Genomic DNA, 55,096 nt, shown 5'->3' with positions numbered 1-55,096 from the left:
CGGATGCTGCCCGGCACCTTCCGGTTCTGCCGGTGGACGGCCTGGAACGCGGCCGCGCAGGCCAGGGCCACGTTCAGGGTGTCCCGCACGTTCTGCGAGGACTGCACCATCGTCGGCGTCGAGATCACGTACCGCGGGACGGTCGCGCCCGACGGGACGCAGACCGCGCTGCCCACCGGGAGGTTGCCGGCGAACCGGTCACGGATCGCCCGCTGGACGCGCAGCTGGATGCCCGCGCCGAGGTGCCGCTTGATCACGGCGTCGACGCCGCCGTCCATCCGGCCCCGGGAGTTGGTCGGGGTGACCCATGCGTCGACGTCCTCGTCGAGGATCGACCCCCGGCGGATCTCGATCCCGGGGGTGTCGGCGAACGCCGCCCGCCAGGCCGCCACCACGCTCTCGTTGACGTCGGTCAGCACCACTCTGAGCGCGTTCTCCGCACAGCCGTCGGTCATCGTTCACTCCTGTCGGGAAACGGCCCTTCCAACACCCCCGACGCTATCGGCCACCACTGACAACGCCGTCCGGACAGAGGCCCGATGACCTGCCGTCATGCGGGCGACGGGCCGCCCCGCGCCACGCGGTGCAACGGTGTGCCACCTAGACTCCGAGCCATGACCGACGCCCCCGCCCCCACCCGCGCCGTCGCCGCCGACCTGGCCCCGACCGGCACCCTGCGCGCCTCCATCAACCTCGGCAACCCGGTCCTCGCCCAGGGCACGCCGGCCGCCCCCGCGGGCATCACCGTGGACCTGGCCCGCGAGATCGGCGCCCGGCTCGGCGTACCGGTGGAGCTGCTCTGCTTCGACGCGGCCCGCAAGTCGTACGAGGCGATGGCGACCGGCCGCGCCGATCTCTGCTTCCTCGCCGTCGACCCGGCCCGGGAGGCGGAGGTGGCGTTCACGGAGCCGTACGTCGTCATCGAGGGCGTGTACGCCGTGCCGCGCGACTCGGCGCTCCGGAGCCCGCAGGACGTGGACGCGCCGGGCGTCCGCATCGGCGTGAAGGCAGGCTCCGCGTACGACCTCTTCCTCACCCGCACCCTGCACCACGCGACCGTCGTGCGGGGCGAGGAGGGCGTCGACACGTTCGCCGCGCAGGGCCTGGAGGCGGGCGCGGGCATCCGCCAGCCGATGACCGCGTACGCCGCCGCCCACCCGGAGGTCCGTCTCCTCCCCGAACGCTTCATGCAGATCCGCCAGGCCGTCGGCACCCCCGTGACCCGCTCCGCGCAGACGGCCGCCTTCCTGCGCGCGACGGTGGAGGACCTGAAGGCGAACGGTTTCGTCACCGCCGCCCTCCGCCGCGCCGGCCAGGACGAGACCCTCCTGGCGCCAGCCATGGGGTCAGGATCTGCTGCGGGTTGAGCGATGAGGAGTGGCGCGCATAAGTGAGTCTTCGGTTTTGGTGTGGGCGCACGCGTCAGGAGCGGGGATCGGGTTGTCAGTGGTGGCCGATACGTTCGGGGTGGTGACGATGGAGGGAGGCGAGCGGCGGTGGAGCGGAACACGAAGCGGGAACTGCGTGTAGTCGACGCGCCGTTCGTCGCCCTTGGTCCCTCCGGAGTGGCGATACGCGACCGGCTCAAGGGCCTCACCGCCAGGGACGAGATGGTTCTTCGCTGTGTGGGTGAACACCTCGGGCGCCTCGCGTCCCGTGATCTGGCAGAGCGCTGCCGCGACGGCAACGACCACTCCGCGGATAAGTGGGCTGCCCGCAAGCAGGGCCTGACGGCCTCCTCGTCGTCGCGCTGGGCCGGGTCGATCACGAAGGCGACCCACGATCAGTGGGCGCTGTCGCGTCGCTGCCAGTCGGCACACATCCAGGGCCTTGAGGCCGGTGTGCGGACGCTGAGGCATCGCCTGTCGTTGCCGCTCGGTGAGAAGGGCAGCAAGGGGGCTGCGGGCGGCTACCGGTCCAAGAGCGAGTGGTTCCACAAGACCCGTCGCCTGACGATCCTGGAGTACCGGCTCGATGTCGCTCGTGCGGATCGTGAGGCCGGTGTCGTGCATGTCGTGCGCGGTGGCCGGAAGTTCCTGAACAGCCGGCACAACCTCGAAGCCGCTCAACTCACCCAAGCCGAGTGGCGGGAGCGTTGGGAGGCCGAGCGCTGGTTCCTCGCCGCTGACGGCGAGTCCGGCAAGAGGTTCGGCAACGAGACGATCCGCGTCACGCCGGACGGCGAGGTCAGCATCAAGCTGCCCGCCCCGCTCGCGGACCTGGCGAACGCCAAGCACGGCCGGTACGTCCTCGCCGGGCAGCTCGCGTTCGCACACCGCGGCGCCGAGTGGCGCGACCGTATCGAGCAGAACCGCGCCGTCGCCTACCGCATCCACCTCGACGTGGAACGCGGTCGCTGGTACCTCACCGCCTCGTGGCAGCGTCCTGTCGTCCGGACGATGCCGCTGGAGACAGCACGTGCCAAGGGCGTGATCGGCGTCGATACGAACGCCGACCACTTCGCCGCCTACCGCCTCGACGTCCACGGCAACCCGGTTGGCGACCCCAAGCGGTTCCCCTACGACCTGTCCGGCACCACCGGCCATCGGGACGCGCAGATCCGGCACGCCATGACCCAGATCCTGCACTGGGCCAAGCGCGCCGGCGTCGCCGCCATCGCGATCGAGGACCTGGACTTCACCGCCGAGAAGACCCGCGAGAAGCACGGCCGCAAGAAGCGGTTCCGTCAGCTCATCTCCGGCATCCCCACCGGCAAAGTCAAAGCCAGGCTGATCTCCATGGCCGCCGAGCAGAACCTGGCGATCGTGGCCGTAGACCCGGCCTACACCTCGATGTGGGGCAACCAGCACTGGCGCAAGCCGCTGGTCACCCAACGACGCAAGATGTCCCGTCACGACGCCGCCGGCATCGCGATCGGGCGACGCGCCCTCGGACACCCGATCCGGCGACGGACGGCACCGCCCCACGACGACCAGAGTGATCGCCGTGGGCATCGGACCGTCCAGGCCGAACCGGTGGCTCGAGGGCGTGAGGAAACCCGCCCACCCGTCACAGAACGTGCACACGATGCACGTCGCCGAGCGGGGACACAACAGGGAACGCGGGGGACCAGCACATCCAGAACCGTTCGGGATGCGCGCAGTGCCGGGACGTGGGTCCAAGACTCACTCCTGCTCACTGACTAGGAACGGTAGTTGTACTGCTGCTGGTGTCGCTCGCGCACACGGTGGGGGGGCGGACGGGGGACCATGGGGGCGAACAGACGGACCAGGCCGCCGGGCGGCGAGGCGGATCAGGGGATGCAGCTCGCGGGCATCCTGACCGACGACGACATCGTCCGGTACGCGACCGAGCACGGCCTCATCGTGCCCTTCGACGCCGAGAACGCGAAGTAGGCCTCGTACGAGCTGCACGCCTCGTCCAACGCCCAAGCGCTGGTCTACCGCGGCGAGTTCACGGCGCACGCGCCGCTGCCGCCCGTCAACGGCGAGCTGATCCTCGAACCGGGCGACACGGCGCGGATCGACACCGAGGAGTCCATCCGGCTCCCGGACAACGTCATGGCCAACATCATCGGCCTGAGGCAGCTGTACGCCTGCGGAGTGACCGTCGCCAATACGTACGTCGACCCCGGTTCGCGTGGGCCGATCTATCAATGCGGATCTACGCCCTGGCCGGCGCGTGGATCGGCCTCCTCTGGGCCGTGGCTCCGGCGAGCGGGAACGCCATCCTGCGCGCCGTCAACGGGGACGGCATCCCGGACCTGGCGAAACTCGCCGTCGGACTGACGGTCCCCGCCCTGCTGACCCTGTGCTTCAGGGACGTACGGCGCTCGTGGTCTCAGGTGCTGAGCCGCCGGCGGGCGGTTCCGCCGCCCGCCGACGACACCCCGCGGCCCTCGATCGAACCGGTTCGACCGAGCCCGTGACCGTCACGCCCGGGGCGAGGCGTCCCGGGAACCGTGGACGAGGTCGACGTACTGCCGGGGCAGTTCGTCGAGCGACAGCTTCGTGATGCTCGCCGGGCCCGAACTGTACGCGTCCTCGCCCTGGATCAGGCCGTTCTCGTCGACCGGCCACAGCAGCAGCATCCGGTTCACGACGAGGTAGTCGGCCGACTCGTCGTCCACCGGCAGGCCGATCCGCGCCGCGAGGGAGCCCGGGTGGATCTGCTTCAGGTACCCCTCGGTGACCAGGCAGTGGTCGTCGAGCACGAGGCGCTCGATCTCGAACTCGAGGACGTTGCTCCGGGACGCGACGACTGGCCGGCTGGATCATGACCTCGCTCGACGGCGTCAGCGACCTGCAGGGATGGCAGTGGGTGTTCCTCGTCGAGGGCATCCCCTCAGTGATCGCCGGAGTGGTGACCTGGTTCTACCTGAGCGACCGGCCGGAGACCGCGAAGTGGCTGACCCCACGTCAGGTGGAGCTCGTGCTGCGGGACATCGCCCGCGAGGACGCCACGCTGGGAACCCGCGAGCACAGCATGCTCGCCACGCTCAAGCAGGGCCGGATCTGGCAGTTCATCGCGATCTTCTTCTGCATCATCATGGCGAACTCGGCACAGACCTTCTTCGGGCCGACCATCATCAAGGAGGTCGGCTTCGACAGTCCCGTCACCATCGGCTGGATCATGGCGTTCGCCTACCTTCTCGGCGGCATCGGGATGATCTACAACGGCATCCACTCGGACCGGCATCGCGAGTCCCGCTGGCACTGCGGGCTCGCCGCCGCACTCGGCGCGGTGTCGTTCACGACCATCGCCCTCACGATCGACTTCAGCCCGATCCTCACCCTGATCGCGCTGGTCCTGGCGATCATCGGCACCATGAGCGCGATCCCGGTCTTCTGGCAGATGCCCAACCAGTTCCTCGCCGGGACCGCCGCGGCCGGCGGCATCGCGCTGATCAACTCCATGGCCAACCTGGCCGGGTTCAGCGCTCCCTACATGCTCGGCTCGATCAAGACGTCCACCGGGTCCCTCTCCCCCGGTCTGGCCGTCGTCGCCGCCTTCGAGATCGCCGCGACCGTTCTCATCCTCGTGTTCATCCCCCGCATGAAGACGGCCGCCACCCCGGCATCGCCCAAGCAGGAAGTCGAGGCGCCCCAGGCATGAGCCCGTCCACATCCGCAACGAACGCGCCGAGCCTCGATGTCCAGGCCGTCAACGCGCTGGACCGGGAGGAGTTCGTCCGTCTGCTCGGCCCGGTGTTCGAGCACTCCTCGTGGGTCGCGGCCGGGGCCGTCACGGCCCGTCCGTTCGACAGCGTCCCTTCCCTGCACAGGGCGATGATCGACGTGGTCCGGAGACTGCCGCGGACCGAGCAGATCGATTTCCTGTGCGCCCACCCCGAGCTGGCCGGCAAGGAGGCGCAGTCCGGGATCATGACGTCGGACTCCACGACCGAACAGGCCAGCGCCGGTCTGGACGCGCTGGCTCCGGACGAGCTGGCCCTGATCACCCGGCTGAACGACGCGTACCGGGAACGCCACGGCTTCCCGTTCATCATCTGCGTTCCCCTCTACAGCAAGCAGGAGATCCTCGACGAGTTCCGGCGCCGGACCGCCCTCGACACCGAGGCGGAGCTGTCCGAGGCGATCGAACAGATCACCGCCATCACCGGACGACGCCTCCGGGCGCTCGTCCACGACGGGACCCGGGCATGACCCACGACGGCATGCCGACGCCTCACGACGACCGGCCGATACCGCACGAGGACCGGCCGACACCCCACGGCGATGCCCTCCGCCGTCGACGACTCCTGGGAGCGGGCCTGGTCCTCGGCCCCCTGGCCCTCGCGCCGATGGGCTGGGCCGCTCCGAGCAGCGCGGCGGAGCCCCCGATCGGCCCGAGCGGGGCGTCGACAAGTGCGTCGGCGGCCGGCAAACCGACGGCTCCGGCGGTCGAGCCGAGGCTGACCGTCCACGCGATCGACACCTACCGCGGCGCGACCGGGGCGGGGCTGCGATGCGACCTCTCGTACTTCGAGAACGGCGGCTACCGCCGGCTCGGCAGGTTCGAGACGCTCGCCGGCGGACGGACGAAGGACCCGCTCCTGACCGGCGACGCGCTGAAATCGGGTCGCTACGAGATCACGCTGCACCTGGCGGAGTACTTCGCGAGCCTCGGTGCCCGGATTCCGCAGCCTCCGTTCCTCGAAGAGGTTCCCATCCGGTTCACGGTGGCGGACGCCGACCAGCACTATCACGTGGCGATCCTGTTCAATCCCTGGAGCTATTCCTACTACCGAGGCAGCTGACCACACCCCCGGAGGTGAAGAAATGGCTGGAATATCGACGCACGTCCTGGACATCGCCAACGGGAAACCGGGCGCCGGAATGCGGATCGATTTCTCGATTCTCGACGACGGCGCGTACCGGCTCGTCAAGACGGTACGGACCAATGAGGAGGGACGGACCGACGAGCCGATCGTGAGGCCGGAGAACGCGACGGCCGGGCGGTACGAGCTGCTGTTCCATGTCGACGAGTACTACGCCGGGCTCCGGAGGAAGCTGCCGGACCCACCGTTCGTCGATCAAGTACCCGTACGTTTCACCGTGGTTGACGCGAAGCAGCACTTCCACGTGCCGCTGATCTGCACGCCGTGGAACTGCACGATGTACCGCGGCAGCTGAACGGTGTGCCGCTGACGCGGGGCGCGGAACCGGCCCGGGATGCACCGGATCGGTGCCGCGTCACGACGGCCCGTCGGTTCGTCCGGCGGGCCGTCACCCTTGAACGGCGGTGATCGGCGTGTTAAGAAATCCCCGTGACCAAGCGACGGACCTGCGACGCGACGACAGCACCCGGATCGGTGCTGGTACGTCTGTACGCGGTCCTGTGCCCGATCATCCCCGAGCCGCACTGGCAGACCGGGTTGTAGGTCTGCTCGTTTCCCGGTGAAACCTTCCCCGCAGGGCTGCCCCTTTCGCCCTGGGAAGCGTTTGCCGGGGAGCGAGTGTGCCCTCCCCTGTCGTGATCCCTCACAGTCTGGAGATCCCCGTGCGCTCCGTTTCTCCCTCTTCTGCCTCATCCCCCGCCCGCTCCTCCTACGACGTCGTGATCGTCGGCGCCGGCCACAACGGTCTGGTGGCCGCCGCGTACCTGGCGCGCGCGGGTCGCAGCGTCCTCGTCCTGGAACGCCAGGACCACGCCGGTGGCGCCGCCGTCTCGGCCCAGGCGTTCAGCGGTCTGGACGCCCGGCTGTCCCGCTACTCGTACCTGGTCAGCCTGCTGCCGAACAAGATCGTCGATGATCTCGGGCTGCGGTTCCGGACGCGGCAGCGCCGTATCTCCTCGTACACGCCCACCCTCGTGGACGGCCGGCCGACCGGGCTCCTGGTCGAGGACGACGAGCCGCGGACCCGCGAGTCCTTCCGCCGACTCACCGGCTCCGACAGCGACTTCGAGGCCTGGCGGCGGTTCTACGGGATGACCCGGCGCATGGCCCGACGGGTGTTCCCCACCCTCACCGGTCCGCTGCCCAGCCGCAGCGAGCTGCAGCGGCTGGTCGACGACAAGGAAGCCTGGGAGGCGCTGTTCGAGCGCCCGCTGGGCGAGACGATCGAAGCGAGGTTCTCGAACGACCTGGTGCGGGGTGTCGTCCTGACCGACGCGCTGATCGGCACTTTCACGCACGCGCATGACGAGTCGCTGCGGCAGAACCGCTGCTTCCTGTACCACGTGATCGGTAACGGCACCGGGGACTGGAACGTCCCGGTGGGCGGGATGGGCGCCCTCGCGGGCGCGCTCGCGGACGCGGCGCGTGCTGCAGGCGCCGAGATCGTCCTCGGCCACGACGTCGTGGGCATCGACACCGACGGCTCCCGCGCCGAGGTGCGGTACCGCTCGGAGGAGACCGAGGGCACGGCCGCCGCGGACACGGTCCTGGGCAACGTCGCCCCCTCCACGCTCGCCCGTCTGCTCGGCGAGGAGCCGGACCCGGCCGAACCGACCCCCGAGGGTGCGCAGTTGAAGGTGAACATGCTGCTGCGCAGGCTGCCGCGGCTGCGCGACCGGAACGTGGACCCCCGGGACGCCTTCGCCGGCACCTTCCACATCGCCGAATCGTACGGCCAGCTGGAAACCGCCTACCGCGAGGCCGCGGCGGGCCTGATCCCGAGCACGGCACCGTCCGAGATCTACTGCCACTCGCTCACCGACCCGTCGATCCTCGGACCGGAGCTGGTGGAACGCGGGTACCACACCCTCACGCTGTTCGGCCTGCACATGCCCGCCCGGCTCTTCGCGGGCGACGCCGACCGGGCGCGTGAGGAGGCGCTGCGCGCCACCGTGGCCGCGCTGGACGCCTGCCTGGACGAGCCGATCGCGGACGTCCTGGCGGTCGACGCCGACGGCCGCCCCTGCATCGAGGCCAAGACCCCGCAGGACCTCGAGGCCTCCCTGGGACTGCCGTCCGGCCACATCTTCCACCGCGACCTGTCGTTCCCCTACGCCGACGAGGAGAGCGGACGATGGGGCGTGGAGACCGCGCACCGGAACGTCCTGCTTTGCGGGGCGGGGGCGATGCGCGGCGGCGGGGTCAGCGGCATCCCCGGCCACAACGCCGCGATGGCGCTGCTCGAACGCTGAGCCGCGCGCCGTGGGGCACGGGTGTCACCGACCTCGCCCGTGCCCTCCGGCCTCGGAGCTCCGGCCGGACCGGGATGCCGCATGGTCGGCGGGTCACAGGATGCCGGCGTGGCGGGCGGCGGTGATCCAGGTGGGGAACTCCGACAGGAGCCGGTCGTAGAGGTCTTGGTCGGGGAGGGTGCTGATGTCGTCCACGGCGAAGAAACCGACGTTGTCGACACGGCGGCCCGGCAGGGTGTCGAAGCGCTCGAGGACTCCGTAGTTGGACCGTCCCAGTCCCACGAACTGCCAGAAGACCGGCTCCTCCACGGCCTCGCGCAGCTGCCGCTCGATCTCGTTGTTGCGGTACACGCCTCCGTCCGAGAAGAAGAGCACAAGCGTGGGGGCAGCCGCCGGGTTCTCCCGTACGTACGCCCTGACCTGGGCGATCGCCTTCTGCTCCTCGTTCTGGATGCCGACCGTGCGCATGTCGATCTGACTCGGTTCCAGTCCTCGCTTCCTGCTCCGCCGGAACAGGCCCACTTCACCGCCCCGGACATGCAGACGCAGCCATTGCGGGAGTTCCCCGATGCGCAGGTCCGGCAGTCGCACCGCCTGGGTGGCGAACGTCCAGGCCTGCATCTCGCCGTCGTCGTCGAGCTGGGCCGCGACGGCGGCCATGCGTTCCACCACGTCGGCCACCACGCCTCGCGAGTAGAGGGCGGCCATGGAGCCGGAGGCGTCGAGGACGAGGATCACGCGCGCGGTGACGCCGACCGCGCCGTGCTTCCTCAGGCTGACCGCCACCTGCTCCTTGCGCAGTGTCAGTCGCTTGCGCAGGTCCACGGGGAGTTGCTCCTCGCCCCGGTCCGGGAGCGGGGTCGGGACCGGGGCCGGTCCGGACGGCGGGACTGGCGCCACGTCGACGTGGTCCGGCGCGGGTGCGGGGGCGGGCCTGGTCGAGGCGGGTGCGGGGGCGGGCGTGGAGGCGGGTGCCTCGGGGGTGTCGTCGACCGTGATGCCGAAGTCGGTCGCGAGGCCGGCGAGTCCGGAGGCGTACCCCTGGCCGACCGCGCGGAACTTCCACCGCCCGCCGCGCAGGTACAGCTCACCGCCGATGAGTGCCGTCTCCGTCCCGCTCTCGATGTCGAAGCGGGCCAGCTCGGCCCGGGTCCCGGCGTCGAGCAGTCGCAGGACGAGGCCGGGCGCCTGCCCGAAGGTGCCGCCGTCGGCCGACGCGCACAGCGCCACCCGTTCGACGGCGTCGCCCAGCCGCCGCAGGTCGACCTCCAGCGAGTCCGTCGTGATGCCGGCGGCGCTCTGCTTCCCCGTGTGTGTCACGGCGTCGGAGGCGTGCCGCGGCTGGTTGTAGAAGACGAAGTCCCCGTCGTCACGGACCCGTCCGGCCGCGGTGAGCAGCAGTGCCGACGCGTCGATGTCGGGAACGCCGGGGCCTTGGCGCCAGCTCAGTTCGACGCGTACGGCCGGGGAGTCGACGGGAAGGTTGGCGCCCTTGCTCATGGAAGTCGCTGTCATGGGGCCAGTGTGCCCAGCGGGAGGGGACGAGGGGGGTGAACGGCCTCCCCCGCCGGGCCTTCGGTGTCCGGTTCAGAGGGTGGGGCGGCTGCCCCAGGGGCGGGTGGCCTCGATCGCCGCGGCGGCGCGGAAGACGGTGGTGTCGTCGTAGGTACGGCCGACGATCTGCACGCCGGTCGGTACGCCGGTCGACGCGAAGCCTGAGGGCACGCTCAGCACCGGGCAGCGGCTGGCGATGTTGAAGACCGTCGTCATCGCGGCCTCCAGGTACGAGTCCAGCTCGACGCCGTCGATCACGACCTTGGTCGAGAGGTAGTCGTCGTCCGCCTCGAACGCGGGGATGGCGGTGGTCGGGCACAGCAGGACGTCGTAGCGGTCCAGGAGTGTTCCGAGGGTGCTCTGCACCACCGCTTCGAGCTCGAGGCCGCGCATGAAGCTCCCGGGCTCACGAACGGCGTGGGCGGCCCGCTCGGCGAAATCGAGCGCGTACGCGTTGAGCAGGTCGCCGTGCTCGGCGGCGACGGAGTTGATGTACGGGCCGAAGATCGAGCCGAAGTGGATCATCGCGGCCCCCATCACGTCCGCCCTGGTGATCGGGACCTCCACCTCCTCGACGAGAGCTCCGGCCGCGCGCAGCGCCTCGGCCACGGCGCGGGTGTTGGCCTCGACCTCCGGGTCGACCGGCCAGTCCCCGAGGGTGACCGACAAGGCCACCTTCAGTCCCTCGACGCCTCCGAAACGTTCCGGGAGGAGGAACTTGGGGCGCAGGGAGACCGCGTCCAGCGGGTGCGGGCCCGCGATGACGTTCTGCAGCAGGGCGCAGTCGCCGACGGTGCGGGCCATCGGGCCGTCGTGGCAGTACGTGTCGAGGTTGAACGGCGCCATCGCCGGCACGCGCCCGTACGGCGGCTTGTAGCCGACGGTGCCGGTGAACGAGGCCGGTATGCGGATGGAGCCGCCGATGTCGGAGCCGGTCGCGAGGGTGGTCTCGCCCGCGGCGAGCGCGGCGCCGGCGCCGCCGGAGGAGCCGCCCGGGCTGTACTCCAGGTTCCACGGGTTGCGGGTCACGCCCCACAGTCGCGACTGCGTGTAGCCCGCGCAGCTGAACTCGGGGGTCGTGGTGCGGGCGTGCACGATGCCGCCGGCGGCGAGGACGCGTTCGACGACCGGGTGGGTCTCGTCGGCGATCTCGTCGCGGAAGGCCAGCGAGCCGTCCGTGCTGCGGCGGCCCGCGATGGGCTGCTCCTCCTTCGTCGCGACGAGCAGCCCCTCCAGCGCACGGGGCGCCTCGCCCTTGCCCGCGTAACGCGCTTCGGCCACGCGCGCGGCGGCGAGCGCCTCCTCGAAGGTCCGCTCGGCGAGGGCGTTGACCTTCGGCTCGACGGCTTCGGCGCGCGCGACGACCGCGGTGACCAGCTCGACCGGGGACAGTGAGCGGTCCCGGAACCGGCGCAGGGCCTCGGTGGCCGGGAGATACGCGAGGTCGGTGAGATCGGTCATGCGGTGGTCCTTCCCGAGAAGCTACGTCGCCGGTCCGGCCGCCTCGCCCGGGGCGTTGATCGGCGGGACCGGATGGTTGGTCATGAAACCGGTCGCTCTCCGAACAGGTCAACCATGTTGACGTAAGCCCACCGCACGGGAGGAGGTCACCGCGGCCGCGCTCGGCTACTCGTACCGGGTCGCGGCCTTGAGGGCGCGCGCGATGAAGGTCCAGTCGCCGTCGGCGGGAAGGTCCTTGCCGGCGTTCCAGTACCAGCCGTCCGAGCTCGCCATCCACGCGGCCAAGGCTTCGAGGAAGCGATCGAGGGTGTGGTTCTCCCAGTCGTGCCCTCGGCTGACGTAGTCCTCGTGCAGTTCCCGCACGAAGGCGACCAGCTCATCGCGCGTGCGTATCTCGTCCTCGGGGGTCAACGGCATGCGAGCAACCTAGCCGGTGGCCGGGGACCACCCGATTCCCGGCTTCGGCTGAGCGCCCGGCGGGCCCGTCAGGTGTCTCGTCTGCGTCGGCGGCGGGCCGCGACCGCTTCCGGGTCGACCTCCGAGTGGGTCCACTCCGCGGCCAACGCGACGCTCGTCCGGCGGCCCGCCGCGACGTGGTCGAGCGCCAGGGACGCGGCCCGCTCCCCGTCGCGGGCCGCGATCGCCTCGTACAACTGCTCGTGCTCGGCGCACTGCTGGGCGGGGTCGCGCTGTGCGGTGAGCCGGAACAGCCAGTGGGTGCGGGCCTCCAGCGGACGCATGGTGGAGGTGAGCAGCGGGTTGTCGGCGAGCTCGACGATGTCGCTGTGGAAGCCGGCGTTGGCGGCGGCGATGGCGTCCTGGTCTCCGTCGCGCGTCGCGGCCCGGGCGACGGCGAGGCGCCCGGCGAGGCGGGCCAGACCGGCCCGGTCCGTACGTTCGGCCGCCAGGCGGGCGGCGAGCGATTCGAGGGATTCGCGGACGTCGAACAGGTCGCGGACGTCCGCCGGGGTGAACGGGGCGACCAGGGCGCCGCGGTGCGGCACCAGGACGACCAGCCCGTCGGCCTCCAGGAGTCGCAGCGCCTCGCGCAGCGGGATACGCGACACCTCCAGCTGCGCGGCGAGGTCGCGTTCCACCAGCCGCTCCCCGGGAGCGAGTTCGGCCTCGACGATGCGCCGGCGCAGCGCGTCGTACGCACGCTGACGCAGGGAGCCGCGCGGTTCGGCTGACGGTCCGGCGCTGTTCACCACGGGATTCCTCCGGTTCTCGGGACTCCCACTCTAGGCCGCCCCGTCCCGGTCGCCGCGGCGGATCCCGGCCGGTCCCGTCCCGTCACCGCGACCTGTCGCCCCCGGTCGTCGCGACTCCTAACCGCGCGCTAACACCGCCGAAACACAGGGCTCCGACACTGTTGCCACTTAGCGGTATACCAGTAACCTGCTCGCGGGCCCTCGGCCGGCGGCTGTTCACCCGGAGGTACACGCATGGCGCAGTCCCGTCTTCGCACTCCGCACGTCCACCGCACTTCGCCCCTCCACGGCACCTCGCTCCTCCACCGCACCTCGCCCCTCCGCCGTGCCCTGGCGTGCGCGTCCGCCCTCGCCGGGCTGGTCGCGCTCACCGGCTGCGGCGGTACCTCGGCCGCGAACAGCTCCGGCGGCGCGCTCAAGGTGGGGGTGCTGTTCCCCGGCTCCCTCTCCGACGACGGCTTCATGGAGTCGGCGTACCGCGGCTATCAGCGGGCCGCGAAGAAGCACGCCGGCACGATCGCGTTCAGCAAGGTCGAGCAGGTCGCCCCCGCCGACTACGAGCAGGCGCTGGTCCGCTTCGCGACCGGCTCCGACCTGGTGATCTCGCTCGGCGGCCAGACCGACGCCGCCGTGCGCAAGGTCGCCGCCCGGTTCCCCGGCGTGCACTTCGCCGAGATCGGCGGCCCCGCCGACGCGAAGCCCACGGCGAACATCGCCCTGTACGATCCCCAGCAGGCCGAGGCCGCCTACCTCTCCGGAGCCGCCTCCGCCCTGCTGTCGAAGAAGGGCACGGTCGCCTTCGTCGGCGGCGCCGAACTGCCCGCGATCGTCAACGCCGCCCAGGAGTTCGCGAACGGCGCCAAGGCCGCCGCCCCCGGCGTGAAGGTCCTCGCTCCCCAGTACGTGGGCGATTTCAACGACGCGACCAAGGCCAAGCAGTCGGCGCTGGCCGACTACGGGGCCGGCGCCGACGTCCTCGGCCAGATCCTCAACCTCGGCCACAAGGGACTCGCGCAGGCGGCGACGCAGAGCGGCGGCGCCCTCCTCGGCGGTCCGATCGCGCACCCCTGCTCCGCCGACCCGGCGTACGCGGGCTACGTCGAGACGGACATCGGCGCGGAGATCGAGTACGCCGCGGATCACCTCGCCGCCGGCACCTGGAAGGCGGAGGCGGTCCACTTCGGGCTCACCTTCGAACAGCCGCACAACGACATCGTGCTGTGCGGCAACCCGCCCGCGGCGGTGGCGAAGAAGCTCGAAGAGCTGAAGGCGAAGATCAAGTCCGGAGACATCACGACCCGATGAGCACCCCAGACCGTCGGGGAGGTCACGACCCCGTGAGCACCCCACACGACCGCGCGACCGCGGTCCCCGCCCTCGAGATCCGCGGTCTCGCCAAGTCCTTCGGCGCCCTCCGGGCCCTGGACGACGTCAGTCTCTCCGTCGCGCCGGGCACCGTGCACTGCGTCCTCGGCGAGAACGGCGCCGGGAAATCGACCCTGTGCCATCTGATCGGCGGCTCGCTGCTGCCCGACACGGGCACGCTGGAACTGTACGGAGAGCCGTACGCGCCGCGACGGCCGGCCGACGCGCTGGGTGCCGGAATCGCCATGGTCCACCAGCACTTCAGCCTGGTCGGCACGCTCACCGTGGGCGAGAACCTGCGGCTGCTGAGGCTGCCCGGGCTCGCCCGGCGCGTCGAGCGGGTCGCGGACGAGTACGGACTCGCGCTCGACCTCGGCGCCCGTGTCGCCGACCTGCCCGTCGGGCTGCGCCAGCGGGTCGAGATCGTCAAGGCGCTGCTGCGCGAACCTCGGCTGCTGCTCCTCGACGAGCCGACCGGGGTGCTCGACCCGGCCGGGACCGAGGCCCTGCTCACCACCTGCCGACGGATCGCGGACCGGGGCGGCGCGGTGGTCCTCGTCACCCACAAGCTCGGCGAGGCGGCCCGGGCCGGGGACGCGGCGACGGTCCTGCGCGCCGGCAGGGTCGCCGGCGGCGGGACGCTGGCCGAACTGCCCGCCGAACGGCTCGTCCCGCTGATGATCGGGCGCGCCGCAGAGTCCCTGGACCCGGCTCTGTCCGGCACGATCGGGCTGGCGGAGTCCGGGGCCGTTTCGGTACCGGACCCGCGTGCCTCGCACCCGCACATGGCTGCGGGTGCAGGCGCGGATGCGGGTGCAGGAGGGGGTGCGGGTGCGACGGACCCTTCGGGGCCTCCCGCGCTGCGGGTGCGGGACGTCACCGTACGCAGGCCCGACGGCACCCACGCCCTCGACCGGGTCTCCCTGGACATCGGGCCCGGCGAGATCATGGGGATCGCCGGGGTCGAGGGGAACGGGCAGAGCGAGCTGATGGCCGTGCTCGGCGGCTCCCTCGTACCGGACGCGGGCGGCGCCGTGGCCGTGGGTACCACGGACATCACGCGGGTCTCGCCCCGCCGGCGCACCGACTTGGGCCTGGGCGTCGTCCCGGAGGACCGGCACCACGACGGCTGCGTCGGCGAACTGTCCGTCGCGGAGAACCTGTTCCTCGGACGGCTCGGGGACTTCCGCCGCGCGGGACTGTTCCTGGACCGGGCCGCGATGCGGAGCGCGGCCGACGCCGTGCTTTCCGCCCACGACATCCGCGCCGACGGCCCGGACGCGCCGATGTCGAGCCTGTCCGGGGGCAACCAGCAGAAGGTGGTGCTGGCCCGCGAACTCGCCCTGGAGCCACTGGTCTGCCTCGCCGCGGCCCAGCCCACGCGCGGCCTGGATGTCGGCGCCGTGGACGCGGTGCACAGCAGGGTGCGCGAGGCCGCGGCGCGGGGCGTCGGGGTCCTCGTGGTCTCGTCCGAGCTGGACGAGCTGCTCGCGCTGTGCGACCGCGTCGTCGTCGCCTACCGGGGACGGCTGTCCGCACCCGTCGGCGCCGCCGAGCCCGGGGCGCGGGACCGGATCGGGCGTCTGATGCTCGGTGCCGACGGCGAGGCGGCCCCGCCGGGCCCGGCACGGGGCTTCGAGACGCCGCCGCCGGACGAGGACGGGAGGCGGCCCGGCAGGGCCGGGGCGGCCTCGCCGCCGGCGCCGCCGTCTGCGCCGCCGTCTGCGGCGCCGTGACCGGCGACGGCCTGCGGCCGACCCCCGGATCCGCTCCCCTCTCCCCCGCCGCCTCCCCCTCCGCTTCCGCTTCCGCTTCCGCTTCCGCAAGGACCGTCATGACACTGTCCCTGGCGCCTCCCCGCCTCCTCGCCCGCCTGCGCCATCCGTTGTCCCTCGCCGCGGTCGCGGCGCTCCTCGCCACGGGCGTCGGCGCCGTGCTCGTCACCGCCGCCGGGTCCGATCCGGCCACCGCCTGGGCGGCCCTCGACGAGGGCATGTTCGGCTCCTCGTACGCCGTGGGCAGCTCGCTCAACTCTGCCGCCGTGCTGGCCCTCATCGCCGCCGGCTTCAGCGTCGCCCACCGGGCCGGACTGGTGAACGTGGGGGGCGAGGGACAACTGTGCGCGGGCGGCCTCGCCGCCGCCGCGACCGGACTGGCTCTGCCGGCGGACGTGCCCGCCGCGATCGGCGTGCCGACGGCCCTGATCGCCGGGTTCGTCGCGGGCGCCGCGTGGGCGCTCGTCGCCGCCGTGCTCAAGACGCGCCGCGGGACCAGCGAGGTCATCACGACCCTGCTGCTGAACTTCGTCGGCGCGGGCGCGGTGTCGGTGGCCGTGCACGAGGAGGGGCTGCTGCGGCAGCCGGTGACCTCGTCGGAGACCCTCCCTCAGTCCGAGGCGCTGCCGCCCGGCGTACGGCTTCCGCTGATCGCCGGGATCGAGTCGCCCGCGACGGCGATCGTGATCGTCGCGGTGGTCGCCGTGGTCGTCACGGGTGTGGTGCTGCGGTTCACCGGTGTCGGCCTGCGGCTCAAGTCGGTGGGGCACTCCCCCTCCGCCTCGGCGCGGCTCGGCCTGCCGGTGTCGCGTCTGCAGGAGTCCGGACTGGGCGTTGCGGGCGGTCTGGCGGGCCTGGCCGGTGCCTGCCTCGTCGCGACCGCCCCGTACGTGCTCGCGGAGCACTTCTCCTCCGGGTACGGGTTCACCGGGCTCGTGGTGGGTCTGCTCGCCCGCGGCTCGCTGGTCGCGGTGGCGGCCGTCTCGCTGCTGCTGGGCTTCCTGACCAGCGGCGGGATCAACCTCCAGCTCGCGGCCGGGGTTCCCGCGTCGTCGGTGCAGATCGTGCAGAGCGTCCTGGTGCTGCTGATCGCGGCGGCGATGCTGTGGAGCAACCGCGGTACGGGGAGCGGCTCATGAGCGCCGTACTCGACGAACTCGCCGCGGGCGGGGTCCGGCTCGCGGTCCCGCTGCTGCTGGCCTCCGCCGGGGAACTGCTCAGCGAGCGGGCGGGGGTACTCAACCTGTCGGTCGAAGGGATGATGCTCACCGGCGCGTTCGCGGGCGCGGCCGGCGCGCTGGCCTCGGGCAGTGCGGTCGTCGGTGTGTTCACCGCCCTCGCCGCCGGAGTCGTCCTCGCCGTGCTCCAGGCCGTTCTCAGTATCTCGCTGCGGGCCGACCAGATCGTCACCGGCATCACGCTCAACGCGCTGGCGCTCGGCGGTACGACGTACGCGGCCCGGCTGCTGTTCGGCGACGGCGCCGCGGACTCCGTGCCCGGATTCGACCCGCTGCCGGTGCCCGTCCTGCGTGACATCCCCGTTCTGGGGCCCGCGCTGTTCGAGCAGAGTGCCCTCGGCTACGTGGCGTTCGCCGTGACCGCAGTCCTCGGGGTCGGATGGGCGCGGCGCACCTCGTGGGGGCTGGCCGTCGACGCGGTCGGGGAGAACGCTACCGCCGCGGACCGCTGCGGGCTGTCCGTACGCGCGATCCGCCACGGCGTCGTCCTGCTCACGGGCGCTGCCGCCGCCCTGGCGGGCGCCCACCTCGCGCTGTCGGAGGTGCACGCGTTCAGCGACAACATCACCGCCGGGATCGGCTACCTCGCGGTCGTCGCGGTGATCGCGGGCCGGTGGCGGGCCGGGCCGACGGTGCTCGCCTGCCTGTTCTTCGGCATCATCCAGTCCCTGCAGTTCACCGCGCCCGCTCTCGGTCTGCACGTCTCCGCGCCCTTGCTGACCACGCTGCCCTACGTGTTCGCGCTGCTGGCGGTGAGCGGCCTGGTCGGGCGAAGCCGGGCGCCGTCCGCGCTCACCGTGCCGTTCGTACGGGGAAGTTGAGGAAGGCGAGGAAGTTGACGATGGACACCTTGTTCCGGGCCCGGGACGGCCCCGGCGCCCGGACCCCGCTCGAAGCAATCCCACCTCATGTACCGGAGACACCCCCGATGACGCTGATCCTGACCCGTTCCGAGATCCACCGGCTCCTCGACCCCGCCACCGCGGAGGTGGAGGCGGTGGTGGAACAGGCGCACCGCGACGTGGCTCGGGGGCGCGCCGTCCTGCCGGCGCCGCCTGCCATGGGAGTCCCCGGCTCGGACGGTGTGTTCCTGCCCATGGCGGCCGTGTCGGCGCCGACGGGCCTGGCGACGGTCAAGCTGCTGGCCGACCTGCCCGGCAACCGGGAGCGCGGGCTGCCCGCGCAGCGCTCGGCCGTCCTGGCCCTGTCGGCGGAGAACGGTGATGTGGCGGCCCTGCTCGACGGGGCGCTGATCACCCGCTACCGCACCGCCGCGGCGACGGCGGTCGCCACGCGGGCGCTCGCCGCCGAGGACGCCCGCGTCCTCGGGCTGATCGGTACGGGCCCGCTGGCGCTGGCCCATGTGCGGGCCCTGCTGACGGTCAGGAAGTGGGAATCGGTCGTGGTGTGGGGCCGTACCCCGGAGAACGGCGCCGCCCTCGTCGCCCAGGTGACGCGCGAGTTCGGGCTGCGGGCCGAACTCCTCTCCGGCCCCCGCCAGGTGACCGAGGCCGCGGACGTTCTCTGCACCCTCACCCCGTCCCGCGAGCCGGTCGTCGAGGGCGCCTGGCTCCGTCCGGGGCAACACGTCAACGCGGTGGGCGCACCGCCGCGCCCGGACCATCGCGAGATCGACACGGAAGGCGTCGTACGCTCCCGCCTCGTCGTCGACTCCGTCGCGACCGCCCGCCTCAAGTCGGGCGAGGTCCTGATCCCCCTCGCCGAAGGAGCCCTCACGGAGGCCGACTTCGACCGCGAGCTGGGGCACGTACTGGAGGGACTCGCACCGGGCCGTACGTCCCCCTCCGACATCACGATGTTCAACTCGGTCGGCGTCGGCCTCCAGGACCTGGCCCTCGCCCGCCTCCTCATCGACCTCGCCACCGAATCCGGCACGGGCACTCGGATCGACCTGGGCGCCTGAGCATCAGGCAGGAGACATCAGGAGCGGAGCGGGGGCAGTGTCAGGTTCGTCCGGTTTCCCCGGGTACTCCGCCGGTCGGCGGTTGCCGGGTGGGTGGCTTGGTGTCTGGTCGCCGCCAGGTCGCGGGCGGTGAGGACGAGGCGGGCCACGTCTCCCGGCATGCACAGGGCTGCCGGTCCGGCCATGGGTACGACCCAGTGGGCGGTGCAGCGGGGGTCGGGGGCGGTCAGGTCGGTGGCGGGGACTCCCAGGAAGGCGTCCTCGCCCAGGCATTCGGCTTCGGTGAGTCGCCACATCCGGGCGGTGCTGGCCGGGGTGAGCGCGTAGTACTGGCGGCCGCCGGCGTCGTGGAAGACGGCGCCGCCCGCGAGGGCGTCGGTGAGGAAGGTCGCCACGCCCTCACGGGTCTCGGTCCCGGCGGCCGCGTGGACGAGGCCGGCCGGGATCCGGACGGCGGAGAACAGGCCGCCGCAGCGGAGGAGGGCGAGGCCGTAGGCGTTCCACTCGTACCGTGCCGTCGTGCTGTCGGGGGCCGCGAGGAGCAGCCACGTCGCCGCGGCCAGCTCACGGTCTCTGCGCGTGTGGACCAGTACCCGCGGCCCCGGTGGCGCGTCCGGTGCGTCCGCGGTCTCTGCCTTGTCGCAGTCGTTCGTCACCGACATCGTGGTCGACGCCCTCCAAGCGGCAGTCCGGACAGTTCGCACCGGGAAACCCGTGCCCCCGGAGTGGCGAGGCTAGTGCCCTGGGCGGCGAAACGGTTCGCCTGACGATCCTTCCCCGCTCGGAAGGGTGACGAACAGTGGATTCGGTTGCGGGGACCACGGGGTTGTACCGCTAGGGCGTGTCCTCGGCGCCGGCGGCGGTCAGCAGGGCCGTGAGCGTCGCGGTGAGGTCGGCGCGGTACCTCGCCTCGTCCACCGCGGGCGTCCGTCCGGACCGGAGCTGCCGGGCGCGGTCCGCGAACCGGGCTGCGGCCCGACTCCCCGGCGTCCGCGGCTGCTCGGCGGGCCGCGACCTGCCGGGCAGTTTCGGCGGCACCCCGCCGGAGACCGTGGCGCGCTTCGAGGCCGACGTCATGGGGATGCCGGAGCACATCACGGCGATCCGCGCGTGGGCGCTGAGCCGTGTCACCACCGACGTGGGCCGGCCGGCGCCGGCGCGCTGGACGCACGTCTGGGAGCAGGAGTTCGCCGACGTCGACGGCCTGACGGGCGACTACCTGCTCCACCCCTACCACTGGACGTACGTCGACCGCTGGTTCGACCCCGAGCTCCCGACCTCGATTGTCTCCCCCGCCCTGGCGCACGTCTATCGATGGACGGACACCCCGGTCGTCCCCTGAACAGGGTCAGACGGGCTGGATCCGCTGGTGCAGCAGGCAGAATTCGTTGCCCTCCGGGTCGGCCAGGACGTGCCAGTTCTCGTCGCCGGTCTGACCGACATCGACGGGCTTGGCGCCGAGGGCGAGCAATCGCTCCAACTCGGCGCCCTGGTCGCGGTCGGTGGCGTTGACGTCGATGTGCAGCCGGAGCTTCCCGGTCCGCGGTTCGTCGCTGGGGCTGAGGACGAGAACGGGCTGCGCACCGCCGAAGCCGGCGTCGGCCGGACCGATCTCGATGCTTCCGTCGTCCTCCCGGTCGAGTTCGACGTAGCCGAGGACGTCGCTCCAGAACGCGGCGAGCCGCTCGGGGTCGGCGCAGTCGATGACCAGTTCACTGATGCGGCATGCCATGCCCGTCAGTGTAGGCAGGCGCCCGCCGCGAGCAACCGGTATTGCCTTCGCCTCTACTCATTGCAACGCATCATTGCATTCACTGGCAGCGTCATTGCATCAATTTGCAGTCACTGACCTGCCGTTATGCCCTTCAGTTGATTGACGACAATCTGAATGCAACGTAGCTTTCATGGAACGTCAAATGCGTGTTGCCGCGAGATGAGGAATGGTCATGGGTGAATCCGTCCACACCGTCACGACACTGCCTGCGGAGCGTCGGCCCGGCTGCCCGTTCGACCCGCCGGCCGAGCTGATCGAGGCCCGGCAGCACGGCGCCATCAGCCGCTACACCCACCCCGGCGGAAAGCCCGGCTGGATGATCACCGGATACGACCTCGTCAGGTCGGTCCTGGCCGACCCGCGGTTCAGCTCGCGCAAGGACCTGCTGAACGTGGTCGACTTCGAGATCCCGCCGGCGCCGCCCGGCGAGTTCCTCCTCATGGACGATCCGGACCACAGCCGCTACCGCAAGCCGCTGGTGGGCAAGTTCACCGTGCGCCGGATGCGGCTGCTCACGGAGCGCATCGAGCAGATCACCTCGGACTGCCTGGACGCGATGGAGAGTTCCGGGCCGACGGCCGACCTGGTGGCCGCGTTCGCCAAGCCCATCCCCACCATCATCATCTGCGAGCTGCTGGGAGTCCCGTACGAGGACCGCGACTCCTTCCAGGAGCAGATCGACAAGTTCATGAACGGGGAGACGAGCGACGAGGATCTGCTGGCCGCCTACACCGCGACCCAGGACTACCTCGAGAAGCTCGTGGCCGCCAAGCGCGCGAACCCCACGGACGACGTGCTCAGCGAACTCACCGACAGCGACCTGACCGACGAGGAGCTGAAGGGGATCAGCCTGATCCTGCTGGCGGCCGGATTCGACACCACCGCGAACATGCTGTCCCTCGGCACGTTCGCGCTGCTCCAGAACCCGGACCAGCTCGCCGCGCTGCGCGCCGATCCCACGCTCATCGACCAGGCGGTCGAGGAGCTGCTGCGATACCTCAGCGTCGCCAAGTCGTTCATGCGGACGGCGCTGGTGGACGTCGAGCTGGGCGGCCAGACCATCGAAGCGGGCACGACGGTCGTCCTGTCGTACAACACCGCCAACCGCGACCCCGAGCGCTACACCGACCCCCACACCCTCGACATCCACCGGAAGCAGGGCGGACACCTGGCCTTCGGCCACGGCGTCCACCTGTGCCTGGGCCAGCAGTTGGCCCGCGTCGAGATGCGGATCGCGCTCGCCGCACTGATCGAGCGCTTCCCCACGCTCCGCCTGGCCGTACCGGCCGAGGAGGTCGCCCTGCGCCCCGAGACCGCGGACATCTACGGGGTGAAGAGCCTCCCCGTCACCTGGGACGTTGACGGCGAAGACCTGCGACGGGGGAAGGCGTCCATGGCTAAGGGGCCCACGCGGCTTCCGAGTTGACCCCTCGCCGCTGTGTGGTGACCGACCGGAAATCAATACTGGACGCAGTTATTTATTCTGCGGTAGGTTCCGGGCCGCCACCATCCGGTTCCTCTCGGCCGCGGCCACCGGTGGCCGCGGCCGAGAGGAACCGGGATCAAAACCCCTACGGGACGAGGATCTTCTGCCCATGACATCGTCCGGCCCGATACCGTTCGACCGCTCCGGCATACCCGAGCCGGTCCTCGACTCGGCCCCCCACCTCATCGAGCTCTACTGGGCCGCTTGGGCGATGGCCTGGGACCACGTGGTCGAGCGCGAGGGCGTCGCGCAGTCGCCCTACATGGACGAGGGCTTCGACCCGCACACCATCTGGATCTGGGACACCTGCTTCATGGCGCACTTCTGCAAGTACGCACCCGGCAGGTTCCCCGGCATCGAAAGCCTGGAGAACTTCTACGGGGTGATGTACGACGGCGCCGCCTCCTCGGTGTCCGTCCAGCACCCCGACAATCCGCCGCTGTTCGCCTGGTCGGAGGAGGAGTACGTCCGCCACACGGGCGACCTCGCACGGGTGGCCCGCATCCTCGAACGGGGTTACCTGCAGCAGCATTTCACCTTCTTCGACACGGTCCGGCCGGGATCGCTCTTCCCGTACAGCGTCGTGCCCACCGCCGTCGAACGCACCGACCTGGGCTACCTCTGGAACGGTGTGTGCAGCGGCATGGACAACACGCCACGGGCCAGTGAGCAGGGGGACGGCGGCACGTACGGCGACATCCTCTGGTTCGACGCCGCGGCGCAGCAGGCCCTCTCGGCGCGGAGCATCGCCCGGCTCGCCGAGCTCGTGGGGGACCACGACCTCTCGGCCGAGTTCTCGGCCCGCCACGCCGAACTGGTCAAGCTGGTCGAGGACTTCTGGGACCCGGAGGCGGGGATGTACTTCGACCGTGCCTCCGACGCCCCGTTCGACTTCCACCGGGTGAAGACGCCGGCCGCGTACTGGCCGCTGCTCGCCGGCACGTCCGGCCCGGAGCAGGCGGCGAGGCTGGCCGCCGCACTGGAGGACGAGGCTGTGTTCGGCGGTGACGTGCCGTGGCCCTCGGTGGCACGCGAGGACACGACGTTCCGGGGCACGGGTCACTACTGGCGCGGTGGGGTGTGGATCCCGCTGGCCTACATGAGTGCGCGGGCGCTCGCGGACGCCGGACACGGCGCCGTGGCGGCCCGCGCCGCACGACGGCTCCTCGACCACATGGCACGGACCTACACCGAGTACAGCCCGTCGACGATCTGGGAGGTGTACGCGCCGGACTTCGCCGCACCGTCGACCGGCAAGGACGACCAGTACATCGTCCGCCCCGACTTCTGTGGCTGGTCCGCGCTCGCCCCAATCGCCATGCTCATCGAACACGTCCTCGGCTTCCGGGTCGACGCGCCCCGCAACGAGGTGACCTGGACTCGCCCCGGACCCGGTCATGCGGCCGGCATCCGGGGCCTGTGGTGCGGCGCGACGTCGCTGAGCGTGATCGACGACGGAGACGGCCTGTTGAGCGTGGAGGCGAGCGGACCGCTCGGGCTCACCGTCGACGGCGTCGCCTTCGACCTCGCCGAGGGTCGCCACACCCTGCGCGTTCCGCAGGCCTGACCAGGGCGCCCGGGCGGCGGTGGATCGGCCGGCATCGACCGATCAACGAGACACGCTCTCCTTCCTGACCGCCCTGAAGCCCTCACTCACCCCGGTTCGCGCCCACCGGGACCACGGGCGCGGCGGGCCGGCGGGTCGGGTGCGCGGTCAGGGTCAGTACGGTCGCGGCGGCGAAGACCGCCGCCGCGACCGCGCCCGTGACATGGAGGCTCGTGGTGAACGCCTCGCGCGCGGTGTGGAGGAGTTCCGCGTCCCCGCCAGGGGCGAGCGCGCCGGCCAGCGAGTCGGACGTGCCGGCCGTGCCGTTGCGGTAGACCACCGCGGCCACCGTGCCGAGCAGGGCGAAGCCGAGCGAGCCGCCGAGGTAGTTGCCGGTCTCCGACATCGCCGCCGCCGAGCCCGCGCGCTCCGGCGGCACGGAGCCGACGATCAGCCCGGTGCCGAGCGCGAAGAGGGGACCGGTGCCCAGCGCCAGTACGGCGATGCCGGTCATCACCAGCGGCAGGTCGTCCGGGCCGTCGACGGCGACCAGCAGGAGGCTGCCCAGCGCGGACGCCGTCAGGCCCCCGGCGATCGCCGTCGTCTGCCTCATCCGCCCAGCCAGCGCCGGCGCGGTCATCGTGCCGACCGCCACGCCCAGGCCCATCGGCGCGAACAGCACCGCCGAGGCGAACGGCGAGAAGCCCAGCACGCCCTGGAGGTACTGGGTCACCACCAGGCCCGTTCCGGCCATCGCCACGCCGGCGAGGACCAACCCGACGAGCACGGCGCTGAACGGGCGATTCCGCAGCAGACGCAGGTCGAGCAGCGGCGTCGCCAGCCGCAACTGCCGGCGGACGAACAGCCAGCCGGTGGCCGCACCGACGACGAGGGCCGCCGCGGGCACCAGTCGCTCGCCGTCGACGGTCAGTTGCTTGATGCCGTACACCGTCGACAGCATCGCGACGAGCGACAGTGCGACACTCGCCGGGTCCAGCCGCCCGGCCCGCTCGTCGCGGAACTCCGGCAGCAGGAACGGCCCGGCGAGCAGCAGCACGGCCATCGCCGGGACGGCGGCCAGGAACACCGATCCCCACCAGAAGTGCTGGAGCAGGAAGCCGGCGAGTACGGGTCCGAGCGCGCCGCCCGTGAACTGGCAGGTCGCCCAGACGGCGATGGCCTGCCCGCGCTGCCGTCCGTCCCGGAACATGTTCGTGATCAGGGCGAGCGTGGAAGGTGCCAGGGTCGCTCCGGCGACGCCCAGCAGCGCACGCACGACGATCAGCGTCAGCGGGTCGGTCGCGAAGGCGGCGACGACCGACAGAACCGCGAACGCCGCGGCACCGGTCATCAGCAGTCTGCGGCGGCCGATCCGGTCGCCGAGGGTGCCCATCGTGATGACCAGGCCGGCGACGAGGAACCCGTAGCTGTCGCTGATCCACAGCTGCTGCACGCCGGTGGCCCCCAGGTCGGCGCTCAGCCGTGGCAGCGCCAGCAGCAGCGCCGTCGTGTCCATGGCTACGATCAAGGTCGGCAGCGTGAGGACGGCCAGTCCCCTCCACGCCCGGTTGTCTCGCATGATCCGGAACATCCTGTTCTCTCGGTTCTGTCGACCCGCCGACGCATCGGCTCGTCGCGACGTTTCGCCGGTGGTCGGAGTGGCCGACGCGTTCTTTACATCGCGGGCCGGGAAAATCTCGCGGGGATGTAAAGACGCCGGCGGCGGCTCCGACAACCGGTCGAAGGGCCCCGCCGGGGCCCGCGCGGATACGAGGAGTACGACGTGAAGTTCCTGATCGGCCTGCACATCAACCCGGCCGTGCTCGACGCGTTGACCGACGACGAGAAGGCGGCGATCGGCGCCGGGCACGGTGCGTTCATCGAGGAGCTGAAGGAGTCCGGCGAGCTGATCACCACGCAGGCGCTCGTCGACCCGTCGCAGGCCGCCGTGGTGACCGTGCGCAACGGCCGGCCGGTCGTCACCGACGGCCCGTTCCTGGAGGCGAAGGAGTACCTGGGCGGCTTCTACCTGATCGACTGCGAGAACAGGGACCGGGCGCTCGAACTGGCCGCGCGGATCCCGGACGCCGCGATCGAGGGGCTGGGCGTGGAGGTGCGGCAGGTGATGTTCGCCGACGGACAATTGGAGGCATGACAGCACCTCCCCTCGGGGACCTGCTGCGGGAGCTCACGCCGCAGGTCCTCGGCACACTGGTCCGCCGGTACGGCAGGTTCGAAGGCTGCGAGGACGCCGTCCAGGAGGCCGTCCTCGCGGCGACCGTTCAGTGGCCGGTGGAGGGCCGGCCGGACAACCCGCGCGGCTGGCTGGTGACGGTCGCGGCCCGGCGGCTCATCGACGAGATGCGCAGCGAACACGCGCGGCGCGAGCGCGAGGCGGCGACGGCCGCCGAGGTGGTGCCCGAGGACGTGCCGGACCACGACGACACGCTCGTCCTGCTGTTCCTGTGCTGCCATCCGAGCCTGACCGCGGCCTCCCAGACCGCGCTGACGCTGCGGGCGGTCGGCGGCCTGACCACGGCCGAGATCGCCCGCGCGTTCCTGGTCCCGGAGGGCACGATGGCGGTCCGGATCAGCCGGGCCAAGGCACGCATCAAGGCCGCGGGCAGCACGTTCGCCCTGCCGGACGGCGCGGAGCGCGAGGAGCGGCTCCAAGTCGTCCTGCACGTCCTCTACCTGATCTTCAACGAGGGCTACACCGCCTCGTCCGGCAACGCGTTGCACCGTCCCGACCTGGCGCGCGAGGCGATCCGGCTGACCAGGACCGTCCACGCGCAGCTGCCGGAGGACGGCGAGGTGGCCGGGCTGCTCGCGCTGATGCTGCTGACGGACGCCAGGCGCCGGACCCGCACGACTCCGGCCGGCGATCTGGTGCCGCTGGACGAGCAGGACCGTACCCGATGGGACCGCGAACTCATCGCCGAGGGCATGGGGTTGGTCAAGGCGGCGCTGGCCGGTCCGGCGCTGGGGCCGTACCAGCTGCAGGCCGCGATCGCCGCCACGCACGCCGACGCCGCCAAGGCCGAGGAGACCGACTGGGCGCAGGTGCACGCCCTCTATCTGATCCTCGAACGGGTCGCGCCCAACCCGATGGTGACGCTCAACCGGGCCATCGCCCTCGCAGAGACGGAGGGTCCGGCGGCCGGTCTCGCCCTGCTCGCCACCCTCGACGGCGACGAACGCATGGCCGGACACCACCGCCTGCGGTCCGTGCGGGCGCACCTCCTGGAGAAGAACGGCGACACGGCCGGAGCGTACGAGCAGTACCGGCTCGCCGCGAAGGCCACGGCGAGCCTCGCCGAGCAGCGCTATCTGGAGTCCCGCGCCCGCCGGGTCGGGAGGCCATAGGGCCGCGGCGGGCGGCGACCCGGCCGCCGCCGGTCAGACCGAGACGCTCTTGCTGAACCAGCCGCTGAACGCCGGCGATTCGGCATCGGCATCGCCGTCGGCGCCCGAACCCGTGCCGGTACCCCTGTCGCGGGAGCGGCGCTCGGCCAGCTCCACCATCCGTTCCGCCTCCGCCATCCAGGTCGCCGCGTCCGCGCGAGGCGGCGGCAGGAAGGCGCCGCGCTCGGGCGCTTCGGCGGCGGCCCCGAAGAAGTCGCCGCCCTTGCGCTTGAAGTCGTCCGTGCCCCAGGAGCGGCCGGGGCCGCGCGGCGGGACCTTCTGGAGATGGGGGATGTGCTTCGCGCAGTGGATGTACGCCTCTTCGACGGTCACCTCCACCCATACCCGGGCCCGGCGGCCGGGGACCGGGTCGAGGGCGAGCCCCGGACGGGTCGCCCGGATGTCGTCGTCGGCCAGGACCCGCGCCCGGCCGTTGACGTGCAGGCCGATGCGGTCGCGCACGAAGTCGACCATGAGGATCCCGACGTGCGGGTTCTCCTCGATGTTGCCGAGGCTGGCCTGCACGCCGTTGCCCCGGTACTCGGGGTAGGCGAGCGTCAGGTCGTCGAGCACGTGCAGGAATCCGGGCGGGCCGGCGCGGAAGGTGTTGTCGCACTCGCCGTGCCGGTCGGCCGTGGCCAGGAAGAACATCTCCTGGCGGGCCACGAACTCCCGCATGGGGTCGTTGAGCCGGTCGAGCACCTGCTCGGCGTAGAACTTGTCGGCGCGCTCGGTCGTGCCCATGCGCTGCTGCACCAGATGCTCGCCGTCACTGCCGGGGCGAACGGTGCGGGTTCGCCGCGCGTGCCGGCCGGTCCCGGTCTGTTCGAATGTGCTCAATTCCTCGCCCCGACCAGTTCCTCGATGGAGTCGTGCCGTATGCGGTGGGTGGGGATGCCGATGCCCACCAGGGTGTCGACGCCGCGTCTGATCAGGCCGGGCGGGCCGGACAGGTACGCGTCGTACGTGTGCCAGGGGCCGAACTCGCACACCGCCTCCGGCAGTGCGCCGGTGGGCAGGCCGTGGCCCTCGTCGTCGACGACGGGGCGGACCGACAGCCAGGGATGCGACTGCTGCAGGCGCAGCATGGTGTCGATGTCGTACAGGTCGTTGTCCCGCCGCGCGCCGTAGAACACGTCGACGACCCGGCGGCGGCCGTGCTGGGCCACGTCCTCGACCAGGGCCTTGATCGGGGCGATGCCGGTGCCGCCGCCGAGGCAGAGCAGCCCGTTGTCCGTGGTGTGGTCCACGGTCATGGAGCCCGCGGGCGCGCCGAGCCGGATCACGGCACCGGGGCGGGCCCGGTGCACGAGGGCGTTCGAGACCCAGCCCGCCGGAACGGCCTTCACGTGGAAGGAGAGCAGCCCGTCGGAGCGCGGCGCCGAGGCGAAGGAGTAGTGCCGCCAGACGCGCGGCCACCACGGGGTCTCCACGGCGGCGTACTGCCCGGCGAGGAAGGGATACGGCTGGTCGGGCCGTACGGTGACGACCGCGATGTCCCGCGTCCGCATCTCGTGGGTGACGACCTCCGCCTGCCACCAGGCGGGCGCGCGGAGTTCGTCCGCCGCCGCCGCGTCGATCATGATCTGCGAGACGGCGGTGTACGCGGCCACCCACGCGGCCTCGGTGCGCGGACCCCAGCTCTCGGTGGCGTGGTGGGACAGTGCGCCGATCAGGCACTCTCCGACGGCCGGGTAGTGCTCGGGCAGGGTCCCGTACTTGCGGTGTCCGCGGCCGAGCGGGGTCAGGTACGCGGTGAGGGTGGCGGGGTCGTCCGCGTGGGTCGCGGCGGTGAGCAGCGCCTTGAAGAGCCGGTCGCGCTGGGTGTCCATCGCGGCGGGGAAGAGACCGCGCAGGTCCGGGTGGCGGAGGAAGAGGAGCGCGTAGAAGTACGAGGTGACCTTGTCGGCGATCGGTTCGATCTCGGCCATCGTGCGGCGCAGGAGCGCGGCGTCGGACGTGTCCTCGGGCGCCGGCGCGGGCGCGGGCGGCCCTGGGCGCGCGGGGGCGTGGGTGTCCGGGCGCGCGGGACGGCCCGGCTCCGGGCGGGTGGACGCCTGCGTGTCTGGGCGCGCGGGCTGGTGCGGCTCCGCTTGTGCGGGCCGGCGCTGTTCCGGGGGCGTCGGCCGGTGCGTGCCCGGGCGGGCGTGCTCGCGCGCCCTCGGGACCGTGGACGAGCGGCGCTCCTCCTGTGCGGGCTGCCCGGATTGCCCGGGCTGCCCGGGCGCGGCTGTCCCCTTCGGGGCTCGCCCGAACCAGCCTCCTCCGGCCGTGCCGCCGCCACCGGTTCCGTCGGCGCCGGCGGGCGGGGTGGTCGGAGCTTCCATCGGTCTGCCTCGCCTCGAACGTCGTCGGTCGGAATGCGCACTCGGGGTCCGTATCTGCCCCGTTCTCCCCCTCAGCGGAATTTCCGCTGATTCACACCCGCCCTTTCGACCCGGTGGTGTGCGTCGCCCATGACGCATGAAGATCACCCGGACGGGTGAACGCGCCGACCATACCCGCCCGTGCGAATCCGGCGACACCTGTCGTCAATATCGCCTCCGCAAAGGCGTTTTCCCTGTTCAAAGCTGGTTACTCGCGAGTTGTCGCGGCGCGATCGGCCGTTCTCCACGACGCTCCGGACCATTCCCCGACCGAACACTCACCGAGTGAACGAAAGTCCTCCACATTTCCCGTGGAACGCCTTCACGTCACCGCGCGCGAACGGCCCCGGTCTGGGGCGGTCTGTTCGCCGGGATCGTCATCCCGGTGTGCCCGACGGTCGTGTTGTGGCTCGGCCGCCGCGCGGACTTGAGTGGTTCGCCCCCGTTCCACCCCTTCCCGCGGGAACCGGCCGTGGCCAGAATCTGTCCTTGTCGATGGAAATGCGGGCCATTCCGAGGGGGGCGGGGATGAGCGCATGGGTGGTTCCGGGCTACACCGAACTACGGGAGCTCGGATCGGGTGCCAGCGGGCGTGTGGTCCTGGCCGTGCACGACGCCACGGGCGTGCAGGTGGCCGTGAAGTACCTGAGCGAACGGCTGTGCGCGGACGAGGGGTTCGTGCGCGGCTTCCGGTCCGAGGCCCGGCTGCTCGGTGCACTGGACAGTGCGTACGTCGTGGGGTTCCACGAGTACGTCGAGGCGCCCGGCGGCGCGGCGATCGCGATGGAGCTGGTCGACGGTGTCGCCCTGCGCGCGCTTCTGGCGCGGGAGGGCGGCACCGGCCCGGAGGCCGCGCTCGTGGTCCTCAAGGGTTCGCTCCTGGGACTCGCCGCCGCGCACCGGGCGGGCGTCGTGCACCGCGACTACAAGCCGGAGAACGTGCTGGTCGCCGCGGACGGCTCGTCCAAGCTCGTCGACTTCGGCATCGCGACCGACCGGGGCAGCACCCCGGGTGTCGCCGGCACGCCCGCGTACATGGCGCCCGAGCAGTGGAACGGGTCGCCCGCCTCCCCCGCGGCCGATGTGTACGCGGCGACCGCGACGTTCTTCGAGTGCCTGACCGGCCGCAAGCCCTTCACCGGCGGCAACTTCGCCGAACTCGCCCTGCAGCACCTGGACGCGCCCGTGCCCGACGGGCAGGCGCCCGAGCCGCTGCGCCCGCTCATCCGGCGCGGCCTGGCCAAGACCCCGCAGGAACGGCCGGAGAACGCGGCGGCGTTCGTCAGCGAGCTGGAGTCGGTCGCCACCGCCGCGTACGGCCCGGAGTGGGAGGAGCGGGGCCGGGGCAGGCTGGCGGCACTGGCCGCCCTGCTGCCGCTACTGTTCCCGTCCTCCGGCGCGACGGCCCAGGGCACCACCGCCCTCGCCACGACCACGTTCCCCGACCCGCCGCCGCGCCCGCGGTGGCGGATCCCGCGCGTGCTGCCGGCGGGTGCGGCCGCGCTCGTCGTGGCGCTGCTGCTCGCCCTCGCCGCCCGCGCCGGCGGCGGGCAGGCGGACGACGCCGCGGCGCGGGCCGTCGCGACGACGAGCGCCCTGCCGGGCACCCCACCGCCCGGCACGGATCCCGCTCCCGGCCCGTCGCCGACGTCCCCGGAGCCTTCCTCGTCGACGGACACGGCCGAACCGAGCGTCACCCCCGGCGAGACCCCGGACGACGACACCCCGTACGCGACGCCGACATCGCCGGGCGACGCGGAGCCGACGGCCACCGAGCCCACCAGCCCGTCGAGCCCGCCGAGTCCGCCCCCGACGACGGATCCGCCCGCGCCGTCGGTCTCCGTGCGGGCGGTGTCGGTCACGAGCCTGCGGCAGACCGGGCCGAGGGCCGCCGAGGCCGTCGTCGAGGTCACGACGGACGGCACCGGCCCGGTGACGGTGGTGGTCGAGTGGTTCACGAGCGACACCAAGGGCACCCCGGGCACGTCGGACGGCTCCGAGACCTTCCGCCGTGAGGGAGCCACGAGTTACACCCTCACGATCCCGCACACCGTGGGCGGTTCCGGCTGCTACTGGGGCGTGCGCGCGAGCACCGACCCGAGTGCCGCGAACGGCTCCTCGCTCCAGCAGGTCCTCGTCCGGCGGTGCGCGGCATGAACGACGACGACTACAGCGCCACCGAACTGGGCAGCCACTGGTTCCAGCGGCCGGAGCCGCACACGACGCCGGACCGCGTGGAGGGGGTGCACGGCGAGGTCCGGCGCTTCGGCCCGGGAGTCACCGCCGCCGCGGCGCACCGCGCCGCGAACACCCCCAGCGCGACGCAGATCTGGCACGGAACCCTGCCCGGCACGCCTCCCCCGCGGCCCGTCCGCCGCCGGTGGCCCCGCCGGTACGCCCTGGCCTGCATCGTCCTGGCGGCCGTCCTGCTCTTCCTCGCCTGGCGGCACTTCGGTCCGCAGGTGGCCGTGCGGGACGTCGCGGTGACCGCCCCGGCGACGGAGCTCGGCTGCGACGCCACGGCGGACGTCGTGGGGGTCGTACGGACCGACGGCCGCCCGGGCACCCTGACGTACCACTGGGAACGCAGCGACGGCACCCGCTCCGGGCCCCTGCACGAGACGCTGACACGTGGTCAGCAGGAGGCCGGACTGCACCTGCTGTGGACCTTCCACGGCCCGGGCACCCACCGGGCCACGGCCCGCCTGGTGATCACCTCGCCCTCCCCGCACACCGCCACGGCGGACTTCACCTACCGCTGCGAGGCTGCGGGCTGATCCCGGGCGCTCCCGCTACCGCGCGGTGACCAGGTCCGACGGACGCGGGCGGTGACCGAGGGCGATGACGGCGATGTCGTCGGTCAGGCGGTGGGTCCAGTCGCGGACGTCTCCGTCGAGGTGCCGGACCAGCTCGTGCGGGGCGCTCCGGGCGATGTCCGTGAGGCGTTCGGCGATCGGGTAGAACTCGCCGCTGGAGTTCCGCGCCTCGCTCAGGCCGTCGGTGTGCACGACAAGCGTCGTCCCCGGGTCCAGCACCACGGGGTGCGTCCGCACGGGACCGGCCGCGTCCAGCGCGCCGAGGCCGAGCGGGAGCAGGGCGGGTCCTTCGACCTCACCGGCGCGCGTCGGGCTGACCGCCAGGGGTGCCAGATGCCCGCAGTTGACGACCTCCAGTTCCCGGGCGGGGCCCTTGTGCTGGAGGAGCAGCGCGGTGGCGAAGAGTTCGTCGTCGCCGCGGGCGACGGCGACGCGCTGGACCTGCCGGTCGAGGCGCGCGGCTACCTCGCCCAGCTCCGGGGTCTCGTGGGCCTGGCTGCGGAAGCAGCCGAGCAGGTCGGTCACGGTCTGCACGGCCTGCAACCCCTTGCCTCGGACGTCGCCGATGAGGATGCGCGTGCCGTACGGGGTGTCCACCGCCTCCAGGAAGTCCCCGCCGATGCCCGACTCGGTGGTCGCCGGCCGGTACAGGCCGGCCAGCCGCAGCGCGCCGAGATCCGTCGGGATGGGGTGCAGTACCGCGTGCTGGAGCGCGCTCGCCGTCTCGCGGGTACGGCTGAGGCGCTCGGCCTGTTCCCGTCGCGACCACGCGACGGTGCCGGCGGCGGCGCCCACCGTCAGGGCGATGACGACGGTCACGGACTTGCTGATGTGCGTGTCGACGAGCAGGTACTGCAGGCCGGAGGTGGCGGCCACGACCAGCGCGACGACGGGCCGGCCGAGGGCGAGCGCCGCCACGGCGACGACGATCGTGCCGATCCACAGCAGCTCGCGCGCCTCGGCGTGGGTGGGCGCGCCGTTCAGGGCCGAGGTGTAGGGCATGGCCTGCGCCGCCGCCGTGCCGAAGAGGATGGCGGCCGGCAGCAGCGCCGCGTTGACGCCGAGGTGCGTGCGCGGGATGACCGAGAGGAACCGGGCCATCTGCGGCGCCATGGCCAGCATGATGCCGAAGCCGACCAGCGCCACCACGGCGTATCCCGCCGCCAGGCGGTACGTGCCGCTGTCGAGCGCCGTGTGGAGCAGCGCGAGACCGAGCGCGGCGAGCGGCAGGCCCAGGGAGGCGCCCGTCAGCGGCGCGATGCCGCGATGCCGGACAAGCAGGCAGCTCACCATTCCGCCGAGTCCGAAGGCGGACAGCACGAGCGCACCGCCCTCGGCGGAACCGCCCGCAGCTCCCGTGAGCGCGGGGACGGCCATGGCGAGGACGACCTGGGTGAAGCCGAGCGCGATGCCCGCGATCAGCGCCGCCGTCCAGACCGGTCCGGACAGCGGGGCCACGCCGGAGGCCCGCGCCGTCTGTCGGCGGGCCCGCAGCCGGGCCACGGCCAGGGCGGTCGCGGCCGCGACCAGGAGGGCGCCGACCCGCGGGTCCGACCAGCCCCAGAGGGGGGCGAGCTGCAGCCCCGCGGCGCCCAGCGCGGCGGCGGCCACGCGGCAGCCGGTACGGACCGGGTCCGGCAGGCGGTACGACTCCGACGGGCCGCCGCGCGGCAGGTACCGCCGGGCGAGCAGCATCGCCCCGACGGCAGCGAGCGTCATGCCGGCCATGATCAGCCGCCAGCCGGCCACGGACGCGGCGCGCGGGGCCACGTTCACCGCGATCACGAAACCGGCGGACATGGCGGCCAGCCATCCGCCCATCATGCGGCGGATGCGTCCGGGCATGGAGACCGTCGCCATGAAGGCGAGGCAGCTGACGAAGACGGCGGCGAGCGCGGCGGCCATGACGACCCGGCCCAGGACGTAGGACCATGGGTTGAACGCCACGGCGAGCAGGAGGCACCCGGCGCACAGCACGACCAGCGACACGAGCAGGACGGAGCGCCGGCCCCGGACGTCGCCGGTCCGGCCGACGGCGACCAGGGTGACGATGGCGAGCGTCTGGCCGACGACGCGGGCGACGGCCTCGTGATGCGGACCGAGACCGAGCTCTGAGGCGACGAGCGGCACGACGGCCGCGTTCATCGCCGGGGCGATGACGTACAGCGCCGCCACGGCGGCCAGCAGCAGGCCGACCACGCGCAGTGACGCCGGTCGCTCACTTCCCGTTGATCCGGCCGCCGGCCCTGCATGGCCGAGTGCGCCCTGCATCGATTCACCTCCGAGGCAGATCCCCCTTTGTCCCGTGGCCCCGGAAACAGTCTGACCGTTCGAGCGCGAGCAAATAAGTACTCAAAGTCCCGTTTAGTCGAATTCGTATGATTTTTAGACGGTCGGTGACCCGGGGACGTCGCGCTACAGCTCGATCCGCTCTCCCGGCTCGAGCCTGTGCAGCCGGTCCGCGATGCCCGCCCGCTCGAAGGCCGGCCGGAGGGTGTCGGGCCCCTGTGTGAAGTGCGCCCAGTGCTCGAAGTGCAGCGGGACGACATGCCGCGCCCCGAGGATCTTGGCCGCCTCGGCCGCGGCGTCGCTGGAGAGGGTGAGGTCGGCGTCGCCGACGAGGGGCGTCCGCGCCGCGCCCGCGAACAGGACGGCGATGTCGACCGGGCCGAAACGGTCGGCGATCCGGCGCACCACGTCCAGCGAGGCGTTGTCCCCGCTGACGTACACCGTCGGCAGGTCGTCCCCCTCGATCACGAACCCGGTGACCTCGCCCACGAGGTGCTCGCTTCCGTCGGGCCCGTGCTGGGCGGGGACGCCGGTGACACGTATGCCGTTCCCCAGGTCGTAAGTCTCCCAGTTCGGCAGCGCCCGCACGGGGGCGCCGATCCGCTCGCGGGCGGAGGCGGTGGACAGGACGAGCGGGGCCCGGAGGGCGTACGCCCGTCCCGCCCCGTCCAGGTTGTCGGGGTGCTGGTCGTGGGAGAGGAGCACGGCGTCGACGTCACCGACCTCGGCGGCGTCGAGGGCAGGCCCGGTGGTCTTCACCAGCGTGCGGGCACCGACCGGGAAGTCGCCGGGGGCGTCGAAGGTGGGGTCGGTGAGCAGGCGGGTGGTGCCGAACTCGAGGAGCGCGGTCGGGCCGCCGAGGTACTGAATGATCGTCATGCTCTCCCCAATTCGCGGCGCGGCCAAGGTATTCCGGGGATTCCGGCCGCCGTCGGTCCGCATTCCACCCGGCCGCTTCAGTCCGCCGTCGACTGCGGCGCGAACCACAGCGAGCAGCCGGGCGAGGAGCAACCCGCCCTCCCCCGCGCGCGTCCTTCCCGGCGGCCCTTGACGGGGCGTCACGCAGACGCGCGAGGGGGAGGACGTCGTGGGAGCCCGCAGAACCGCGAAGCGCGCCGGGAAATGGCCGGCCGAGCAGGTCGGCGAGTTCCTCGCCGAAGCGATCCTCAACGTGGTCGCCTGCGTTCTGCTCGGCAGTCTGATCCTCATCACCTATTTGAGCTGGACCTGGAGCCCGCGGCTGACCGTCGCGGGCTTCGGGCTGTTCGGGCTCCTTCTGGCGCACGGCGCGTGGCGGACGTTCCGCGCCCCCGCGAAGAGCCTCGGCTGCCGCCGTACGGCCGCTGTGACCACCGCGATCTTCACCGCCGTGGCCGCGACGGCCTTCTTCCTCCTGGCCTTCGCCGCGGACTGCGGCTGCCTCTGACCGGTGCGGGTCACGCGTCCCTCCGGGCCGTTACCGCGGGTCATCGCGGTTTGCGGGGGGCGGGGCGGGAAGGCGTCTGCGGGTGCGCCGCCCATCGGAGGAGAGTCCATGCCGCACCGTTCCGCCCCCTTCGCGCCGGCACGTCTGTGGGAGCGGTGGCGGCGGGACCCGGCGGTGGTCCAGACCGTGCGCTCCACCGCCGCGGCGACGATCTCGTACGTCGTCGCGCTCGGCCTCAGCTCCGAGCCCGCCCCGCTGACCGCCCCGCTCACCGCGCTCCTCGTCGTCCAGGTGACGCTGTACTCGACGCTCAAGACGAGCCTGCGGCGGGTCAACTCCGTCGTCGTCGGCGTGCTGATCGCCATCGCGTTCAGCGTGCTCGTCGGGCTGACGTGGTGGAGCCTCGCCCTCGTCATCCTGGCGTCGCTGGTCGTGGGGCGGTTCGTCCGGGTGGAGGAGTTCGTCCCGGAGGTGGCCATCAGCGCGATGCTGGTCCTCGGCGTCACCCAGGTCGCGGACACCGCCTGGGACCGCGTCCTGGAGACGCTGATCGGCGCGGTCGTCGGGCTGCTCTTCAACGTCGTGCTGGTCCCGCCCGTCTGGGTGGACACCGCCGGCGACTCGATCGTGGACCTGGCCCGGCAGATGCGCCGTCTGCTGCTCGACATCGGCGACGAACTCGCCGCCCCGGACGCGTTTCCTCCGCCCGGCGCGACAGACGGCCCCGTACCCTCGCCCGCGCCGGCCGAGCGGGCCGCGGCGCGGCTGCACGAGGCACGGCGTCTGGACAACGACGTCGCCGACGTCGACGCGGCGCTGCGCCAGGCGGAGGACAGCCTCCGGCTCAACCCCCGTGTGAAGGAGGGGCTGCTGCACCGCATCGTGCTGCGGACCGGGCTCGACACCCTGGAGATCTCGGCCGTCGTGCTCCGCGTTCTCGCCCGGACCCTGACCGACCTCGCCAAGCAGCGCGGCGGCACCGAACTGTTCCGCCGCGACACGAGCCTCGCCCTGGAGGAGACGCTGCGGGCCCTCGGGGACACCCTGGTCAGCTTCGCCGTCCTCGTCACCTCCCACACGAGCACCGGAGCGGAGACCGCGGAGGGCAGGCTCAGCGGCGAGCTGTCGTCGGCGCGCTCCGCCCGGAACCGTGCCGCCGGGCTCCTGCGCGAGGAGGCCCGCCACTCCCCCGAGCTCTGGCAGCTGTACGGCGCGCTGCTCGCCGAGATCGACCGCGTCCTCGACGAGCTCGACCCCGACCACCGGGGGCGCAGGCTGATGGAGGAACTCGACCGGAACACGCAGGCGCGCGAGGAGCGCCGCCGCCGCGTCACGTCCTTCGCGGCCCGCGCCCGCGGAGAGTGACCGCCGGCGGGCGGCCGCCCCCGGAGCTCGGCTTGGGCAGACGCCCAGGAAGCCCGGGGCACATCTGGGCTCCTGGGGACAGACAGGCGTTCATCGTGACCCGACCATGGCTCTGGTCACGATGCGAGGACGCGCAACGTGCGAGATCCGTGGAGGAGTTGAGATGCCAGGGAGCAGGTCCGGAAGCAGGACGGGAATCAGGTCCCGCATGTCGGGGCGAGCGCGGCGCGGGCTCGGCGGGCTGCTGGCCGCCGCCGTGCTGACGGTGTCCGCGGGGCATGGAGCCGCCGGGGCGGCCTTCCCGAAGGAGACGGCGACATCGATCGGAACGGTCGAGTCGTCGGGAACCGTCCCGGTCGTCGGCACCGACTGGGGCGCGCCCGGGCCGTACGCGGTGAGCGTGGAGATCGAGGCCGTGCACACCTTCTACCGGCCCCAGGACCTGGGGCGGTCGGGCGAAGTGCACCCCGTGATCATCTGGGGCAACGGCACCGGCGCGCTGCCGGGCGTGTACGGCTCCCTGCTGCGGCACTGGGCGAGCCACGGCTTCATCGTCGCCGCCGCGAACACTCCCACCTCCAACTACGCGATCAGCATGCGTCTGGGGATCGACGTGCTGGAGCAGCGCAACGCGGACAGTTCGAGTCCGTACCACCGTAAGGTCGACCTCGCCCACATCGGCTCTGCCGGCCACTCGCAGGGCGGCGCCGCCGCGATCAACGCCGCGATCGACCCGCGGGTGGACACCGCCGTCCCCATCCAGCCGGGGCCTCTGACCGATCCGGATCTCATGGACGAACCGGTCTTCTACCTGGCCGGGCAGCGCGACCTCACCGTGTGGCCGGCCCTGGTGCGCGCCATGTACCAGGACTCCGGCCATGTCCCGGCCGTCTACGGGGAGGTCCGCGGCGCCGGGCATCTCTCCTCGATCGGCGACGGCGGAGACTTCCGCGCCCCTACCACCGCCTGGCTGCGCCACTGGCTGATGGGCGACACGGCCGCCGGCCGGATGTTCTTCGGCCCCGGCTGCGGCTACTGCGCCGACACCGCCCTGTGGTCCGACTGGGATCGCAACGCCAAGGCCCTCCAGGTCCCGGCAGTCACACCCTGAGGCAGGGGTGCACGGCGGGACGCCCGCCGCTCACCCCATCGTCTCCAGCGCGCGCAGCGCCAGGGCCCAGCCCAGTCGGGCCTCGCCGGACTCGGCCGACCAGCCGGTCAGTTCGGCGACCCGGCCGATGCGGTTGAGCACGGTGTTCCGGTGGCAGTACAGCCGCTCCGCGGTCCGGGCGGCCGAGCAGCCGGTGTCCAGCCAGACGCCCAGCGTCTCCAGCAGGACCGGCCGCTCGGAGCCGCTGCGCAGCACCCCGTCGAGATAGCGCAGCACGGTACGCTCCGCGATCTCCCGGTCGGCGCCGAGCGCCGCGTGCACCAGCCGCTCGTCGAGCTCGGCCACTTCCGAACCGCCCGGCGGGAGTGTGCCGAGCGCCCGCGCCGCCAGACGCAGCCCCTGGTCGGCGAGGGCCAGCTCGTCGAACGGCGGCGAGATCCCCGCCGTGCGGCCGAGGCTGTCGCGCAGTGTCGCGGCGAGCGTCCCGGAGCCGGCCGGGCCGAGCCGTACGAGGCCGGCGAGCCGCTCCCCGCGCGGCCGCCAGAACGACCACAGCCCGGCGGCTTCGAGCGCCGGCGCGGGGTCGGCGGGCGAGGCGGGGTCCTGGGCGACGACGACCACCGCGTACCGCTCGCGCGCCGGTACGCCGAGCGCGGTGGCCGCGGCGAGCGTCACCGCCGGGTCGCTTCCCCGGCCGTCGAGCAGCGCCTCGAACAGCGCGCCGCGGCGGGAGTCCTCCCGGTGCTGGAGTTCCAGCGTGGTGAGCCGGTACGAGTCCGCCATCACGGTCGAGAAGCGGTCGATGGTCTCCCACACCGCGCCGGCCATGTCCCCGACCATGCGCTGCTCGGCCGGCGAGCGGTCGCGCATCCGGTCCGCCATCGCCTGCCAGATGACCCGGCCGCCGCGGCGGTACGCCTTCAGGACGGTGGCCAGCGGCATGCCCTGCTCGGCACGCAGCCGTCCGGTCTCGGCCGCCGCGGCCTCGATGTGGCAGTCGCTGGACGGCAGCCCGCCGAGGTCCTTCAGCGCCAGCTCCACGTTGCTGCGGCAGGTGCCCCGGAGGTCCGTGTGCGACACCGGGCGTCCGGAGAAGTACAGCGGGCTGTGCGCGTGGATGTCGGCGACCAGATCGTCGGTGAGCCGGTCGAGGTCGCCGAGCAGCGTCATGGCCATCTCACGGCGCAGGGCCTGATCCTCCTCGCTCATGGCCGCAGGTTAGGCGTCTGCACCGCCCTCTGGGAAGTTCCGGGGGCCGGTGCCCAGGCCGCGGGGCCGAACGCTGGGCGTCCGCACAGGGCCGTAGGCCGGGACGGTGTCCGATACTGAACGCCCGCTCGTCCCGTACGCGCACCTCCTCATGCTGTACGCCGCCCCCTGTACCGAGGACCGCCACATGCAGCCCAGCACCGCCGCCACCCCGCTCCCCGCCGAGCGCACAGCACGGGAGACCCGGGCATGACCGTCGTCGACACCGCGTCCGGCAAGGTCCGGGGCGTCCGCGAGGAACACGCCACCGTCTTCCGCGGCATCCCGTACGCCGCCCCGCCCTTCGGTCCGCGCCGCTTCCGCGCGCCGCAGCCGCCCGAGCCGTGGCAGGGCGTGCGGGACGCCGCGGACTTCGGCCCGACGGCGCCGAAGCACCCGTACGCGCCGCCGCTCGACGCGCTGCTGCCCGACCCGGACGTCCCGGGCGAGGACTGCCTGAACCTCAACGTCTGGACGCCGTCCCCGGGCGACGGTCGGCTGCCGGTCATGGTGTGGATCCACGGCGGCTCGTTCTGCCACGGTTCCAACTCGGTCCCTGTGTACGACGGCACGGCCTTCGCCCGCGACGGCGTCGTCCTCGTCTCGGTCAACTACCGCCTGGGCGTGGAGGGCTTCGCCGTCCTGCCGGACGCGCCCGCGAATCTGGGGCTGCTCGACCAGGTCGCCGCGCTGGAGTGGGTACGCGACAACATCGCCGCGTTCGGCGGCGATCCGGACCAGGTGACCGTGTTCGGCGAGTCGGCCGGCGGCATCTCCGTCGCGGCGCTGCTCGCCGCGCCCCGGGCGGCCGGTCTGTTCCGGCGGGCGGTGGTGCAGAGCGGCGCGCCGATGGCGGTGCCACCCGGCAAGGCCCGGCGGACGACCCGGGCGATCGCCGGGCGGATCGGCGTACCGGCGACGGCCGAGGCGCTGCGGACGGTGCCCGTCGCGCGGACCGTCGAGGCCCAGCGGCAGGTCCTCGCCGGCGGCAACCCGATCACGGGCGGCGCGGGGTTCCACCCGGTGGTCGACGGCGACCTGCTCCCGAGAGACCCGATGGCGGCGCTGGCGGACGGTGCGGGAGCGGACGTCGATGTCCTGATGGGGACGACCACCGAGGAGTACCGCTTGTGGTTCGTCCCGAGCGGCCTGACCGAACGCGTCGGTCCGCTGATGCTGCGTCTGGCGATGCTGCGCAAGCGGGTCCCCCGGGCCGCCGCCCGGCTCTACCGCGCGAACCGGCCGGGGGCGACGCCCGGCGAGATCCTCGGTGCCCTCGCGACCGACCTGCTGCTGCGCATCCCGCAGAACCGGCTGGCGGACGCCCGCCCCGCGGGCCGCACGCATCTGTACGAGTTCGCCTGGCCCACCGACGTCCGCGGCCTCGGCGCGTGCCACGCCCTGGAACTCGGCTTCGTCTTCGACACCCTCGGCTCCTCCGCCGTACAGGCCCTGACCGGCCCGGACGCCCCGAGGGACCTGGCGGACGCGATGCACGCCGCCTGGGTCGGCTTCGCCCGCACCGGCGACCCCGGCTGGTCGGCCTGGGACCCGACCCGACCGGTCATGACGTTCGGCAGCGGCCCCGATGCCGCGGCGCGGCTCGTGCACGCCCCGAGGGAGGCGGAGCGGAAGCTCTGGCGCTGACGGAAGCTGACGGAAGCTGACGGGTGTCACGGCGCGTACGGGACTCTGCGAATTCCGCCGCGCCCGGCCCCTCCCGTACGGGGGCGAACGGCGCGTACCGTGAGGGGTGTACGAGCACGGAGGAGGTCCTTCCATGAGCGCACTGTCACACGGGAGCCAGGCCGCGGCGTACGCCTCGCCGTACCGGATCGAGGTGCACGAGGGTCCGCAGACCCTCGCCGAGCTCCGCGCCGCCCTGGCAGTCATCGACGCGGCCGAACTGGTGGCCTTCAACGCGAAGCTGGACGCGGCGCGGTTCGGCGCCGAACACTCCACGGTCATCTCCGAGGCCCGTCACCTCGTCGCCCTGCGGACCCGGCCCGAGGTCCGGGCCGCCGTCCGCGCCTCCCTCGCCGGTGACGTCGAGCTGATGAGCGCCGAGGACCTGTGGGCCGAGGTCGACAAGGGCACCGCCGCGTGACCCACTGGATCGTCCAGGTGCCCCGGCGCCTCTACCCGGAGTTCGCGCACCTCTCCCCCGGAGGCCGACGCGCCGTGCACGACGCGCTCGCCCGGCTCGCCGAGGATCCGCGCGACGCCGCGTCGACGGCCGAGCCGGTGAAGGGCGCCGAACTCCGCCGCTTCGTCAGCGAACCGGCCACCGACACCGGTGACCGGATCACGCTCCTCTACCGCGTCCACGAACCCAAGGGCCGGACACCCGGCCGGGTCGAGATCATCTTCCTCCTGGCCGGTCCGTGATCCGTATGTGATCGTCGCCCCGTACTCTCCACCCCACCAGGGGATTCACGGGGTGCACGACCGAGGGTGGGGGCCGTCATGACGTACCGGCGCGCGGCGATACCGGCACTGGCCGGAGGGCTGTTGCTCACGGCGCTGCTGTGGTGGGCGGGGGCGAGCGTCCAGGCGCTCCGTCTGCAGGGTACGAGCGACGTGCTCGGCGGACGGACCGCCGCCGAGCTCGAACACTGGCTCGTGCCCTGGTCGTACGATCCCCCGGCCGCGCTCCCGCTCGGCGCGGAACCGACGGGTGGGGTCGGGGACTCGGCCGGGACCGGCACCACCCGCTACCGCTCGCTCTACACCACCGGCATGCAGATCCGCTTCGGCGCGGTCTTCGCGTTCTTCCTGCCCGGGGCGCTGCTGCTGGTCCGCCGGCTGCCTCCGGTGTCCGGCCGGATGCCGGCGACGCTGCTCGCGCTGTGGTCGTGGGGCGCCGTGGCCGGGACCCTGGCGGTCACCGTCTCGGCGCCGTGGCTGATCGCCTCGCAGGGGCACGGCAGTTACCGCTTCCTGCCGCAGCTGGCGAGCGCGATCTCGGCCGGGCGGCAGATCCTGCTGGCGACCGCGCTGGTCGCGGCGGCGGTGACGGTGCTCGTCGCGTGGGTCAGCGCGAAGGGCGCCGGTCCGCTGCCACGGACGGCGGTCCCCGCCCGCGCCGCGCGCCTGGCCGCCGGCGCGGGAACCGCCGTGATCGCGCCGTCGTCGGTGGTGCTCTCGTACCAGTCGGTCGCGGCGTCGATCCAGACGTTCTCCCCCGACGGCGGGCTGCTGGCCGAGCCGGGCGACCTCGTGCGCCAGTGGCTGCTGCTGGGCGCCTGGTCCGGCCCGGCCGGCGCCCCGCTCGGCGAGTGGCTCCTCTACCGCGCCGCCGACGTGCTGCTGCTCGCCGTCGTGTGGTGGGCGCTGCGGCTTCTGCCCGGGCTGCTGACCCGGGCCACGGTCCCGGCGATGGCGCTCGGCGCCGTCGGCGCGACCGTACTGGGGCTGCTGGCACAGCAGTTGGTGCGGATCGCGCTGGACGACACGGGGATGCAGTACGGGCTCGTACGGGTGTCCGCCTCCCTCGGGAACGGCATCCCGGCCGCGCTGACCTGCGGGCTGGCGGCGGGGACGGTTGCGGCCCTGACGCTGCGGGCGGCGCTGCGCGGCGCGAACGACGGCGGTTGACGACGGTGGTTGGTGGCGGCGCCTGGCCGCGGTTCGCGACGGGTGCCGACAGGGGCGGACTGGCCTGGGGGCGTAAGCCCACGGGCCGATGCCGCACGGAGGACGGCCGCCTAATCTCGCGGCATGGACACCACACCCACCGCCACCGCCACGCGGCCCGCGCCTCCCCGTCCGCCCCACGGCACGCATCCCGAAGGGGCCGCACGGGCGTTGACACGGTCGGCGACCGCGGCCTGGGCGGGCGGGGTCCTCTATGTCGTCCTGCTGCTTCTGCTGCTGGGGGGCGCGCCGCGGTCCTCGCCCACGTACCACGGGGTCGCCTCGTTGCTCGCCGCGAGCCTGCTCGTCGGGGTGCTGCGACGGACGCCGCTGCTGGCCCTGGTACTGACGCTTCTCGGGGCCACCGCCGTGGTGGTGCTGCCTCCCCGCCCGAACGTCACGAGCGTGGCCCTGGCGTACCAGGGTGAGTTCCTGTCGTTCCTCGCCGTGGACCTCGTGCTCGGTTGCGTCGTGGCCACGCGCAAGCGTGGTACCGCGATCGCCGCCGTCACCGCCTCGCTCCTCGTACAGCTCCTGCTCGTCGGCGGCTTCGCGCACGGCGAGAGTCTGACCGTCAACGCGGTGATCACGGTCCTGGCGATGGCCGCGTCCTGCATGGTCGGACTCCTGGTCCGCGAGCGCCGCGAACACGCGACGGCGCTGCGCGCCCAGGAGGTTTCCGAGGCCGTCACCGCCGAACGGCTGCGGATCGCACGGGAGTTGCACGACATGGTCGCGCACAGCATCGGCATCGTCGCCATCCAGGCCGGGGTGGGCGGCAGGGTCATCGAGACGCAGCCGGCCGAGGCCCGCGAGGCGCTGCGGGTGATCGAGGCGACCAGCAGGGAGACGTTGTCGAACCTGCGGCGCACGCTGGTGGCCCTGCGCAAGGCCGCCCCGGGCGGGGACGCGGACGGCGAGGCGTCGCTGGCGCCCTCCCCCGGCCTCGCGGACCTCGACGCGCTGGTGGCGGCGACCGTGGACGCGGGTCTGCGGGTCGACGTGCACCGCAGCGGGACGCGGCGTCCGCTGCCGGCCGACGTCGACCTGGCCGCCTACCGTATCGTCCAGGAGGCGCTGACCAACGTGGTCCGCCACGCGGGCGCCGGGCATTGCCGGGTGACGGTCGATCACGGGGACGAGGAGCTGACGGTGGAGATCGTCGACGACGGGCGCGGTGCGCCCGAGTCCGGCTCGGCGCACGGCTTCGGCATCGTCGGCATGCGGGAGCGCGTCGCCCTGCTGCACGGCCGGCTGAGCGTCGGGACGCGCCCCGAGGGCGGTTTCCGAGTGGCCGCGCGCCTGCCGCTGCCCGCGTCCACCGACGTCGCCGGGGAGGGCCGATGACGGTCCGTGTCCTGCTCGTGGACGACCAGCCGCTCGTACGGTCCGGGCTGCGGGTCCTCATCGCCGACCAGCCCGACCTGGAGGTCGTCGGTGAGGCCGGCGACGGCGTGGAGGCGGTCCGGCTGGTCGGCGAGCTCGGCCCCGACGTCGTGGTCATGGACGTCCGGATGCCCGGCATGGACGGCATCGAGGCCACCCGCCGGATCATGGCGGGCCCGACGCCGACCCGGGTCCTCGTCCTCACGACCTTCGACGAGGACGACCACGTCCACGGCGCGCTCCGGGCGGGCGCGAGCGGCTTCGTCGTCAAGGACATGGCACTGGACGACATCCTCGCGGCGGTCCGCGTGGTCGCCGCCGGCGACGCGCTGCTCGCACCGGGCGTCACCCGTCGCCTGATCGCCGACTTCGCCGGACGCCCCGCGTCGACCGGCGCCGCGCCCTCCCCGCGCCAGGTCGCGGGCATCACCGAGCGGGAGCGGGAGGTGCTCACGCTGGTCGGCCGGGGCCTGTCGAACACCGAGATCGCCGAGGACCTCTTCATCACGGTCGCGACCGCCAAATCGCATGTGTCGCGCCTCCTCACGAAGCTCGACGCGCGGGACCGGGTCCAGCTGGTGATCACGGCGTACGAGCTGGGGCTGGTAGCACCGGGGGCGTGAGCGCGACCCGAGACACCGAGGACCGGCTTAAAGGGCACCGAATCGGACGAATTCCACATCACCGCCGCATATCCGATTCAGCCGATTAGCACCCATTCGAAATCGGGGCAAACGGCACACCTCACCACCGGTGACGCGAGTCACAGCCACACAGGGGAACGATCACGCGAGGCCACTTCCGCCCCACCCCGCAAGGAAGTTCAGGAAACGCGAACCGGGCAAAGCAGACCTCTCCGGCATTCGATCTTTATTTCCATCGCTTGTTCTTGTCGACATTTCTCGCCTACGGTCACGGCTCATCGAGCGGCCAGTCGGAAATGGCCCCCATGATTCCGTGCAACGCGCCGGAGAGGAATTCACCATGTCTGCATCCGGGAAGCACAGGCGCCCCAAGCGGCGCTCCCTCCGTCGCGGCACGGCGCTGGCCGGTATGACCGGCACGGCGCTCGCCCTGCCGCTGACGGCCTCGGCCGACGCCCAGCCGCTGCCGCAGACCGCCGCCGCCGCGGTGAGCCACGCCCCGGTGAAGTCCGCGACCGCCGCCGCCGCGCTTCCCGTCGCCCGGAAGGCCGCCCCCACGACCTACACCGTGGAGTCCGGGGATTCGCTTTCCCTCATCGCGCACGAGTTCCGTCTCCCGGGCGGCTGGCAGGGCCTCTACCGGAAGAACCGGGCCGCCGTGGGTGACAACCCGTCACTCATTCACCCCGGCCTGGAATTGACGATCCGCGGGAAGAAGTCGGCGAGCGGCAAGGCGAGTTCCGGCCGCCCGAGCGCCGACCCGGCCCGGGCGAGCCGCTCCGAGCAGCGCGCGAAGCCCCAGGCGCAGAGTGCCGCCCCGGCCGCGGCACCGGCCGCCGCCCCCGCCAAGAAGACGTACAGCAACGACCTCGACGGCTGGATCCGGGAAGCGCTCGACGTCATGGCCGCGCACGGGATTCCCGGTACGTACGACGGGATCCACCGCAACATCATGCGCGAGTCCTCGGGCAACCCGCAGGCCGTCAACCTCTGGGACAGCAACGCCGTTGCCGGCACCCCCTCCAAGGGCCTGCTCCAGGTGATCGACCCGACCTTCGCCGCGTACCACGTCCCGGGCACGTCCATGGACCCGTACGACCCTGTCGCGAACATCACCGCCGCGTGCAACTACGCCGCGGACCGGTACGGCTCGATCGACAACGTCTTCGGCGCCTACTGATTCCGCCTACTGATACCGAGGACGACGGAAGTCGCCCGCGTGCGCGTCCGCCCACGAGCGGAACGTGCGCGCGGGCGTCCCCCGTGCGAAATATTCCGTCCCACCGTGAGCCTCGTCGTGGCACGATGTGCGGCATGACGACGAACCCAAGGGGCCATGCCGCGTAGCCGGCCGCGCCACATCCGGGCCGACGCGTTCCGCCGCCCGCCGCACGAGACACCGCAGGCCATCAACGGCCTGTCATCGCGCGCGCTCTCCGAGATCCACCACCTCGAGCGCACCCGCAACTACCTCCGCCCAGGAGACGTCGCCGCGGCGGTACGCCGCTGGCAGACCTACGTCCGCCTCCCCGAGCGGGAGCTCTGGCACGACCACGAGTGGGGCAACACCCACTGGGACTGCTGCGACAACGACCCTTTCGAGGCCCGCGCCCTCCTGGACACCGTCCTCCAGGCCCTGACCCCCCGAAGCGCCCGCCAACTGAGACAACTCATCACCCGAGCCGACGCCCTCTGGAACGCGTGACGCGCGCTGCGAGGGCGCGCTCGTCGTGTGAAGCTGGAGGTGCTCAAGCGGGGATGCGGCGTCGATGGCCATGCCTGCCCCCGCTGCGGTACCGGCGCTCGCCCGAACGAGGAGGCGATCATGGCGGAGCAACGCACCAGGAGCGACACCGTCCCGGAGGAGTTCGACGGACTGATCGCGGAGTTCCGCGGTCTGCTCCAGAAGTACCCCGACGCGGTGCAGCACTTCTCGCTCGCGTACCACCCCGCAGGCCATGGGCAGGATCCGGATACGCCGACGACGGTGTCGTTCACTCAACCCGTCTTCGAATGCTCGGAGATCGAGCCCGGTTTCGTCGTGTGCGAGCGCGTCGACGAGCAGTGACGGCACTCAGTCGAGGCAGAACTCGTTGCCCTCGATGTCCTGCATGTTGATGCACGACTCGTTTTCCTCATCGGCGTACAGCGTCTTCAGGTGCACCGCGCCGAGTGCGACCAGTCGCGCGCATTCCGCCTCCAGGACGGCGAGGCGTTCCGCGCCCACGAGTCCCGTGCCGGCGCGCACGTCGAGGTGCACCCGGTTCTTGACGATCTTTCCTTCGGGGACGCGCTGGAAGAGCAGGCGGGGGCCCACGCCCGAGGGGTCGCTGCACGCGAAGTAGCGCACCTGGTCCTCAGGCGGCAGCGAGCCGTGGTACTCCTCCCACGTGGCGAAGCCCTCCGGGACGGGCGGTACGACGTACCCCAGCACCTCGCACCAGAAAGCGGCGAGACGCGCGGGTTCCGCGCAGTCGAAGGTGACCTGGACCTGCTTGATCGTTGACATCGGCGCGCCCTCCTCAGGACTTCGTCGCGGCATGGTCGGACTCGCTGCGCAGTACGCAGAACTCGTTGCCCTCCGGGTCGGCGAGGACCGCCCAGCCCGAGCCGTCCGGGTTCCGGAGATCGGCGACGAGGGTCGCGCCGAGGCCCAGCAGGCGCTCCACCTCCTGCTCCCGCGTGGTCTCGGGGCGCAGGCACAGGTGGATGCGGTTCTTGATCGTCTTGGGCTCGGGGACCTGGTTGAAGTACAGCGCCGGGCCCTCCGCCGGCAGCACCGCGGCCTCCCGGACACCCGGCTTGTCGTCCGGGTCCAGGGGGCGGCCGGTCACCGCGCTCCAGAACCGGGCCAGCTCATACGCATCCACACAGTCGATCGCAACGTTCTGCACCACGGAAACCATGCGCGTGATCATTGCTCACTTCGACGCCGGGTGCCACCGCGTTGTCAGAGCCCCCTCGTAACGTCGTGAGCAAGGGTCGGCACCGTGCCGATCCACCGGCGCAGGGAGTGGTCATGGGTGAGATCAGTGTGAATCGGCAGAACCTCAGCCGGCTGCTGTCCGACAGCGCGCAGAGCCAGGGCGTCCCCTACCAGCAGGCCTTCGCGGCGATCGCCGCGTCGTACCGCGGCCGGCCGCCGCACGAGATCGTGCCGGCGCTCAAGGACGCCGCCGACCGCGCACTGCTCGGGTTCACCTGGAGCGATCTGCGCGAGCAGGCGGAGGCCATCAGCAGTGGACGGCCCTACACCCTGCGCGTCACGGTCACGGGCCGGTAGGAGTCACCGAGCCGTGGCGTGCGACCTGACGGGGGTCAGGGAGTGCACGCCTCGGCGATCGAGACGCTGTTCTCGTAGAGGTGGTGCCTGGTGATCCGGCCCTGCTCGACGGTGAGCCGCAGCGCGAACGGGCCCTCGAAGGACTTGCCCGTCGCGCGCACGGTCCCCGAGAGGTGCCCCATCAGGACGGCGTCGGTGCCGTCGACGAGCATCGTGTCGACGGAGGCCCGCGCGTCCTCGGCCACCGTGTGCGCGGCCAGCTCCGTGAACTGGGCGGCGCATTCGGCGCCGGTGGAGCGCGGGCGGATCCACGGGACGGCGGGGTTCTCGGCGAGCAGCCAGTCGACCTCGTCGGCGAAGATCGCGACGAGCCGGTCGACGTCCTCGGCCATCCGGGCGTCCAGGAACTCCTGGACCGCGCGGCGCGTGGCGTCGGTGACGGAACTCGCGGTGGTCTCGGTGGACTTGACGGTCATGGTCGCTCCTCGTGCCGCCCGGGTGCCGGGACCCCCTGGCCGGGGGTCCCGTTGACCTGCACCACGTTGCCGCAGCGAGCGACCGGGGTCGATGACGTCAGGGGTAATGGCCGGGCCTCGGCCGGGGTGCGTCAGAAGACGAAGAGGGAGGCGGTGTCCGCCCGCATCATGCAGCCGTTCTCGTACGAGCGGGTCCAGTCCACCGGGATTCCGCGGTAGGTGCCCTTCGCGGTGGCGACGACGGGATCGTTGCTCGACAGACAGGTACCCGAGTCGGCCGGCAGCGCGTACAGCACGTCGAGGACGCCCCCGACCGCCTGCAGGTCGGCGCACGCCGCCTCCCGGTGCGGATGGCCCACGCCCGGCTCCCCCGGGCACGACAGCACCACCTCGTCGGACCACGAACCGTCGACCGACGCGACCGTGAGGACGAGGTGCGCGACCTCGGGCCGGCCGCTCGAAGCGGCCGTGGTGCCGAGCACCGCGAGGGTCGCGAGCAGCGAAAAGATCGTCTTCTTCATGGCCGACTCAACGAGAGCGGGCCGGACAGGTCACCCGGCCCGCCGCAGGCATGCCACGGCCCCACCGGACGGGGGAACCGGTGGGGCCGTGGAGCCCGGGGAACGGGGGAACCGGGCTCTTCCGCGAGTGTGGCACGGGTCGGGCCGGATGGAGCCCCCCGTGCGCGCTCCGCGTACGCCCGCTGTGGCACCGGCGCGAAAAACAGCAATGGCAAGGAGGTCGATCTCTCCTTGCCACTCTCAACTTATAGCGCACCGGGGGGCTTGCGGCAAGGCCCCCATGGTGCCGCACACTTCTGTACCTAAGGCCAGGACCTGCGGAAATAGGTGTTGTGATGATCGATGTGATCGTTGTCGGGGGCGGACCGACGGGGCTGATGCTGGCCGCGGAGCTGCGGCTGGCGGGGGTCGGTGCGGTGATTCTCGAGAAGGAGACCGAGCCGACCCAGCAGTCCCGGGCACAGGGTCTGCATGTGCGCAGTATCGAGATGATGGACCAGCGCGGCCTGCTGGACCGGTTCCTCGCGCTCGGCAAACAGTTCGCCGTGTCCGGCTTCTTCGCGGGGATCCAGAAGCCGTGGCCCGAGCAGCTGGACACGGCCCATTCGTACATCCTCGGGATCCCCCAGGAGGTCACCGAACGGCTGCTGGCCGAGCACGCCGTCGAGCTCGGTACGGAGATCCGGCGGGGCGTCGAGGTAGTCGGGCTGAGCCAGGACGACGACGGGGTGCGTGTCGAGCTGGCGGACGGTACGCGGCTGCGCTCGCGCTACCTCGTCGGCTGCGACGGCGGCCGCAGCACGGTGCGCAAGCTGCTCGGCGTCGGCTTCCCCGGCGAGCCGGCCAGGGTCGAGACGCTGCTGGGCGTGATGGAGATCGCCGTCTCGCAGGAGACGCTGGACGCCGCGGTGGCGGAGGTCCGCAAGACCCAGCACCGGTTCGGCGCCATGCCGCTCGGGGACGGGACGTACCGCGTCATCGTGCCCGCCGAGGGTGTGGCCGAGGACCGCGCGACCGCGCCGACCCTGGACGACTTCAAGCGGCAGCTGCGGGCGTACGCGGGCACGGACTTCGGCGTGCACTCGCCGCGCTGGCTGTCCCGGTTCGGCGATGCCACCCGGCAGGCCGAGCGCTACCGGGTCGGCCGGGTGCTGCTCGCCGGTGACGCGGCGCACATTCACCCGCCGACCGGCGGTCAGGGCCTCAACCTCGGGGTCCAGGACGCGTTCAACCTCGGCTGGAAGCTTGCCGCCGAGGTGGCCGGCCGGGCGCCGGAGGGGCTGTTGGACAGCTATCACGCCGAGCGGCACCCGGTGGCCGCCGTCGTGCTCGACAACACCCGTGCGCAGATGCACCTGATGTCCCTGGACCCGGGCGCCCAGGCGGTCCGCCGGCTGGTGTCGGAGCTGATGGACTTCGAGGAGGTGAACCGGTACCTGATGGAGAAGATCACCGCGATCGGGGTCCGGTACGACCTCGGCGAGGGGCATGAACTCCTCGGCCGACGACTGCGGGACGTGAAGCTGAAGCAGAGCGGCCGGCTGTTCGAGTTGATGCACGGCGGCCGCGGGCTGCTGCTCGACCAGACCGGGCGGCTTTCGGTGGCGGGCTGGGCGGACCGGGTCGACCACGTCGTCGACGTCAGCGAGGAAGTGGACGCGCCCGCGGTGCTGCTGCGGCCGGACGGCTACGTGGCATGGGTCGGCGACGACCAGCAGGAGCTGCTCGCCGTACTGCCGAAGTGGTTCGGCGCCGCCACCGAAACGGCCACCGAGACCGCCACCGACACCGCGACCGGGGAGGCCGCCGCGGGCTAGCCGAGCAGCCACTTGCGGGTCAGTTCCAGGACCTGGGCCCGGGTGCGCGGGCCGTGGTCCGCGGCGATGAAGTGGTTGCCGATGCGGAGCGAGAAGGCGATCAGGCAGCGGGCCTCGACCTCCGCCTCGTCGGGGCAGAAGGCGCCGAACAGGGAGCGCATGTAGGCGATGCGCCGGTTGTCGACGCGGCGGAGGCGTTCCGCGACGTCCTCGTCGCGCCGGGCCCAGTCACGGATCGCGAGTTCGACCGCGGTGCCCCGCGCCGGGGAGTCCGAGGGGCCGGCGGCGTCGGCCGAGCCGACGATCGCGAAGAGGCGTACCAGCTTCTCGCGGGCGTCCCCGCCGTCGGCCTCCACCTGTTCGATGACCGTGTCGGTGACCGCGTACTCCCAGGCGTCGAGCATCTCTGTGAGCAGCGCGCCCCGGTTGCGGAAGTACCCGTAGAAGCCGCCCTTGCTGACGCCGAGCGCCTGCGCCAGGGCCTCGATCCGGACGGCCTCGGGACCACCGGCGGACAGCGCCCGGAGCCCTTCGTCGATCCACCTGCCGCGCGGCGTACGGGCCGTCGCCATGTTCCTTCTCCCGTCGCGAACGCCCATCGGTACGGGTGCGTACCGATGGGCCTGGACCTGCCTGTACGGCATCGTATAGAAGGGATCCGGCGACGCCCGCGTCAGCTGAGGGCGTCCTCCGCGTTGGTGAACCAGGCGGTGACCGAGTTGTTGTCCGGCGAGACGTACAGGCCGGGGGTACTGGCCTTCAGCGGGGTCTGCGTCAGGTCGGACTCGGTGTTCATGGTCATCGCGATCGAGTTGACGGTCTTCCCCCTGCCGTCGTCGAGGCCGCCCATCAGGCCGGCGTACGCGGACTGGCCGGGTGCGAGCCTGATCGCGTCCTCGATGGCGGGGGCCGTGCCGCGCTCGGTGGCCTGGCCGTCGAGGTCGCCGAAGGTCACGACGGGGTGGCCCAGCGCCTTGCAGGGCTTCGTGCCCTTGTTGGTGATCTTCAGCAGGTAGCTGCTGGTCGTCGGCTCCGCCAGGTTCGCGGTGAACTTCACGTCGAACGTGCTGCAGGGGAACACGTCGTAGTCGGGATCCGTGGACTCCTTGCCCGGCGTCCCCGCCGTCTTCGACGGCTTCGGCGCCGGGGCCGGCGGCTTCGAGGCCGGGGCGGAGGGCTTCGTGCCCGGTGCGGTCGGCTTCGCCGACGCCGTCGGGCTCGCGGCGCCGCCCGCCGCGTCGTCCCCGCCGGGGCCGCAGGCGGTCAGGGTCAGCGCGGAGATGGCGGCGAGGACGACGGTGGCTCTCAGTACGGTGCTCATGGGCTGTTCCCCCGATGCTCGAGCGCGGGTGCGCTGGACTGAGCATCAGCTTCTCTCAGAAACTTCACAGCTTCGTGACGGAGTCTTGCCGAGTCCACCACGGTCCGACCGCATCAGGGGGCAGTTGTCCTCGTGTCAGGCGTACGGGTCGAAGGGGATGCCGGCGGGCTTCGCCTTGGCGAGGTGGTTGGCGAAGGTGCTGTCCTTGAGTCCGAAGACCGCGCTGCCGAAGTCCGCCTGGGTGAGCTTGTCCCGGATTCCGGCCGGGTAGCCGTTCCAGCCGACCAGGGCGGGGAACTGCCAGGTGTGCTGGTGGTTCTCGGGCGGCTCGTCGTTGGAGTTGGCGGGGCGGAAGCAGTGCGTGCTGATGCCGTCCTTGTGGTAGACGATCTTGGGATGGGTGCCGTCCCAGCGGATGCGGTCGCGGGTGTGGATGTCGAAGTTGCCGTGGGCGGACGTGGAGACGTACTGCGCCTGGCCGTCCCGGACCCAGACCACGATGTGCTCCCAGTCGTGGCGGTGCCCCCCGAGGCTGCTGCCGGGGACCGCCTGGTCCTTCTCGAAGTACAGGCCGTAGATGACGGCGCACCAGCCGTTGTTGCACTTGGAGCGGGAGTACCCGTTCGTATTCGTCAGGTCCCAGGCGTCACGGCACTGGCCGTTGAGGGCGCCGGACGGCTTGAGGCCGCCGTTGAGCGTGCCGTCGGGGCCGATGGCGGGCGTGGGGTAGCAGCCGTCCGTGTCGTAGTCGTACGCGGGCTGGAACGTCTGATCCAACCCGTCGGCGTTGGCGGGCAGGGCCGTCGGCGGGGCGGCGAGGGCGCTGCCGGAAAGGGCGACGAGCAGTGCGACGGAGGTCGAGAGGGTGAAGGCGCCCCGGGCCAGGTTTCGCCTTGTCTTCAACTGTGTCTCCTCGGTCGGATGGGACGGGCCCCGAGCATGGCGCAATTGGCATGGGCATTCCAAGCCCTTGTCCTTCCGCCCGTCGAATCGCGAGGCAACCGACCGGGCTACAGGGCCGATGCCGCCGTCAGACCTTCCAGCACCGCCTCCTCCACCGTCCTCGGCGCGACACAGTCGCCGACCGCCACGACCCGTTCGGCCACGCCCTCCAGTACCAGCGCGTCCACGTCGAAGTCCGTGACCGGCGTGTGTCCTTGGGCCAGGACGACGGCGGCCACGCCCTCCAGCAGGACCGGTTCCTCGGTCAGGGTGTGCTGGAGGTAGACCGTGTCGGCGTCCGCGCCGTACAGCCGTACGTTCGGGACGATCTCGACGCGCGCCCGCATCGCCTGGGCCAGCATGGCGGCGCGTACGTACTGCTGCAGGTGCTCGCCCGCGGCGAAGCCGGTCACGCACAGCGTCACCTTGCGCCCCTGGCCCGCCAGTCGGAGCGCGACGCCCAGCCCGATCCAGTCGCCGCGCCAGTCCGCCACCACGATCCGACCGCGCGGGACCTCGGCACCGCGGATCACCGACCAGGCGTCGAGCACCACCGGGTCGTCCATCAGCTCCAACGACGGGCGCCGCGGCCGCGCGCCGGTCGCCAGGACCACGACGTCCGGTGCCGCGGCCGCGAGCGCCGGTACGTCGATCCGCGAGCCGGTCACGACCCGGACGCCCGCTCGACGCGCCTCGCCCTCCAGGTTGGTGACCACGCCGCCGAACTCGGCCCGCCCCGGAAGCAGTTCGGCGAGCAGCACCTGCCCGCCGACGCGGCGGTCCGCCTCGTGGAGTTCCACCTCGTGACCGCGTCCGGCCGCCACCGCCGCCGCCTTCAGGCCGGCCGGGCCGCCGCCGACCACCAGCACCTTCTTGCGTCGGGTGATCAGGGGGAGGGCGGCGAAGCGGCGCTCCCGGCCCGTCTCCGGGTGCTGGATGCAGGAGATGGGGTGGCCGAGCTGGAAGTGGCCGATGCACGCCTGGTTGCAGCCGACACAGGCCCGGATCTCCTCGGCGCGCCCCTCGGCGGTCTTCGCCGGCAGCTCGGGGTCGCAGATCAGCGCCCTGGTCATGGCGCAGGCGTCGGCCCGGCCGTCGGCGATGATCTGCTCGGCCTCCTGCGGCTGGTTGATCCGTCCCGCGACCATGACGGGGAC

General features: G+C 72.3%; 58 protein-coding genes and 1 pseudogene (2 of these 59 cut by a window edge). 37 read left to right on the top strand and 22 right to left on the bottom strand.

The window, feature by feature from the left end; translation table 11 throughout:
- A protein-coding gene (locus tag R2D22_RS35730) for a macro domain-containing protein (RefSeq protein ID WP_318109453.1) crosses the window boundary here: on the bottom strand, window positions 1–455 show its 5' end (the start). The gene continues 1,888 nt to the left of window position 1, outside the view; only the first 455 of its 2,343 coding nucleotides appear in the window; its start codon is at window positions 453–455; its stop codon lies off the left edge, out of view.
- 159 nt (window positions 456–614) lie between these two features.
- Between R2D22_RS35730 and R2D22_RS35725 the strand changes: the two genes are divergently transcribed.
- From R2D22_RS35725 to R2D22_RS35705, 5 genes and pseudogenes are all read left to right on the top strand, one after another.
- Window positions 615–1,367, top strand: coding sequence for a transporter substrate-binding domain-containing protein (locus R2D22_RS35725; protein WP_318109451.1), 753 nt, complete (start codon window positions 615–617; stop codon window positions 1,365–1,367).
- 129 nt (window positions 1,368–1,496) lie between these two features.
- Window positions 1,497–3,146 (top strand): transposase, encoded by a 1,650-nt coding sequence (locus R2D22_RS35720; protein WP_318109450.1) that lies wholly within the window; start codon window positions 1,497–1,499, stop codon window positions 3,144–3,146.
- 63 nt (window positions 3,147–3,209) lie between these two features.
- Window positions 3,210–3,356 carry a hypothetical protein gene (locus tag R2D22_RS35715; RefSeq protein WP_318109448.1) on the top strand — a complete coding sequence of 49 codons (147 nt, stop codon included), beginning with the start codon at window positions 3,210–3,212 and terminating at the stop codon, window positions 3,354–3,356.
- Between the two features lie 12 nt (window positions 3,357–3,368).
- Window positions 3,369–3,554, top strand: a pseudogene (locus tag R2D22_RS36185) (dCTP deaminase/dUTPase family protein); the annotation flags it as partial.
- A 62-nt stretch (window positions 3,555–3,616) separates the two neighbouring features.
- A complete protein-coding gene (locus R2D22_RS35705; protein ID WP_318109445.1) occupies window positions 3,617–3,889 on the top strand; it encodes a hypothetical protein in 273 nt (90 codons plus the stop codon).
- Window positions 3,890–3,892: 3 nt separating this feature from the next.
- On the opposite strand, the gene R2D22_RS35700 is transcribed toward R2D22_RS35705, so the two are convergent.
- A complete protein-coding gene (locus R2D22_RS35700) occupies window positions 3,893–4,174 on the bottom strand; it encodes a hypothetical protein (RefSeq protein WP_318109443.1) in 282 nt (93 codons plus the stop codon).
- Between the two features lie 47 nt (window positions 4,175–4,221).
- On the opposite strand from R2D22_RS35700, the gene R2D22_RS35695 reads away from it, so the two are divergent.
- The 5 genes from R2D22_RS35695 (at window position 4,222) to R2D22_RS35675 (ending at window position 8,553) form a co-directional block, all read left to right on the top strand.
- Window positions 4,222–5,076, top strand: a complete 855-nt coding sequence (locus R2D22_RS35695) for an MFS transporter (protein ID WP_411977174.1) — start codon at window positions 4,222–4,224, stop codon at window positions 5,074–5,076.
- Window positions 5,073–5,627 carry a 2-oxo-4-hydroxy-4-carboxy-5-ureidoimidazoline decarboxylase gene (gene uraD / locus R2D22_RS35690; RefSeq protein WP_318109440.1) on the top strand — a complete coding sequence of 185 codons (555 nt, stop codon included), beginning with the start codon at window positions 5,073–5,075 and terminating at the stop codon, window positions 5,625–5,627. The genes R2D22_RS35695 and uraD overlap by 4 nt, the downstream gene beginning before the upstream one ends.
- A gap of 11 nt (window positions 5,628–5,638) precedes the next feature.
- On the top strand, window positions 5,639–6,220 hold the full coding sequence (uraH, locus tag R2D22_RS35685) for a hydroxyisourate hydrolase (protein WP_318109439.1): 582 nt from the start codon (window positions 5,639–5,641) through the stop codon (window positions 6,218–6,220).
- Window positions 6,221–6,242: 22 nt separating this feature from the next.
- Window positions 6,243–6,596, top strand: a complete 354-nt coding sequence (gene uraH, locus R2D22_RS35680) for a hydroxyisourate hydrolase (protein ID WP_318109438.1) — start codon at window positions 6,243–6,245, stop codon at window positions 6,594–6,596.
- A gap of 367 nt (window positions 6,597–6,963) precedes the next feature.
- Window positions 6,964–8,553: a phytoene desaturase family protein gene (locus R2D22_RS35675; protein ID WP_318109437.1), complete on the top strand. Its 1,590-nt coding sequence runs from the start codon at window positions 6,964–6,966 to the stop codon at window positions 8,551–8,553.
- Between the two features lie 93 nt (window positions 8,554–8,646).
- Here R2D22_RS35675 and R2D22_RS35670 read toward each other — a convergent pair whose 3' ends face one another.
- From R2D22_RS35670 to R2D22_RS35655, 4 genes are all read right to left on the bottom strand, one after another.
- Window positions 8,647–10,068 (bottom strand): VWA domain-containing protein, encoded by a 1,422-nt coding sequence (locus R2D22_RS35670; RefSeq protein ID WP_318109436.1) that lies wholly within the window; start codon window positions 10,066–10,068, stop codon window positions 8,647–8,649.
- A gap of 72 nt (window positions 10,069–10,140) precedes the next feature.
- Entirely contained in the window at window positions 10,141–11,568 is a 1,428-nt protein-coding gene (locus R2D22_RS35665; protein WP_318109435.1) for an amidase, read from the bottom strand.
- A 165-nt stretch (window positions 11,569–11,733) separates the two neighbouring features.
- The gene (locus R2D22_RS35660) at window positions 11,734–11,985 is read right to left on the bottom strand and encodes a DUF7660 family protein (RefSeq protein WP_318109434.1); all 252 of its coding nucleotides are present in this window, start codon (window positions 11,983–11,985) and stop codon (window positions 11,734–11,736) included.
- Window positions 11,986–12,053: 68 nt separating this feature from the next.
- Window positions 12,054–12,776, bottom strand: a complete 723-nt coding sequence (locus tag R2D22_RS35655) for a GntR family transcriptional regulator (RefSeq protein WP_318109433.1) — start codon at window positions 12,774–12,776, stop codon at window positions 12,054–12,056.
- Between the two features lie 237 nt (window positions 12,777–13,013).
- On the opposite strand from R2D22_RS35655, the gene R2D22_RS35650 reads away from it, so the two are divergent.
- From R2D22_RS35650 to R2D22_RS35630, 5 genes are all read left to right on the top strand, one after another.
- Entirely contained in the window at window positions 13,014–14,084 is a 1,071-nt protein-coding gene (locus R2D22_RS35650; RefSeq protein ID WP_318109432.1) for a BMP family protein, read from the top strand.
- A 32-nt stretch (window positions 14,085–14,116) separates the two neighbouring features.
- Window positions 14,117–15,880: an ABC transporter ATP-binding protein gene (locus R2D22_RS35645; RefSeq protein ID WP_318109431.1), complete on the top strand. Its 1,764-nt coding sequence runs from the start codon at window positions 14,117–14,119 to the stop codon at window positions 15,878–15,880.
- A 98-nt stretch (window positions 15,881–15,978) separates the two neighbouring features.
- Window positions 15,979–17,058 carry an ABC transporter permease gene (locus R2D22_RS35640; RefSeq protein ID WP_318109430.1) on the top strand — a complete coding sequence of 360 codons (1,080 nt, stop codon included), beginning with the start codon at window positions 15,979–15,981 and terminating at the stop codon, window positions 17,056–17,058.
- Window positions 17,055–17,978 (top strand): ABC transporter permease, encoded by a 924-nt coding sequence (locus R2D22_RS35635; RefSeq protein ID WP_318109429.1) that lies wholly within the window; start codon window positions 17,055–17,057, stop codon window positions 17,976–17,978. The genes R2D22_RS35640 and R2D22_RS35635 overlap by 4 nt, the downstream gene beginning before the upstream one ends.
- Before the next feature lie 107 nt (window positions 17,979–18,085).
- Window positions 18,086–19,081, top strand: a complete 996-nt coding sequence (locus R2D22_RS35630) for an ornithine cyclodeaminase family protein (protein WP_318109428.1) — start codon at window positions 18,086–18,088, stop codon at window positions 19,079–19,081.
- Between the two features lie 17 nt (window positions 19,082–19,098).
- Here the strand turns inward: R2D22_RS35630 and R2D22_RS35625 are convergent, their stop codons facing one another.
- Complete coding sequence (locus R2D22_RS35625) at window positions 19,099–19,743, bottom strand: hypothetical protein (protein ID WP_318109427.1); 645 nt, start codon at window positions 19,741–19,743, stop codon at window positions 19,099–19,101.
- A 179-nt stretch (window positions 19,744–19,922) separates the two neighbouring features.
- Between R2D22_RS35625 and R2D22_RS35620 the strand changes: the two genes are divergently transcribed.
- The gene (locus R2D22_RS35620; RefSeq protein ID WP_318109426.1) at window positions 19,923–20,423 is read left to right on the top strand and encodes a Dabb family protein; all 501 of its coding nucleotides are present in this window, start codon (window positions 19,923–19,925) and stop codon (window positions 20,421–20,423) included.
- Between the two features lie 6 nt (window positions 20,424–20,429).
- Here the strand turns inward: R2D22_RS35620 and R2D22_RS35615 are convergent, their stop codons facing one another.
- Window positions 20,430–20,813, bottom strand: coding sequence for a VOC family protein (locus R2D22_RS35615; protein ID WP_318109425.1), 384 nt, complete (start codon window positions 20,811–20,813; stop codon window positions 20,430–20,432).
- A gap of 214 nt (window positions 20,814–21,027) precedes the next feature.
- Here R2D22_RS35615 and R2D22_RS35610 point away from each other — a divergent pair, with 214 nt between their 5' ends.
- Both R2D22_RS35610 and R2D22_RS35605 read left to right on the top strand, forming a co-directional pair.
- The gene (locus tag R2D22_RS35610) at window positions 21,028–22,281 is read left to right on the top strand and encodes a cytochrome P450 (RefSeq protein ID WP_318109424.1); all 1,254 of its coding nucleotides are present in this window, start codon (window positions 21,028–21,030) and stop codon (window positions 22,279–22,281) included.
- 169 nt (window positions 22,282–22,450) lie between these two features.
- A complete protein-coding gene (locus tag R2D22_RS35605) occupies window positions 22,451–23,908 on the top strand; it encodes an MGH1-like glycoside hydrolase domain-containing protein (protein ID WP_318109423.1) in 1,458 nt (485 codons plus the stop codon).
- An 82-nt stretch (window positions 23,909–23,990) separates the two neighbouring features.
- On the opposite strand, the gene R2D22_RS35600 is transcribed toward R2D22_RS35605, so the two are convergent.
- Window positions 23,991–25,403, bottom strand: a complete 1,413-nt coding sequence (locus R2D22_RS35600) for an MFS transporter (protein WP_411977115.1) — start codon at window positions 25,401–25,403, stop codon at window positions 23,991–23,993.
- 267 nt (window positions 25,404–25,670) lie between these two features.
- Between R2D22_RS35600 and R2D22_RS35595 the strand changes: the two genes are divergently transcribed.
- Together R2D22_RS35595 and R2D22_RS35590 are read left to right on the top strand one after the other, a co-directional pair.
- Window positions 25,671–26,042 (top strand): YciI family protein, encoded by a 372-nt coding sequence (locus R2D22_RS35595; RefSeq protein WP_318109421.1) that lies wholly within the window; start codon window positions 25,671–25,673, stop codon window positions 26,040–26,042.
- Window positions 26,039–27,253, top strand: a complete 1,215-nt coding sequence (locus R2D22_RS35590) for an RNA polymerase sigma factor (RefSeq protein ID WP_318109420.1) — start codon at window positions 26,039–26,041, stop codon at window positions 27,251–27,253. The genes R2D22_RS35595 and R2D22_RS35590 overlap by 4 nt, the downstream gene beginning before the upstream one ends.
- A 33-nt stretch (window positions 27,254–27,286) precedes the next feature.
- On the opposite strand, the gene R2D22_RS35585 is transcribed toward R2D22_RS35590, so the two are convergent.
- Both R2D22_RS35585 and R2D22_RS35580 read right to left on the bottom strand, forming a co-directional pair.
- Window positions 27,287–28,132 (bottom strand): pyridoxamine 5'-phosphate oxidase family protein, encoded by an 846-nt coding sequence (locus R2D22_RS35585; protein WP_411977114.1) that lies wholly within the window; start codon window positions 28,130–28,132, stop codon window positions 27,287–27,289.
- A complete protein-coding gene (locus R2D22_RS35580) occupies window positions 28,129–29,619 on the bottom strand; it encodes a globin domain-containing protein (RefSeq protein WP_318109419.1) in 1,491 nt (496 codons plus the stop codon). Before R2D22_RS35580 ends, R2D22_RS35585 begins: the two co-directional genes overlap by 4 nt.
- Window positions 29,620–30,186: 567 nt before the next feature.
- Here R2D22_RS35580 and R2D22_RS35575 point away from each other — a divergent pair.
- Together R2D22_RS35575 and R2D22_RS35570 are read left to right on the top strand one after the other, a co-directional pair.
- Window positions 30,187–31,815, top strand: coding sequence for a serine/threonine-protein kinase (locus R2D22_RS35575; protein ID WP_318109418.1), 1,629 nt, complete (start codon window positions 30,187–30,189; stop codon window positions 31,813–31,815).
- Entirely contained in the window at window positions 31,812–32,435 is a 624-nt protein-coding gene (locus R2D22_RS35570; RefSeq protein ID WP_318109417.1) for a hypothetical protein, read from the top strand. The genes R2D22_RS35575 and R2D22_RS35570 overlap by 4 nt, the downstream gene beginning before the upstream one ends.
- Window positions 32,436–32,450: 15 nt before the next feature.
- Here the strand turns inward: R2D22_RS35570 and R2D22_RS35565 are convergent, their stop codons facing one another.
- Complete coding sequence (locus tag R2D22_RS35565; RefSeq protein WP_318109416.1) at window positions 32,451–34,745, bottom strand: SpoIIE family protein phosphatase; 2,295 nt, start codon at window positions 34,743–34,745, stop codon at window positions 32,451–32,453.
- Between the two features lie 144 nt (window positions 34,746–34,889).
- A complete protein-coding gene (locus R2D22_RS35560) occupies window positions 34,890–35,642 on the bottom strand; it encodes an MBL fold metallo-hydrolase (protein WP_318109415.1) in 753 nt (250 codons plus the stop codon).
- A gap of 208 nt (window positions 35,643–35,850) precedes the next feature.
- Here R2D22_RS35560 and R2D22_RS35555 point away from each other — a divergent pair, with 208 nt between their 5' ends.
- The 3 genes from R2D22_RS35555 (at window position 35,851) to R2D22_RS35545 (ending at window position 38,665) form a co-directional block, all read left to right on the top strand.
- Window positions 35,851–36,189, top strand: coding sequence for a lysine transporter LysE (locus tag R2D22_RS35555; RefSeq protein WP_318109414.1), 339 nt, complete (start codon window positions 35,851–35,853; stop codon window positions 36,187–36,189).
- Between the two features lie 108 nt (window positions 36,190–36,297).
- Complete coding sequence (locus R2D22_RS35550; RefSeq protein ID WP_318109412.1) at window positions 36,298–37,554, top strand: FUSC family protein; 1,257 nt, start codon at window positions 36,298–36,300, stop codon at window positions 37,552–37,554.
- 208 nt (window positions 37,555–37,762) lie between these two features.
- Window positions 37,763–38,665 (top strand): poly(ethylene terephthalate) hydrolase family protein, encoded by a 903-nt coding sequence (locus tag R2D22_RS35545; protein ID WP_318109411.1) that lies wholly within the window; start codon window positions 37,763–37,765, stop codon window positions 38,663–38,665.
- A gap of 30 nt (window positions 38,666–38,695) precedes the next feature.
- Here R2D22_RS35545 and R2D22_RS35540 read toward each other — a convergent pair whose 3' ends face one another.
- A complete protein-coding gene (locus R2D22_RS35540) occupies window positions 38,696–39,874 on the bottom strand; it encodes a PucR family transcriptional regulator (protein ID WP_318109410.1) in 1,179 nt (392 codons plus the stop codon).
- Between the two features lie 106 nt (window positions 39,875–39,980).
- Here R2D22_RS35540 and R2D22_RS35535 point away from each other — a divergent pair, with 106 nt between their 5' ends.
- The 10 genes from R2D22_RS35535 (at window position 39,981) to R2D22_RS35490 (ending at window position 47,647) form a co-directional block, all read left to right on the top strand.
- The gene (locus R2D22_RS35535) at window positions 39,981–40,127 is read left to right on the top strand and encodes a hypothetical protein (protein WP_318109409.1); all 147 of its coding nucleotides are present in this window, start codon (window positions 39,981–39,983) and stop codon (window positions 40,125–40,127) included.
- Complete coding sequence (locus R2D22_RS35530; protein ID WP_318109408.1) at window positions 40,124–41,560, top strand: carboxylesterase/lipase family protein; 1,437 nt, start codon at window positions 40,124–40,126, stop codon at window positions 41,558–41,560. Before R2D22_RS35535 ends, R2D22_RS35530 begins: the two co-directional genes overlap by 4 nt.
- A 133-nt stretch (window positions 41,561–41,693) precedes the next feature.
- Window positions 41,694–42,020, top strand: coding sequence for a hypothetical protein (locus R2D22_RS35525; RefSeq protein WP_318109407.1), 327 nt, complete (start codon window positions 41,694–41,696; stop codon window positions 42,018–42,020).
- The gene (locus R2D22_RS35520; RefSeq protein ID WP_318109405.1) at window positions 42,017–42,301 is read left to right on the top strand and encodes a hypothetical protein; all 285 of its coding nucleotides are present in this window, start codon (window positions 42,017–42,019) and stop codon (window positions 42,299–42,301) included. The genes R2D22_RS35525 and R2D22_RS35520 overlap by 4 nt, the downstream gene beginning before the upstream one ends.
- Before the next feature lie 78 nt (window positions 42,302–42,379).
- Window positions 42,380–43,510, top strand: coding sequence for a hypothetical protein (locus R2D22_RS35515; RefSeq protein WP_318109404.1), 1,131 nt, complete (start codon window positions 42,380–42,382; stop codon window positions 43,508–43,510).
- A 123-nt stretch (window positions 43,511–43,633) separates the two neighbouring features.
- Entirely contained in the window at window positions 43,634–44,896 is a 1,263-nt protein-coding gene (locus R2D22_RS35510; RefSeq protein ID WP_318109402.1) for a sensor histidine kinase, read from the top strand.
- A complete protein-coding gene (locus tag R2D22_RS35505) occupies window positions 44,893–45,558 on the top strand; it encodes a response regulator (protein ID WP_318109401.1) in 666 nt (221 codons plus the stop codon). Before R2D22_RS35510 ends, R2D22_RS35505 begins: the two co-directional genes overlap by 4 nt.
- 361 nt (window positions 45,559–45,919) lie before the next feature.
- Window positions 45,920–46,759, top strand: coding sequence for a transglycosylase SLT domain-containing protein (locus R2D22_RS35500; RefSeq protein ID WP_318109399.1), 840 nt, complete (start codon window positions 45,920–45,922; stop codon window positions 46,757–46,759).
- A gap of 156 nt (window positions 46,760–46,915) precedes the next feature.
- Entirely contained in the window at window positions 46,916–47,284 is a 369-nt protein-coding gene (locus R2D22_RS35495; protein WP_318109397.1) for a hypothetical protein, read from the top strand.
- A 120-nt stretch (window positions 47,285–47,404) separates the two neighbouring features.
- Window positions 47,405–47,647: a hypothetical protein gene (locus tag R2D22_RS35490; RefSeq protein WP_318109396.1), complete on the top strand. Its 243-nt coding sequence runs from the start codon at window positions 47,405–47,407 to the stop codon at window positions 47,645–47,647.
- Window positions 47,648–47,653: 6 nt separating this feature from the next.
- On the opposite strand, the gene R2D22_RS35485 is transcribed toward R2D22_RS35490, so the two are convergent.
- Together R2D22_RS35485 and R2D22_RS35480 are read right to left on the bottom strand one after the other, a co-directional pair.
- Window positions 47,654–48,088, bottom strand: coding sequence for a VOC family protein (locus R2D22_RS35485; protein ID WP_318109395.1), 435 nt, complete (start codon window positions 48,086–48,088; stop codon window positions 47,654–47,656).
- A 13-nt stretch (window positions 48,089–48,101) separates the two neighbouring features.
- Window positions 48,102–48,485 carry a VOC family protein gene (locus R2D22_RS35480; protein WP_318109394.1) on the bottom strand — a complete coding sequence of 128 codons (384 nt, stop codon included), beginning with the start codon at window positions 48,483–48,485 and terminating at the stop codon, window positions 48,102–48,104.
- A gap of 113 nt (window positions 48,486–48,598) precedes the next feature.
- Here R2D22_RS35480 and R2D22_RS35475 point away from each other — a divergent pair, with 113 nt between their 5' ends.
- Window positions 48,599–48,862: a hypothetical protein gene (locus tag R2D22_RS35475; protein WP_318109393.1), complete on the top strand. Its 264-nt coding sequence runs from the start codon at window positions 48,599–48,601 to the stop codon at window positions 48,860–48,862.
- 35 nt (window positions 48,863–48,897) lie between these two features.
- Here the strand turns inward: R2D22_RS35475 and R2D22_RS35470 are convergent, their stop codons facing one another.
- On the bottom strand, window positions 48,898–49,338 hold the full coding sequence (locus tag R2D22_RS35470) for a nuclear transport factor 2 family protein (protein ID WP_318109391.1): 441 nt from the start codon (window positions 49,336–49,338) through the stop codon (window positions 48,898–48,900).
- Window positions 49,339–49,469: 131 nt separating this feature from the next.
- Entirely contained in the window at window positions 49,470–49,859 is a 390-nt protein-coding gene (locus R2D22_RS35465; RefSeq protein WP_318109390.1) for an SSI family serine proteinase inhibitor, read from the bottom strand.
- Between the two features lie 335 nt (window positions 49,860–50,194).
- Here R2D22_RS35465 and rox point away from each other — a divergent pair, with 335 nt between their 5' ends.
- A complete protein-coding gene (gene rox, locus R2D22_RS35460; protein WP_318109389.1) occupies window positions 50,195–51,676 on the top strand; it encodes a rifampin monooxygenase in 1,482 nt (493 codons plus the stop codon).
- Here rox and R2D22_RS35455 read toward each other — a convergent pair.
- The 4 genes from R2D22_RS35455 to R2D22_RS35440 all read right to left on the bottom strand — a co-directional run.
- Window positions 51,673–52,248, bottom strand: coding sequence for a TetR/AcrR family transcriptional regulator (locus R2D22_RS35455; protein ID WP_318109388.1), 576 nt, complete (start codon window positions 52,246–52,248; stop codon window positions 51,673–51,675). The genes rox and R2D22_RS35455 overlap by 4 nt on opposite strands.
- A 101-nt stretch (window positions 52,249–52,349) precedes the next feature.
- On the bottom strand, window positions 52,350–52,997 hold the full coding sequence (locus R2D22_RS35450; protein ID WP_318109387.1) for a DUF4232 domain-containing protein: 648 nt from the start codon (window positions 52,995–52,997) through the stop codon (window positions 52,350–52,352).
- Between the two features lie 135 nt (window positions 52,998–53,132).
- Window positions 53,133–53,900, bottom strand: coding sequence for an NPP1 family protein (locus R2D22_RS35445; protein ID WP_318109386.1), 768 nt, complete (start codon window positions 53,898–53,900; stop codon window positions 53,133–53,135).
- 107 nt (window positions 53,901–54,007) lie between these two features.
- A protein-coding gene (locus R2D22_RS35440; protein WP_318109384.1) for an oxidoreductase crosses the window boundary here: on the bottom strand, window positions 54,008–55,096 show its 3' portion. Its footprint extends 882 nt past the window's final position; 1,089 of the gene's 1,971 nt are visible here — the last part of the coding sequence; its start codon lies beyond the right edge, outside the window — the gene reads right to left on this strand; its stop codon occupies window positions 54,008–54,010.

Source organism: Streptomyces sp. HUAS YS2, assembly GCF_033343995.1.
Taxonomy (GTDB): domain Bacteria; phylum Actinomycetota; class Actinomycetes; order Streptomycetales; family Streptomycetaceae; genus Streptomyces; species Streptomyces solicathayae.
This window is presented reverse-complemented; position numbering and strand designations above follow the sequence as displayed.

Bases quoted from the DNA above. Each gene is read 5' to 3' on its own strand.
- R2D22_RS35725 (WP_318109451.1), top strand. From the start codon at position 615: ATGACCGACGCCCCCGCCCCCACCCGCGCCGTCGCCGCCGACCTGGCC.
- R2D22_RS35715 (WP_318109448.1), top strand. From the start codon at position 3,210: ATGGGGGCGAACAGACGGACCAGGCCGCCGGGCGGCGAGGCGGATCAG.
- R2D22_RS35705 (WP_318109445.1), top strand. From the start codon at position 3,617: ATGCGGATCTACGCCCTGGCCGGCGCGTGGATCGGCCTCCTCTGGGCC.
- uraD (WP_318109440.1), top strand. From the start codon at position 5,073: ATGAGCCCGTCCACATCCGCAACGAACGCGCCGAGCCTCGATGTCCAG.
- uraH (WP_318109439.1), top strand. From the start codon at position 5,639: ATGCCGACGCCTCACGACGACCGGCCGATACCGCACGAGGACCGGCCG.
- uraH (WP_318109438.1), top strand. From the start codon at position 6,243: ATGGCTGGAATATCGACGCACGTCCTGGACATCGCCAACGGGAAACCG.
- R2D22_RS35670 (WP_318109436.1), bottom strand. From the start codon at position 10,068: ATGACAGCGACTTCCATGAGCAAGGGCGCCAACCTTCCCGTCGACTCC.
- R2D22_RS35665 (WP_318109435.1), bottom strand. From the start codon at position 11,568: ATGACCGATCTCACCGACCTCGCGTATCTCCCGGCCACCGAGGCCCTG.
- R2D22_RS35660 (WP_318109434.1), bottom strand. From the start codon at position 11,985: ATGCCGTTGACCCCCGAGGACGAGATACGCACGCGCGATGAGCTGGTC.
- R2D22_RS35650 (WP_318109432.1), top strand. From the start codon at position 13,014: ATGGCGCAGTCCCGTCTTCGCACTCCGCACGTCCACCGCACTTCGCCC.
- R2D22_RS35640 (WP_318109430.1), top strand. From the start codon at position 15,979: ATGACACTGTCCCTGGCGCCTCCCCGCCTCCTCGCCCGCCTGCGCCAT.
- R2D22_RS35635 (WP_318109429.1), top strand. From the start codon at position 17,055: ATGAGCGCCGTACTCGACGAACTCGCCGCGGGCGGGGTCCGGCTCGCG.
- R2D22_RS35630 (WP_318109428.1), top strand. From the start codon at position 18,086: ATGACGCTGATCCTGACCCGTTCCGAGATCCACCGGCTCCTCGACCCC.
- R2D22_RS35625 (WP_318109427.1), bottom strand. From the start codon at position 19,743: ATGTCGGTGACGAACGACTGCGACAAGGCAGAGACCGCGGACGCACCG.
- R2D22_RS35615 (WP_318109425.1), bottom strand. From the start codon at position 20,813: ATGGCATGCCGCATCAGTGAACTGGTCATCGACTGCGCCGACCCCGAG.
- R2D22_RS35610 (WP_318109424.1), top strand. From the start codon at position 21,028: ATGGGTGAATCCGTCCACACCGTCACGACACTGCCTGCGGAGCGTCGG.
- R2D22_RS35605 (WP_318109423.1), top strand. From the start codon at position 22,451: ATGACATCGTCCGGCCCGATACCGTTCGACCGCTCCGGCATACCCGAG.
- R2D22_RS35600 (WP_411977115.1), bottom strand. From the start codon at position 25,403: ATGGACACGACGGCGCTGCTGCTGGCGCTGCCACGGCTGAGCGCCGAC.
- R2D22_RS35590 (WP_318109420.1), top strand. From the start codon at position 26,039: ATGACAGCACCTCCCCTCGGGGACCTGCTGCGGGAGCTCACGCCGCAG.
- R2D22_RS35580 (WP_318109419.1), bottom strand. From the start codon at position 29,619: ATGGAAGCTCCGACCACCCCGCCCGCCGGCGCCGACGGAACCGGTGGC.
- R2D22_RS35575 (WP_318109418.1), top strand. From the start codon at position 30,187: ATGAGCGCATGGGTGGTTCCGGGCTACACCGAACTACGGGAGCTCGGA.
- R2D22_RS35570 (WP_318109417.1), top strand. From the start codon at position 31,812: ATGAACGACGACGACTACAGCGCCACCGAACTGGGCAGCCACTGGTTC.
- R2D22_RS35565 (WP_318109416.1), bottom strand. From the start codon at position 34,745: ATGCAGGGCGCACTCGGCCATGCAGGGCCGGCGGCCGGATCAACGGGA.
- R2D22_RS35560 (WP_318109415.1), bottom strand. From the start codon at position 35,642: ATGACGATCATTCAGTACCTCGGCGGCCCGACCGCGCTCCTCGAGTTC.
- R2D22_RS35550 (WP_318109412.1), top strand. From the start codon at position 36,298: ATGCCGCACCGTTCCGCCCCCTTCGCGCCGGCACGTCTGTGGGAGCGG.
- R2D22_RS35545 (WP_318109411.1), top strand. From the start codon at position 37,763: ATGTCGGGGCGAGCGCGGCGCGGGCTCGGCGGGCTGCTGGCCGCCGCC.
- R2D22_RS35540 (WP_318109410.1), bottom strand. From the start codon at position 39,874: ATGAGCGAGGAGGATCAGGCCCTGCGCCGTGAGATGGCCATGACGCTG.
- R2D22_RS35530 (WP_318109408.1), top strand. From the start codon at position 40,124: ATGACCGTCGTCGACACCGCGTCCGGCAAGGTCCGGGGCGTCCGCGAG.
- R2D22_RS35525 (WP_318109407.1), top strand. From the start codon at position 41,694: ATGAGCGCACTGTCACACGGGAGCCAGGCCGCGGCGTACGCCTCGCCG.
- R2D22_RS35515 (WP_318109404.1), top strand. From the start codon at position 42,380: ATGACGTACCGGCGCGCGGCGATACCGGCACTGGCCGGAGGGCTGTTG.
- R2D22_RS35510 (WP_318109402.1), top strand. From the start codon at position 43,634: ATGGACACCACACCCACCGCCACCGCCACGCGGCCCGCGCCTCCCCGT.
- R2D22_RS35505 (WP_318109401.1), top strand. From the start codon at position 44,893: ATGACGGTCCGTGTCCTGCTCGTGGACGACCAGCCGCTCGTACGGTCC.
- R2D22_RS35500 (WP_318109399.1), top strand. From the start codon at position 45,920: ATGTCTGCATCCGGGAAGCACAGGCGCCCCAAGCGGCGCTCCCTCCGT.
- R2D22_RS35495 (WP_318109397.1), top strand. From the start codon at position 46,916: ATGCCGCGTAGCCGGCCGCGCCACATCCGGGCCGACGCGTTCCGCCGC.
- R2D22_RS35490 (WP_318109396.1), top strand. From the start codon at position 47,405: ATGGCGGAGCAACGCACCAGGAGCGACACCGTCCCGGAGGAGTTCGAC.
- R2D22_RS35485 (WP_318109395.1), bottom strand. From the start codon at position 48,088: ATGTCAACGATCAAGCAGGTCCAGGTCACCTTCGACTGCGCGGAACCC.
- R2D22_RS35480 (WP_318109394.1), bottom strand. From the start codon at position 48,485: ATGGTTTCCGTGGTGCAGAACGTTGCGATCGACTGTGTGGATGCGTAT.
- R2D22_RS35475 (WP_318109393.1), top strand. From the start codon at position 48,599: ATGGGTGAGATCAGTGTGAATCGGCAGAACCTCAGCCGGCTGCTGTCC.
- R2D22_RS35470 (WP_318109391.1), bottom strand. From the start codon at position 49,338: ATGACCGTCAAGTCCACCGAGACCACCGCGAGTTCCGTCACCGACGCC.
- R2D22_RS35465 (WP_318109390.1), bottom strand. From the start codon at position 49,859: ATGAAGAAGACGATCTTTTCGCTGCTCGCGACCCTCGCGGTGCTCGGC.
- rox (WP_318109389.1), top strand. From the start codon at position 50,195: ATGATCGATGTGATCGTTGTCGGGGGCGGACCGACGGGGCTGATGCTG.
- R2D22_RS35455 (WP_318109388.1), bottom strand. From the start codon at position 52,248: ATGGCGACGGCCCGTACGCCGCGCGGCAGGTGGATCGACGAAGGGCTC.
- R2D22_RS35450 (WP_318109387.1), bottom strand. From the start codon at position 52,997: ATGAGCACCGTACTGAGAGCCACCGTCGTCCTCGCCGCCATCTCCGCG.